Origin of the sequence: Streptomyces himalayensis subsp. himalayensis (assembly GCF_013778455.1) — a bacterium.
GTDB lineage: Bacteria > Actinomycetota > Actinomycetes > Streptomycetales > Streptomycetaceae > Streptomyces > Streptomyces himalayensis.
Genome location: NZ_JACEHE010000016.1, coordinates 171,176 through 228,104 on the forward strand (window position 1 = coordinate 171,176; position 56,929 = coordinate 228,104).

General features: G+C 70.6%; 50 protein-coding genes and 2 pseudogenes (1 of these 52 only partly in view). 27 read left to right on the plus strand and 25 right to left on the minus strand.

Features of this window, described 5'->3' with window-relative positions; all coding sequences use genetic code 11:
- Positions 1-278: 278 nt before the first annotated feature.
- Positions 279-2,111, plus strand: a complete 1,833-nt coding sequence (locus tag H1D24_RS43645; protein ID WP_220137203.1) for an ABC transporter ATP-binding protein — start codon at positions 279-281, stop codon at positions 2,109-2,111.
- Complete coding sequence (locus H1D24_RS25395; RefSeq protein WP_309484442.1) at positions 2,108-3,898, plus strand: ABC transporter ATP-binding protein; 1,791 nt, start codon at positions 2,108-2,110, stop codon at positions 3,896-3,898. The genes H1D24_RS43645 and H1D24_RS25395 overlap by 4 nt, the downstream gene beginning before the upstream one ends.
- Before the next feature lie 112 nt (positions 3,899-4,010).
- Here H1D24_RS25395 and H1D24_RS25400 read toward each other — a convergent pair whose 3' ends face one another.
- The 6 genes from H1D24_RS25400 to H1D24_RS25425 all read right to left on the minus strand — a co-directional run bounded on the left by H1D24_RS25400 (position 4,011) and on the right by H1D24_RS25425 (position 9,686).
- A complete protein-coding gene (locus H1D24_RS25400) occupies positions 4,011-4,283 on the minus strand; it encodes a hypothetical protein (RefSeq protein ID WP_181659983.1) in 273 nt (90 codons plus the stop codon).
- Positions 4,280-4,633 (minus strand): DUF6247 family protein, encoded by a 354-nt coding sequence (locus H1D24_RS25405; RefSeq protein ID WP_181660062.1) that lies wholly within the window; start codon positions 4,631-4,633, stop codon positions 4,280-4,282. Before H1D24_RS25405 ends, H1D24_RS25400 begins: the two co-directional genes overlap by 4 nt.
- Positions 4,634-4,864: 231 nt before the next feature.
- Positions 4,865-5,539, minus strand: coding sequence for a peptide-methionine (S)-S-oxide reductase MsrA (gene msrA / locus H1D24_RS25410; RefSeq protein ID WP_181659984.1), 675 nt, complete (start codon positions 5,537-5,539; stop codon positions 4,865-4,867).
- Positions 5,540-5,652: 113 nt separating this feature from the next.
- Positions 5,653-6,747 carry a hypothetical protein gene (locus H1D24_RS25415; RefSeq protein WP_181659985.1) on the minus strand — a complete coding sequence of 365 codons (1,095 nt, stop codon included), beginning with the start codon at positions 6,745-6,747 and terminating at the stop codon, positions 5,653-5,655.
- Complete coding sequence (locus H1D24_RS25420; protein ID WP_181659986.1) at positions 6,744-8,405, minus strand: M48 family metalloprotease; 1,662 nt, start codon at positions 8,403-8,405, stop codon at positions 6,744-6,746. Before H1D24_RS25420 ends, H1D24_RS25415 begins: the two co-directional genes overlap by 4 nt.
- A gap of 162 nt (positions 8,406-8,567) precedes the next feature.
- Entirely contained in the window at positions 8,568-9,686 is a 1,119-nt protein-coding gene (locus H1D24_RS25425; protein ID WP_181659987.1) for a hypothetical protein, read from the minus strand.
- Between the two features lie 161 nt (positions 9,687-9,847).
- On the opposite strand from H1D24_RS25425, the gene H1D24_RS25430 reads away from it, so the two are divergent.
- Positions 9,848-11,002 carry a cystathionine gamma-synthase gene (locus H1D24_RS25430; protein WP_181659988.1) on the plus strand — a complete coding sequence of 385 codons (1,155 nt, stop codon included), beginning with the start codon at positions 9,848-9,850 and terminating at the stop codon, positions 11,000-11,002.
- A gap of 55 nt (positions 11,003-11,057) precedes the next feature.
- Here the strand turns inward: H1D24_RS25430 and H1D24_RS25435 are convergent, their stop codons facing one another.
- The 3 genes and pseudogenes from H1D24_RS25435 to H1D24_RS25445 all read right to left on the minus strand — a co-directional run bounded on the left by H1D24_RS25435 (position 11,058) and on the right by H1D24_RS25445 (position 13,031).
- On the minus strand, positions 11,058-11,309 hold the full coding sequence (locus tag H1D24_RS25435; protein ID WP_181659989.1) for a hypothetical protein: 252 nt from the start codon (positions 11,307-11,309) through the stop codon (positions 11,058-11,060).
- 266 nt (positions 11,310-11,575) lie between these two features.
- Positions 11,576-12,040, minus strand: a pseudogene (locus H1D24_RS41775) (sigma factor-like helix-turn-helix DNA-binding protein); the annotation flags it as partial.
- 490 nt (positions 12,041-12,530) lie between these two features.
- Positions 12,531-13,031: a MarR family winged helix-turn-helix transcriptional regulator gene (locus tag H1D24_RS25445; RefSeq protein ID WP_181660063.1), complete on the minus strand. Its 501-nt coding sequence runs from the start codon at positions 13,029-13,031 to the stop codon at positions 12,531-12,533.
- Between the two features lie 156 nt (positions 13,032-13,187).
- On the opposite strand from H1D24_RS25445, the gene ilvA reads away from it, so the two are divergent.
- The 3 genes from ilvA to H1D24_RS25460 all read left to right on the plus strand — a co-directional run bounded on the left by ilvA (position 13,188) and on the right by H1D24_RS25460 (position 16,588).
- The gene (gene ilvA, locus H1D24_RS25450) at positions 13,188-14,417 is read left to right on the plus strand and encodes a threonine ammonia-lyase (RefSeq protein ID WP_181659991.1); all 1,230 of its coding nucleotides are present in this window, start codon (positions 13,188-13,190) and stop codon (positions 14,415-14,417) included.
- 300 nt (positions 14,418-14,717) lie between these two features.
- The gene (locus tag H1D24_RS25455; RefSeq protein ID WP_181659992.1) at positions 14,718-15,740 is read left to right on the plus strand and encodes an ATP-binding cassette domain-containing protein; all 1,023 of its coding nucleotides are present in this window, start codon (positions 14,718-14,720) and stop codon (positions 15,738-15,740) included.
- Positions 15,737-16,588 carry an ABC transporter permease gene (locus H1D24_RS25460; RefSeq protein WP_181659993.1) on the plus strand — a complete coding sequence of 284 codons (852 nt, stop codon included), beginning with the start codon at positions 15,737-15,739 and terminating at the stop codon, positions 16,586-16,588. Before H1D24_RS25455 ends, H1D24_RS25460 begins: the two co-directional genes overlap by 4 nt.
- A gap of 120 nt (positions 16,589-16,708) precedes the next feature.
- On the opposite strand, the gene greA is transcribed toward H1D24_RS25460, so the two are convergent.
- Both greA and H1D24_RS25470 read right to left on the minus strand, forming a co-directional pair.
- Positions 16,709-17,206, minus strand: a complete 498-nt coding sequence (greA, locus tag H1D24_RS25465; protein WP_181659994.1) for a transcription elongation factor GreA — start codon at positions 17,204-17,206, stop codon at positions 16,709-16,711.
- A 219-nt stretch (positions 17,207-17,425) separates the two neighbouring features.
- Positions 17,426-17,851 (minus strand): DUF4307 domain-containing protein, encoded by a 426-nt coding sequence (locus tag H1D24_RS25470; RefSeq protein WP_181659995.1) that lies wholly within the window; start codon positions 17,849-17,851, stop codon positions 17,426-17,428.
- A gap of 195 nt (positions 17,852-18,046) precedes the next feature.
- Here H1D24_RS25470 and mca point away from each other — a divergent pair, with 195 nt between their 5' ends.
- Positions 18,047-18,928 carry a mycothiol conjugate amidase Mca gene (gene mca / locus H1D24_RS25475; RefSeq protein WP_181659996.1) on the plus strand — a complete coding sequence of 294 codons (882 nt, stop codon included), beginning with the start codon at positions 18,047-18,049 and terminating at the stop codon, positions 18,926-18,928.
- Positions 18,921-19,178, plus strand: coding sequence for a hypothetical protein (locus H1D24_RS25480; protein WP_181659997.1), 258 nt, complete (start codon positions 18,921-18,923; stop codon positions 19,176-19,178). Before mca ends, H1D24_RS25480 begins: the two co-directional genes overlap by 8 nt.
- A 132-nt stretch (positions 19,179-19,310) precedes the next feature.
- On the opposite strand, the gene H1D24_RS25485 is transcribed toward H1D24_RS25480, so the two are convergent.
- From H1D24_RS25485 to H1D24_RS25495, 3 genes are all read right to left on the minus strand, one after another.
- On the minus strand, positions 19,311-22,532 hold the full coding sequence (locus H1D24_RS25485; protein ID WP_181659998.1) for a tetratricopeptide repeat protein: 3,222 nt from the start codon (positions 22,530-22,532) through the stop codon (positions 19,311-19,313).
- Positions 22,533-22,627: 95 nt separating this feature from the next.
- Positions 22,628-23,086 carry a type II toxin-antitoxin system VapC family toxin gene (locus H1D24_RS25490; protein WP_181659999.1) on the minus strand — a complete coding sequence of 153 codons (459 nt, stop codon included), beginning with the start codon at positions 23,084-23,086 and terminating at the stop codon, positions 22,628-22,630.
- Complete coding sequence (locus H1D24_RS25495) at positions 23,076-23,345, minus strand: type II toxin-antitoxin system Phd/YefM family antitoxin (protein WP_181660000.1); 270 nt, start codon at positions 23,343-23,345, stop codon at positions 23,076-23,078. The genes H1D24_RS25490 and H1D24_RS25495 overlap by 11 nt, the downstream gene beginning before the upstream one ends.
- Positions 23,346-23,459: 114 nt before the next feature.
- Between H1D24_RS25495 and H1D24_RS25500 the strand changes: the two genes are divergently transcribed.
- Positions 23,460-25,496: a thioredoxin domain-containing protein gene (locus H1D24_RS25500; protein ID WP_181660001.1), complete on the plus strand. Its 2,037-nt coding sequence runs from the start codon at positions 23,460-23,462 to the stop codon at positions 25,494-25,496.
- 143 nt (positions 25,497-25,639) lie between these two features.
- Here the strand turns inward: H1D24_RS25500 and H1D24_RS25505 are convergent, their stop codons facing one another.
- The 3 genes from H1D24_RS25505 to trhA form a co-directional block, all read right to left on the minus strand.
- Complete coding sequence (locus tag H1D24_RS25505) at positions 25,640-26,362, minus strand: Mut7-C RNAse domain-containing protein (RefSeq protein WP_181660002.1); 723 nt, start codon at positions 26,360-26,362, stop codon at positions 25,640-25,642.
- A gap of 110 nt (positions 26,363-26,472) precedes the next feature.
- Complete coding sequence (locus H1D24_RS25510; RefSeq protein ID WP_445194924.1) at positions 26,473-27,096, minus strand: TetR/AcrR family transcriptional regulator; 624 nt, start codon at positions 27,094-27,096, stop codon at positions 26,473-26,475.
- Between the two features lie 90 nt (positions 27,097-27,186).
- Positions 27,187-27,930 (minus strand): PAQR family membrane homeostasis protein TrhA, encoded by a 744-nt coding sequence (trhA, locus tag H1D24_RS25515; protein WP_181660004.1) that lies wholly within the window; start codon positions 27,928-27,930, stop codon positions 27,187-27,189.
- Between the two features lie 239 nt (positions 27,931-28,169).
- On the opposite strand from trhA, the gene H1D24_RS25520 reads away from it, so the two are divergent.
- Both H1D24_RS25520 and H1D24_RS25525 read left to right on the plus strand, forming a co-directional pair.
- Positions 28,170-30,038, plus strand: a complete 1,869-nt coding sequence (locus H1D24_RS25520) for a phosphoenolpyruvate carboxykinase (GTP) (RefSeq protein ID WP_181660005.1) — start codon at positions 28,170-28,172, stop codon at positions 30,036-30,038.
- Between the two features lie 265 nt (positions 30,039-30,303).
- Entirely contained in the window at positions 30,304-32,028 is a 1,725-nt protein-coding gene (locus H1D24_RS25525; RefSeq protein WP_181660006.1) for a lactonase family protein, read from the plus strand.
- Between the two features lie 107 nt (positions 32,029-32,135).
- Here the strand turns inward: H1D24_RS25525 and H1D24_RS25530 are convergent.
- From H1D24_RS25530 to H1D24_RS25540, 3 genes and pseudogenes are all read right to left on the minus strand, one after another.
- Positions 32,136-32,444 (minus strand): annotated as a pseudogene (locus tag H1D24_RS25530) (hypothetical protein); the annotation flags it as partial.
- 260 nt (positions 32,445-32,704) lie between these two features.
- Positions 32,705-33,154 carry an SCO4983 family protein gene (locus H1D24_RS25535; RefSeq protein WP_181660007.1) on the minus strand — a complete coding sequence of 150 codons (450 nt, stop codon included), beginning with the start codon at positions 33,152-33,154 and terminating at the stop codon, positions 32,705-32,707.
- A 162-nt stretch (positions 33,155-33,316) separates the two neighbouring features.
- Positions 33,317-34,528, minus strand: coding sequence for a pyridoxal phosphate-dependent aminotransferase (locus H1D24_RS25540; protein ID WP_181660008.1), 1,212 nt, complete (start codon positions 34,526-34,528; stop codon positions 33,317-33,319).
- A 126-nt stretch (positions 34,529-34,654) separates the two neighbouring features.
- Between H1D24_RS25540 and H1D24_RS25545 the strand changes: the two genes are divergently transcribed.
- Both H1D24_RS25545 and H1D24_RS25550 read left to right on the plus strand, forming a co-directional pair.
- Complete coding sequence (locus tag H1D24_RS25545; RefSeq protein ID WP_181660009.1) at positions 34,655-35,410, plus strand: hypothetical protein; 756 nt, start codon at positions 34,655-34,657, stop codon at positions 35,408-35,410.
- Between the two features lie 188 nt (positions 35,411-35,598).
- Positions 35,599-36,339 (plus strand): alpha-ketoglutarate-dependent dioxygenase AlkB, encoded by a 741-nt coding sequence (locus H1D24_RS25550; protein ID WP_181660010.1) that lies wholly within the window; start codon positions 35,599-35,601, stop codon positions 36,337-36,339.
- Positions 36,340-36,418: 79 nt separating this feature from the next.
- Here H1D24_RS25550 and H1D24_RS25555 read toward each other — a convergent pair whose 3' ends face one another.
- Together H1D24_RS25555 and H1D24_RS25560 are read right to left on the minus strand one after the other, a co-directional pair.
- Positions 36,419-38,056: an N-acyl-D-amino-acid deacylase family protein gene (locus tag H1D24_RS25555; RefSeq protein WP_181660011.1), complete on the minus strand. Its 1,638-nt coding sequence runs from the start codon at positions 38,054-38,056 to the stop codon at positions 36,419-36,421.
- 184 nt (positions 38,057-38,240) lie between these two features.
- Positions 38,241-39,581, minus strand: a complete 1,341-nt coding sequence (locus H1D24_RS25560; RefSeq protein WP_181660012.1) for an alanine racemase — start codon at positions 39,579-39,581, stop codon at positions 38,241-38,243.
- A 134-nt stretch (positions 39,582-39,715) separates the two neighbouring features.
- On the opposite strand from H1D24_RS25560, the gene H1D24_RS25565 reads away from it, so the two are divergent.
- The 5 genes from H1D24_RS25565 to H1D24_RS43650 all read left to right on the plus strand — a co-directional run bounded on the left by H1D24_RS25565 (position 39,716) and on the right by H1D24_RS43650 (position 44,731).
- Positions 39,716-40,807, plus strand: coding sequence for a sugar kinase (locus tag H1D24_RS25565; protein WP_181660013.1), 1,092 nt, complete (start codon positions 39,716-39,718; stop codon positions 40,805-40,807).
- Positions 40,804-41,604, plus strand: coding sequence for an IclR family transcriptional regulator (locus H1D24_RS25570; protein WP_181660014.1), 801 nt, complete (start codon positions 40,804-40,806; stop codon positions 41,602-41,604). Before H1D24_RS25565 ends, H1D24_RS25570 begins: the two co-directional genes overlap by 4 nt.
- A 54-nt stretch (positions 41,605-41,658) precedes the next feature.
- Positions 41,659-42,069: a RidA family protein gene (locus H1D24_RS25575; protein ID WP_181660015.1), complete on the plus strand. Its 411-nt coding sequence runs from the start codon at positions 41,659-41,661 to the stop codon at positions 42,067-42,069.
- 167 nt (positions 42,070-42,236) lie between these two features.
- Positions 42,237-43,745: a GntP family permease gene (locus H1D24_RS25580; protein WP_181660016.1), complete on the plus strand. Its 1,509-nt coding sequence runs from the start codon at positions 42,237-42,239 to the stop codon at positions 43,743-43,745.
- Between the two features lie 173 nt (positions 43,746-43,918).
- Positions 43,919-44,731 carry a hypothetical protein gene (locus H1D24_RS43650; RefSeq protein ID WP_181660017.1) on the plus strand — a complete coding sequence of 271 codons (813 nt, stop codon included), beginning with the start codon at positions 43,919-43,921 and terminating at the stop codon, positions 44,729-44,731.
- Positions 44,732-44,891: 160 nt separating this feature from the next.
- On the opposite strand, the gene H1D24_RS25590 is transcribed toward H1D24_RS43650, so the two are convergent.
- Positions 44,892-46,238, minus strand: a complete 1,347-nt coding sequence (locus H1D24_RS25590; RefSeq protein WP_181660018.1) for a M14 family metallopeptidase — start codon at positions 46,236-46,238, stop codon at positions 44,892-44,894.
- Positions 46,239-46,447: 209 nt separating this feature from the next.
- On the opposite strand from H1D24_RS25590, the gene H1D24_RS25595 reads away from it, so the two are divergent.
- Positions 46,448-47,857 carry an Nramp family divalent metal transporter gene (locus H1D24_RS25595; protein WP_181660019.1) on the plus strand — a complete coding sequence of 470 codons (1,410 nt, stop codon included), beginning with the start codon at positions 46,448-46,450 and terminating at the stop codon, positions 47,855-47,857.
- 11 nt (positions 47,858-47,868) lie between these two features.
- Here H1D24_RS25595 and H1D24_RS25600 read toward each other — a convergent pair whose 3' ends face one another.
- Both H1D24_RS25600 and H1D24_RS25605 read right to left on the minus strand, forming a co-directional pair.
- Positions 47,869-49,158 (minus strand): hypothetical protein, encoded by a 1,290-nt coding sequence (locus tag H1D24_RS25600; RefSeq protein ID WP_181660020.1) that lies wholly within the window; start codon positions 49,156-49,158, stop codon positions 47,869-47,871.
- A gap of 88 nt (positions 49,159-49,246) precedes the next feature.
- Positions 49,247-49,762, minus strand: a complete 516-nt coding sequence (locus H1D24_RS25605; protein WP_181660021.1) for a SigE family RNA polymerase sigma factor — start codon at positions 49,760-49,762, stop codon at positions 49,247-49,249.
- A gap of 335 nt (positions 49,763-50,097) precedes the next feature.
- Between H1D24_RS25605 and H1D24_RS25610 the strand changes: the two genes are divergently transcribed.
- From H1D24_RS25610 to H1D24_RS25645, 8 genes are all read left to right on the plus strand, one after another.
- The gene (locus H1D24_RS25610) at positions 50,098-50,976 is read left to right on the plus strand and encodes a hypothetical protein (protein ID WP_181660022.1); all 879 of its coding nucleotides are present in this window, start codon (positions 50,098-50,100) and stop codon (positions 50,974-50,976) included.
- An 83-nt stretch (positions 50,977-51,059) separates the two neighbouring features.
- Positions 51,060-51,767, plus strand: a complete 708-nt coding sequence (gene cpaB, locus H1D24_RS25615) for a Flp pilus assembly protein CpaB (protein ID WP_181660023.1) — start codon at positions 51,060-51,062, stop codon at positions 51,765-51,767.
- Between the two features lie 13 nt (positions 51,768-51,780).
- Entirely contained in the window at positions 51,781-53,058 is a 1,278-nt protein-coding gene (locus H1D24_RS25620; RefSeq protein ID WP_181660024.1) for a CpaE/TadZ family protein, read from the plus strand.
- 1 nt (position 53,059) lies between these two features.
- Positions 53,060-53,455: a TadE/TadG family type IV pilus assembly protein gene (locus H1D24_RS25625; RefSeq protein ID WP_181660025.1), complete on the plus strand. Its 396-nt coding sequence runs from the start codon at positions 53,060-53,062 to the stop codon at positions 53,453-53,455.
- A 1-nt stretch (position 53,456) separates the two neighbouring features.
- Entirely contained in the window at positions 53,457-53,834 is a 378-nt protein-coding gene (locus H1D24_RS25630; protein WP_181660026.1) for a TadE/TadG family type IV pilus assembly protein, read from the plus strand.
- Positions 53,835-53,994: 160 nt separating this feature from the next.
- Positions 53,995-55,332: a TadA family conjugal transfer-associated ATPase gene (locus H1D24_RS25635; RefSeq protein ID WP_181660027.1), complete on the plus strand. Its 1,338-nt coding sequence runs from the start codon at positions 53,995-53,997 to the stop codon at positions 55,330-55,332.
- A gap of 9 nt (positions 55,333-55,341) precedes the next feature.
- Positions 55,342-56,283, plus strand: a complete 942-nt coding sequence (locus H1D24_RS25640; RefSeq protein WP_181660028.1) for a type II secretion system F family protein — start codon at positions 55,342-55,344, stop codon at positions 56,281-56,283.
- Between the two features lie 99 nt (positions 56,284-56,382).
- A protein-coding gene (locus H1D24_RS25645) for a DUF5936 domain-containing protein (protein WP_181660029.1) crosses the window boundary here: on the plus strand, positions 56,383-56,929 show its 5' portion. Its footprint extends 341 nt past the window's final position; the window shows 547 of its 888 coding nt (coding positions 1-547); its start codon is at positions 56,383-56,385; the stop codon falls past the right edge of the window.

A 56,929-nucleotide genomic window follows, 5' to 3' on the forward strand; every position in this document is an offset into this window, starting at 1 on the left:
GAAGGTCGGACCAATATCGGACCAAGATAGATCGGACCAAAATCGGACCAAGATCGGACCAAGATCGACAAGATCGGACCCAGAGAATCCCGAGCGGTGCCCGTCCCCCGGAGAACGTGGGTGAGGGGCACCGCTCGGCCTTGTGCCGAAACTTTCGGGGAAATGAGGCACCTTGACGGGCTCTGTGCGCGCTGGATGCAATGTGCAGGATTACGGAGATCGCGACGGCGCCAGACAGCACGGCGAATTCGTGTCAGTCAGTACGAAGGGATCCTGCTGTGGGGGACACGCTCCGTCTGCTTCGGTTGCTGTGGTCCGCCGGAAAGGGAACCGCGGTCGTCATCGCCGTGATCCGGCTGGCTGAGAGGCTCATTCCGGCGGCCACCGCCACGGTGCTGGCCCTGCTGGTGAGCCGGGTGACAGCGCTCGGCAGCACCGGGGAGATCGGCGCGGCGTTGCTGCCGCTGGCGGGGTTCGGCGTGGTGCTGCTGGTGGGGCACGCCGCGGAGGCCGTGACGGAGCCCCTGTCCTACCTGGTGCAGCAGCGGATCGACGGGGCGCACCGCGCGAAGGTGACCCGCCTGACGGCGAGCAGCCCGACCATCGACCTCCTCGAGCAGCCCGAGGCGCAGCGCCTGATCCGGCAGGCCAAAGCGGACCCCGACGAGTTCTCGCAGCGCACCCCCGGGCAGGCCGCGCTGGCGCAGCTCGACCAGGTGGCGGATGCCGTGGGAGTGGCCGCCGCCTGCGTGGTGGTCGCCCAGTTCGCCTGGTGGCTGGTGCCGTTGCTGCTGATCCCCGCGTTCCTCAACGCGCGGCTGCGCTACCGGGGGCGGATGGAATTCATCCAGCTCTGGCGGTCCCAACTCGACGTGATGGTACGGGTCGAGCGCTGGGAGGAGACCCTGGCCTCGGCGGGCGTGGGCAAGGACCTGCGGGTCTTCGGTCTCGGCGACTGGGCGGTGCGCAGGCTCCATCAGCAGCACGTGGCCCGCACCGAGCCCCAGTTCGCCGTGTGGAAGCGCAATCTCCGCGGCCAGTTGCGGTCCCTTCTGCTGGTGGTGCCACCTCTGCTGATCGGGTTCACGGCGGTGGCGGCGCTCACCGTGGACGGGCACGGGTCGGTCGCGACAGCGACCGCGGCGCTGACGGCGGGGGCGTCGCTGTTCATGATGATCGACCTGGGGTACACCGTCCTCACGCGGCTGTCGGGGCTTGAAGCCCTCAAGGCGTACGACGAGTTGGCGGAGCTCCTCACGAAGGACACCGGGCGTCCCGCATCACCGCCTGTCACTGATCCCGGCTCGTCGAGCCTGGTCCGTTTCGAGGAGGTCGGCTTCACCTACCCGGGGACGACACGCGCCGTACTCGACGGACTCGACCTGGAGATCCGCCCCGGCGAGCTGCTCGCGATCGTCGGGCTCAACGGCGCGGGCAAGTCCACCCTGATCAAACTGCTCGCCGGACTGTACGAGCCGACCAGCGGGCGCATCCTCGTCGGCGGCGGCCGTGAGATGTCCGAGCTGGGGGTGCAGGCCTGGCGGGAGCGGATCTCCGTCGTCTTCCAGGACTTCGTCAAGTACGAGCTGTCGGCCGCCGACAACGTCACCCTCGGGCGACCCGGCGTCGTACCGGACAAGGCCGTGCTGGAGGCGGCGGCCCGGGACGCCGGTCTGGGGCCGGTCCTCGACCGCCTCCCCGACGGCTGGCAGACGCCGCTGGCCCGCTCGCGCACCGGCGGCGTGGACCTCTCCGGCGGCCAGTGGCAGCAGGTCGTGCTGACCCGGGCGCTGTACGCCCTGCGTACGGGCGCGGAGCTCCTCGTCCTCGACGAACCGACCGCCCACCTCGATGTCCGCACCGAGTTCGAGGTCTTCCAGCGGCTCGCCGAACAGCGCGCCGAGGCCGGTGTCGTACTGATCTCGCACCGCCTGTCGACGGTGCGTCAGGCGGACCGGATCGTGCTGCTCGACGGAGGCCGGATCACCGAGTCGGGCACCCACGACGAGCTGATCGCGCTGGACGGCAGCTACGCGAAGCTGTTCGCGATCCAGGCCGAGCGCTTCCAGCAGGGCTACCAGGACGCGATCGAGGAGGGCGAACTGCTGTGAGGCGCTACCTGGACCTGTGGGCCGAGATGCTGAGGATCTGCTGGCGGCGGGCCCCGGGCGCCACGGCCGCGCTCTTCGGTCTCTGCGCCCTGAGCATCGCGGCCGCCGCCGGGATCGCCCTGTCGCTGCGCGCCGTGATCGACGGCAGCGTCCACGGAGCGCTGGGCACGGCCGTTGTGGGGGCCTGCGGGGTGGCTCTCTCCCACGGCGCGACCGCGGTGTTCCAGGCGACGATCGTGGACCTGTTCCTGCTGCTGGCGGACGAGACCGACCTGGAGCTGCGTCCGCGGATCTACGGCTGGATCGCCGGGATCGAGGGGCTCGACCACCTGGAGCGCACCGACTTCCTGGACCGGCTGGAGGGAGCACGCAACAACACCTGGCAGCTGTGCACCAGCCTGTGGGACACAGTCCTGGCCGTCCACGCCGCACTGAAACTGGGCGCCACCCTTCTCATCCTGGGCACCGTGAGCCCCTGGCTGCTGTTCCTCCTGCCGTTCGCCGCGCTCCCGTTGTGGTTCGACCACCGCGGCAAGCAGGCGGTGGTGGAGGCCGAGACCGGCACCGCCGAGGCGTTCCGGCTGCAGCGCCACCTCTTCCAGCTCGGCACCCGCGCCGACAGCGGCAAGGACATCCGCGTTGCGGGCGCCGGCGAGGAGATCGCCCGCAGGCAGGCGGCCGCCTGGGACGAGGGGGCACACCTGCGCTACCGGGCGCGGGTGCGTGCCGCGTGGTGGAAGTTCTGCGGCTGGGTGGTGTTCGCCTGCGGTTTCGTCGGAGGGCTCGCGCTGGTCGTGTACGGGGCGGCGCACGGCCACGCCACGGCGGGCGACGTGGTGATGGCGGTCACCGTCGCGTCCGGCCTGCGGCAGACCGTGCAGGCGGTGGTCGGCTCCACGGCGAACACGCTCGGCACGCGGACGGCCCTCGAGTCGTACTTCTGGCTGCGGGACTACGCCGCCGCCGAGACGGCCCGCACGACGGGCACCGCCTTCGCCCCCGCCCGCCTGGACAAGGGCCTCGCCTTCGACCACGTCTCCTACCGCTACCCAGGCACGGACCGCCTCGCCCTCGACGACGTGAGCATCCACATCCCGGCCGGGACCGTGGTCGCGATCGTCGGCGAGTACGGATCGGGGAAGACCACCCTGGTGAAGCTGCTCGTCAAGTTCTACCGGCCGGACACGGGCCGCATCACCCTCGACGGCACGGACCTCGCCGACCTGGACACCGCCAACTGGCGCACCCGCATCAGCGCCGCCTTCCAGGACTTCGGACGCCTGGAGACCACTTTCGCCGAGGGCGTCGGCCTCGGCGACCTGCCCCACCTCAACGACCGCGAACGCATCACCCGCGCAGTACGGGACGCCGACGCCTCGACTCTCGTGGAGCGGCTGCCCGAGGGCCTGGACACCCAACTGGGCCGAGAACTCGGCGGCGTCGACCTGTCCGAGGGCCAGTGGCAGCGGGTCGCCCTCGCCCGTTCGGCGATGCGCGACGATCCCCTGCTCTTCGTACTCGACGAGCCCACCGCATCCCTCGACGCCCCCAGCGAACACGCCATCTTCGAACGGCAGATGGCACGGGCACGCCGACTGGCCGAGCAGACCGGGGCGATCACCGTGATCGTCTCGCACCGCTTCTCCACGGTGACCGGCGCGGACCTGATCCTCGTCCTCGACGGGGGCCGCCTGGTCGAGTCCGGCACCCACGCCGAGCTGAGCGCTGTCGAGGGGGGCCGGTACGCGGACCTGTACGGGATCCAGGAGGCGGCGTACAACACCTGACGAGAGCGGGTCAGCCCTCGGCCTTCGCGACACCGACCGGGCAGGAGCCGCCGGTCCTACGAGGCGCTCGTGCCAGGTAACCCCTGACGCGAGAGCCGTTCAGTCGTGATGGCTACAGCGTGTCGAATGGGGGCACGATGCGGACGATGATGATCAGCGGGTCGCGTGGTGCCACCAGGAAGTAGAACCAGCCGCCGGCGGCGTCCATGCGGCGTAGACCGCCCGGTCGGGGGCCGTGGCCGAGGTCGCTGACGTCGATGCCTGTACTGGCAAGGTCGACGAGCTGGCCGGCCAGACGTTCCACTTCCGCCACGACGTGAACGGGGACGCCGCCCACCACATGGGCGTGGTCGGGGTCGTACTCCCAGCGCCAGTCCGTGCTCACCGGGTCGGGAGGCCGATGGCCGCGTGGGCTTCGTCCAGGATCCGCCCGATTTCGGACGCGGCCTGTCGGGCCTGGGCAGCATCGCCCGACTCGGCGGTGTCTTCCCAGCGGCGGAGGTCTGCTGCGAGGCCGGGCTGGCGCTGGATGTGCACATAGACGGCCCACTGGGCGACGAACCGCTGGAGGGGCGCCAGATCGGAGCCCTGCCGAGACTGGTCGGCCGCCTGGTCCAGCTCTCGGGTGAAGGCCGGTAGTGCGGCCGGGGCGATCTGACTGATGGCCTGCCGAAGCGCGGCAACCGTGGCAGGGGGCTGGGGGATGAGCGGTTGCCCAGCGGCGGAGGTGGTCATGGCTGCTCCCATGGGCGCGATTCTGATCCCGTGCGTCAGCGTATCGGGCAGGAGCCCGTTTCCTCCGCTCGAACGAGTGAGGGAGAACCGATACGGCTACTGCCCGGACGACCTCCGTGGATGGTCGGGGCGCTGTCGACCGGGCAGCGCCGCTGTGGGAGCGATCCGAATTCGCCCAGGGCCGAGCGCTTCGTGCCGAGCGGTCGCTCGTGCAGCGGGCGACGTGGCGCTCTACTTGTCCGTGACTTCCGGGGCGGGCGCGACGCCGATCGGGCAGGACACCCCCGTCCCCCCGATCCCGCAGTACCCCGCCGGGTTCTTGTCGAGGTACTGCTGGTGATATCCCTCCGCCGCGTAGAACGTCCGGCCCTCCGACGGCAGGATCTCCGTGGTGATCGTGCCGTGGCCCGAGGGCGTCAGGACCTTCTGGTACGAGTCGCGGGAGGACTCGGCCGCCGCGGCCTGGGCCGGGGTGTGGGTGTAGATCGCGGAGCGGTACTGCGTGCCCACGTCGTTGCCCTGGCGGAAGCCCTGCGTGGGGTCGTGGGACTCCCAGAAGACCTTGAGCAGCTGCTCGTACGAGACCTTCTCGGGGTCGAAGACGACGCGGACCGCCTCCGTGTGGCCCGTCAGGCCTGAGCAGACCTCCTCGTACGTCGGGTTCGGCGTGATGCCGCCCTGGTAGCCGACCAGGGTCGTCCAGACGCCGTCCGTCTGCCAGAACTTGCGCTCGGCACCCCAGAAGCAGCCCAGGCCGAAGTCGGCGACCTCCAGGCCCTCGGGGTACGGGCCGAGCAGCGGGTTGCCCAGGACCGTGTGGCGGGCGGGGACCTCGTACGCGGGCGTGGCCCGGCCCTTGAGCGCCTGCTCGGGGGTGGGCAGCTGGGGCGTGCGGCCGAAGAGCATGGGGTCTCGTCTCCCTGTCGAATCCTGGGGGTGCGGGCGGTACCACGGACAACGTCCATGGTGCCGCCCGCATTCCGTCCGTCGGCTGCGCTCGCAGTCGCGCGCCCGTGGATTCAGGAGGGCTGGGCCTGGGCTGCCGCTGCCTCCGCCGACGCGTTGCGGATGCGGCAGTAGTACGCGGCCACGTCGGGCCCGTCCCCCTGGTAGGTCCAGGGCAGGGCGTCCACGTACCCGTCGACGAGCTTGAACTGCTCGATCGCCGCCTCGTCCCGGTCCTGGAGTGCCAGGTAGTAGGCGAGGAGGTGCCGCAGCTCGGGCAGTCGCGGATGTGCCGGGTCGGCCGTGGCCGCGTCGGCGAGGCCGGCGTCCACGCGGGCCACCATCTCGGGGGTGCGGTCGGCGGTGCTGTCGCTGGACTCGTCGTGCTCGAAGTGGGCGATGAGGGGGAAAGCGGTGAGCAGGCTGCCCAGTGGTGCCGTGGCCGCCGCGCGCTCGGCGAACGCGGTGGCGAGCTCCTTCGAGCCCCGCCACTTCGCGCACCAGTACTGCAGCGCCGAGTAGTGGGCCTCGTAGTGGTACGGGGCGCGGGCGGTGATCTCGGCCCAGAGCTTGTCCATCTCGGAGTGCGGGTAGCCGAGGCCGAGCGCGACCCAGATCTCGGTGATGAACGGAGTGGGGTCGTACGGGTTCAGCGCCGCGGCCCGCGCGATCTCCTCGCGGGAGCGCGCCAGCGCCCGGTGGAAGCCCTCGGCCTGCTCCCTCGTCGTGTGCTTTGCCAGTGCCGCGCCGCGCAGGTTCCAGGCGAGGTCGACCGTGCTGCGGGCCCTGATCAGGGCCGCGTCGGGGTCGTCGGGCCGGGCAGCCTCCCAGGCGAGCAGCCAGGCGTCCTCTTCGGCCGCGATGTCGCCCAGGAGGGAGGTGGCGTAGGAGCGGCGCTCCCAGTCGCGGCCGATGTACTCGAGGAGCGCTGCTGCGGGCTTCCAGTCGCCGCCGCGTGCCGCGCTCAGGGCGGCTTCCCAGCCGGCGGGCAGCGGGGCGGCCAGGTCGGTGTTCTGCCGCTCCGCGGGCAGCAGACCGAGCTTCTCGGCGGCCTCGGAACCGCCGTCACCGGACTTGAAGAACTCCTTGAGGAAGACCCCCGCCATCCACAGCGCGAAGATCAGGGTGGGAACGGCGAGGACGGCGAGGATCCACAGCAGTACGGTCATCGGAGGGTGTCCGTTTCGTGCGGGGCGGGGGGAGTGAGTGCGCGCAGGGGCGCGGTGTCGGGGTGGTCGGCGAGGGCTGCGGCCACGGCGGCCGTGAACCTGTGCGCGGCGTCGGTTCCGGCGCCGTCCGCGCCGGTGCCGCCGTCCACGTCCGATCCGGGCAGGTGGACGGTTGCGGCCTCGGCCCAGGAGAACTCCCAGCGCAGCAGCCCGCGTGCGCTGAGCTCGGCGAGGACCATGGTCTCCAGGGACTTCATCAGGAGCGGGCGGACGAACTCCCGGAACGCCCGGCCCGTCGCTGATGCGGCCTCGTCGGAGAGAGGCAGTCGCTTGGCCAGCTGCCACACCTGGCCGTCGTCGATCACCTGGAGCAGCGACCAGAGAGTGGCCGGTGCCTTGGTGTACAGGGCCAGGGCGCGGTGCAGCGGGGTGTCGAGGCCGGCGAGGCGGGCGGCCATCGCCTTGTCGAGCAGGTCCTGCCAGTCGGCGGCGTGGGCGAAGGCGAGCACCTCGTCGGTGAGCACGGCCTGTTCGAGGGCCGTGGCGGAGGTCCCCGGGTCGGTGAGCAGGGCCAGCGCGGAGCCCTTGTCCTCATGGGCGCGGGCGTCGTCCGAGAATGCCTCGATCCGCCGGACGCGCTCGGCCATGGGCGGGTGCGAGTCGTACGGGGAGCTGGGCTCGGTCGGGAGGTCGGTCCGCATGCCGGCCAGTTCGAGTTCGCGGGCGGTGAGCATCCGGGCGAAGCCCCCGAAGAACTCGCCACGGGGCGGCAGCGTCCGGGCGGGCAGGCCGAGCGTCGCGTACGACTCCAGGTAGAACTCGTGGGCGGCGCTCAGCGCGGGGATGTCGCGCAGCGCGGCGGCGGTGGCGTCCCGCCCCGCGATCCGGGCGGCGGTCACGTCGGCCGCGTACTCCTGGGCGCGGGCGGTGGAGAGCGTGGCGCGCAGGGCGAGCTTGCCGTACGCGGTGTAGACGGCGGCCATCATCCGGTAGGTGACACCGGCGCCCGCCGTGTTGATCTCCTTCGCCGACTTGCCCTTGGCGAGGCGCTTGGCGGCGGACTTCTCCTGGCGTGCGCGCTCCTTGGCGACCTTGCTGTCGGCCTTCTCGTGGAAGTGCGCGATGGTACGGGTGATCTGCACGCGGCCGCGTACCACCAGGGCGGCGAGCCGGGTGTCGCCACCGGTGAAGTGGCCGTACTCATGGGCGATGACGGCCTTCAGCTGGGCCTCGCTCAGACCGGTGAGCAGGGGCAGGCCGAGGTAGAGGCGGCGTGGGCCGGGCAGCAGTCCGAGGAGGCGGGCCCGTTCGCTGACCGCCGCGTTGACGTCCCCGGTGAGCACGATCTCGTCGGGCCCGCGCGTGCCGGAGGCGTCCGCGAGACCGCGGACGAGGGCCCACAGGCGGGGCTCCCCGGACTCGCTCAGCCGGACCCCGGGCTGCCCCTCGTCCTTCGGCGTCCGGAGCATGAACATGCCTCGGACGACGGGAATGGCGAGCACCGCCGAGACGATCCAGACCTTGAGCGTGATGCTCGCAGGAGCCCACACAACGGCTGCCCAGTCGGCGGCGAGCAGCACGGCGAGCAGGACGAGGCTGAGCAACTGGAAGCCTGCGAGCAGGACAAGGGCGCGCAGAGCGCGCAGAGTTGGGCCCATCGGGCACTTCCCCCCACGGAAAAGGGCACGTCAAAGGTGGTGTGGGGGGAACCGGAGTATGCCCTACCGTCGGGCGGTGCCGCAAAGGTGTTCGGTCTGTGGGCGCCTTGACGAGCGTTCCGGTCCTACAACGTATGCGAGGAGCCCGAGCCCGTCCCGGCGTCAGCGCAGCAGCGTCGCCGGGCTCCCCCCGTTCGCCTCGTACCCCGCCACCGCCAGCGCGCGGTACACCGCGTAGTCCGCGGCCGGGTCGGAGGAGAGCGTCCAGGGCAGGGCGCCCACGTGGCCGTCCACGTGCACCAGCTGGTTCATGGCCTCCGCCCAGCGCTCGGAGCGGACCAGGAAGAAGAGCAGCAGATGGCGGACGTGCGCCAGCATCGGGTCGTCCGGGCGGGCCGCGTGCACCGCGAAGAGCGCGCCGTGGACGGCCTTGGTCACGACCTCGCTCTCGTAGAAGCCGCGCACGAGATTCACCTCGGGCAGGTGCTCGAACACCGCGAAGAGCGGCAGGGAGGCGAGCAGCGAGCCGCTCGGGGCGCGGGACGCCGCGGCCTCCGCGAAGGAGTACGCGAGGTCACGCGAGCCGTGCCACTTCTCGCACCAGTAGTGCAGAGCCGCGAGATGCGCCCCCATATGGGACGGCGCACGGTCCAGGATCTTCAGCCAGAGCTGCTCGAACTCCTGCTGCGGATACGCCAGCCCGCGGGCGATCGAGAGCTCGATGATGTACGGAATCGGGTCGCCGGGGGCGAGCAGGGCAGCCTCCGCGCACGCCTTCCGCGCCTCCTCCAGGATGATCCGGAACTCCTCCGTACCGGAGGCGGCCGTGCGCCAGGCCTGCTGCACCAGGAATTCGGCGTGCACCGCGGCGCCGCCCGCGTCCTTGGGCGCCTCGGCCCGCCAGACCCGCAGCCACTGCCCGCCGGGCTGCTCGCTGACACCGCCCGGCCGCTGCTGCAGCTCCAGAGAGGCAGCGCCCGCGAAGGCCTGCACCCGCTGCCAGCGCACCTCGCCGTCTGTCGCCGTGCCCGCGAGCATCTGCGACGCGGCCCGCCAGTCCTGCGTGCGCTGCACCAGGTCCAGCACCTCCAGCAGGTCCTGGTCGGAGCCCGGCATGCGGACGTCCAGCAGCTCCTGCCGTACGAAGCCGTAGTTCGCCGGGTCCGCGGCGTCCGGCGAGCCGGGTGCGACCTGACGGATCACGCCGCGCCTGCGGTACATGACCGGCCCGAGGAACGCCCCGATGATGAGCAGCGCGAACAGGGCCCAGAGAATCTCCATGCCTCCAAGCGAACCAGACGGGTACGACAATTGGCCAACGGGTCCGCACCCTCGCCGTGCGGGACCGGCCAGGACACCGTCGTGCCGGACTGGCGAGGACACCGTCGTGCCGGACCGGCCAGGACGTCGGAAGCCCCCCTCCCGCACTACCCTCGGTCCCCATGAGCGACAGGCACAGCAGTCACAGCTTCGAGACCGTGGCGATCCACGCGGGCAACACCGCGGATCCCCTCACCGGCGCGGTCGTCCCGCCGATCTACCAGGTGTCCACCTACAAGCAGGACGGCGTCGGCGGACTGCGCGGCGGCTACGAGTACAGCCGCAGCGCGAACCCCACCCGGACCGCCCTCGAGGAGAACCTCGCCGCCGTCGAGGGCGGCAGCCGCGGGCTCGCGTTCGCGTCGGGGCTGGCCGCCGAGGACTGCCTGCTGCGTACGCTGCTGACCCCCGGCGACCACGTGGTCATCCCCAACGACGCGTACGGCGGCACGTTCCGCCTCTTCGCCAAGGTCGTCTCGCGCTGGGGCGTCGAATGGTCGGTGGCCGACACCTCCGACCCGGCGCAGGTGCAGGCCGCGATCACGCCGCGTACGAAGGTCATCTGGGTCGAGACGCCCTCCAACCCGCTGCTCGGCATCACCGACATCGCCGCGGTCGCGGACGTCGCCCGGTCCGCGGGCGCCCGGCTGGTGGTCGACAACACCTTCGCCACGCCCTATCTGCAGCAGCCGCTCGCACTGGGCGCGGATGTCGTCGTGCACTCGCTCACCAAGTACATGGGCGGCCATTCGGACGTCGTCGGCGGCGCCCTCGTCGTGGGCGACACGGCTCTCGGCGACGAGTTGGCGTACCACCAGAACGCGATGGGCGCGGTCGCCGGCCCCTTCGACTCCTGGCTGGTGCTGCGCGGCATCAAGACCCTCGGCGTACGCATGGACCGGCACAGCGAGAACGCCGGCCGGATCGCGGAGATGCTGACGCGGCACGCGCGCGTGACGCGCGTTCTGTACCCGGGCCTTCCCGAGCACCCCGGTCACGAGGTCGCCGCCAAGCAGATGCGGGCATTCGGCGGCATGGTCTCCTTCCAGGTCCAGGGCGGCGAGGAGGCGGCCGTCGAGGTCTGCAACCGCGCGAAGCTGTTCACGCTGGGCGAGTCCCTCGGCGGCGTCGAGTCGCTGATCGAGCACCCCGGCCGTATGACGCACGCGTCGGCTGCCGGCTCTGCCCTCGAGGTGCCGGCGGATCTCGTACGGCTGTCGGTGGGCATCGAGTCCGCCGACGATCTGCTGGCGGATCTGCAGCAGGCCCTGGGGTAGACCCCCGGGCATGCCGGGTGGGGCGCCTCACCGTGCCGCTCGCGGGCGCCGGGCGCTACCAGCCCGAGAGCGGTGGAGTCGTCTCCGACGGCGGCTCCACCCAGGGCTGGGCCGTCGAGGCCCAGACCACGAAGGCCACCACGGCCGCGAACAGCACGAACCACATGACGCGGCGGACCGCCGCCCTGCGCCGCAGCATCCGGCCGCCGCGGCGCACAGCTTCCGTGTACAGGTCGTGCGGTACGGGAGGCGGCGAGGCCTCCAGGAGCTTCCGCACCGCCGCCTCCTTGCGGCTCGACTGGTTCATGAGGGGGTCGGCTCCCTCCGGTCGGTCCGGTCGGTCCGGCCGGCGCTGTCGGTCCGGTCGGTCCGGTCGGCCCGGTCGGCCCGGTCGGCCCGGTCGGTCCGGCCCGTCCGGTCAGCTCGGTCGGCCCCGCTCATGGCGGCACGCGTCCTGGACCCGGCGCTTGCTTGGGTTTCCGCGTCGGCGCCAGTGCCCCGTGCTTGGGCGTCCCCGCCCGCTGCGGCGCCGGAGCCGACTGGGGAGCCCGCGCCCGCATCGGCGGCCTTCCCCGCCCGGGTGACCTTCGGCGCCGGCCCGCGCGGGGGATGCAGCACCAGCGACATCGCCCGCGCGCAGATCGCCCGTACGCGCTCCACGGGCAGCCCGAGGAGCGCCGCCGTCTGCTCCTCGGCCACGCCCTCGTACATCCGCAGCACGAGGATCAGCCGCTCCTGGGGCGCGAGCCGCTCCAGCAGTCCGCCTCGGCCGCGGTGCCGGTGCCAGACCCCGCGCGCGAAGCGGACGGCGAGCTGCTGACGGGCGCGGTCGTACGGATCCTCGCCGCGCAGCCGGTCCCAGGTGGCGTAGGTGTACGCGAGGGATGCGGTCAACAGGCTCCGCGCGCGCGGGTTGTTGTCCCGCGGCTCGGCCGTGAGCAGCGTGGCGGCATGCAGCAGCCGCCCTGCCGCGCCCGCGACGAAAGCCTCGAACTCACGGGCCCGCCGGGCGTCCCGGGACGCCTGTCGTCCTCGCAACCGCGCCTCCCGCCTGGAGGGGTCCCCTGCAGCCGCCCGCCGGGCAGCGCCCGTCGGTTCGCCCGTCCCACCCGGGCGGACGGGACCAGTCTCATATGAGCCCAACGGCCTCCACCTCATATGAGGCCAACGGCCTCCACTGGTCAAGGGCACGGCGGCGGGCGGAGGGCGGGAACCGGTGCCTCCTGCCGGGGGCGGGTCGAGGCCGTGCCGGGATGGGCCCGAGGGACGGACTCAAGGGATGGACCCGCGGGATGGGTCGATCGCTGGATCCAGGGATGGACCCGCGGGATGGACGTCCCGGTTCGGTGCCGAATCGTTTCCCCATCTCGGCACCGGACCGTTGCTTCATCCTCTGCGGGCCCACATCCCGGTACCTGCCGGTCCCGACACGTACCGGCACGCCCCCTTCAGCACGTAGGCGGCTGCCGGCCGGATGGCCGGTAGCCGGTCCCGCACTGCGGCCGGGGCCGACCCGGTTGCGTTCCTCTCAGGAGCCCGCCGGAGGTTCCCCGGGTGCCCCCGGCTGGGCGCCCATACGGGCCGAAAGCGCCGTGTTGAAGCGAGTGAGGAGAGCGCAGAACGTCTCTCGTTCCTCCGGTGCCCAGTCCTGCGTCAGCTGGGCCATGAGCTCGCGCCGCGAGGAGCGGACCTCATCGAGCCTGGCGTGCCCGCGGGGCGACAACTGGAGCACCACGGCACGCCCGTCCTCGGGGTGCGACGTGCGCTTGACGAGCCCGGTGTCGACGAGCGGTGCCACCTGCCGGGTGACCGTGGAGGAGTCGATGCCCATGCTGGCGGCGAGCGCCTTGACGCCCATCGGGCCTTCTTTGTCGAGGCGGTTGAGCAGCAGATACGCGGCGCGGTCCATGGAGTTGCGCACCTGCCCGACCCCGCCGAGCCGGGTCTGTTCGGCGCGGCGTGCGAACACCGCAACCTCGTGTTGCAGCGTGTCGAGGAGACCGGCGTCTGAGGCGGTCGTCATGTCCATCGACAAGTCCTGTGTTGTGGGCATGGCCGGGGCTCAATTCGTGCGTGGGTGGTGGGTTGGGGGACAGAGTACGCGGCTAGGGCACGGACCGTACCGGCGCTGGCCAAACCCGTCCATGCTGGGAGGCGACCGGCGTCAGCTGCGAGACTGACGGACATGAGCTACAGCACGGCTGACTCCTTTCCGCCGGTGACCCTCGATGACGTCCGCGGCGCGCAGAAGATGCTCGCGGGCGTAGCCCGGGTGACCCCGATGGAGGGGAGTAGACATCTCTCCGGCCTGGTCGGCGCGCCGGTCCACCTCAAGTGCGAGAACCTGCAGCGCACGGGTTCGTTCAAGCTGCGTGGCGCCTACGTGCGCATAGCGGGGCTGCTCCCGGAGGAGCGCGCGGCCGGGGTCGTCGCGGCGAGCGCCGGCAACCACGCGCAGGGCGTCGCGCTCGCGTCGTCCCTGCTGGGGGTGCACTCGACCGTCTTCATGCCGGTCGGTGCCCCGCTGCCGAAGGTGGCGGCGACGCGGGAGTACGGCGCCGAGGTGCGGCTGCACGGGCAGGTGGTCGACGATTCGCTGGCCGCGGCGAAGGAGTACGCGGCCGAGACGGGCGCCGTGTTCATCCATCCCTTCGACCACCCGGACATCATCGCCGGTCAGGGCACGGTCGGTCTCGAGATCCTGGAGCAGTGCCCCGAGGTGCGGACGATCGTCGTGGGCATCGGCGGCGGCGGTCTCGCGGCGGGCATCGCGGTCGTCGTGAAGACGCTCCGCCCGGAGGTCAAGGTGGTCGGCGTGCAGGCGGCGGGAGCGGCCGCGTACCCGCTCTCGCTCGCGGCCGGGCGACCGGTGTCGGTGGAGAACCCGGCGACCATGGCCGACGGCATCAAGGTGGGGCGCCCCGGCGACGTGCCGTTCAAGATCGTCGAGCAGTACGTGGACGAGGTCCGCACCGTCTCCGAGGACGAACTGTCCAGCGCGCTGCTGCTGTGTCTCGAGCGGGCCAAGATGGTCGTCGAACCGGCCGGCGCGAGCCCGGTCGCGGCTCTCCTGAGCAGGCCGGAGACGTTCGAGGGGCCGGTCGTGGCGCTGCTGTCGGGCGGCAACGTCGACCCGCTGCTGATGCAGCGGATCCTGCGGCACGGCATGGCGGCGGCGGGCCGCTACCTCGCGGTGCGGCTGCGGCTGACCGATCGTCCCGGTGCCCTGGCCACGCTTCTCGGGGTGTTGTCAGTGGTCGACGCTAACGTCCTCGACGTGAGTCACGTACGGACCGATCCCCGGCTCGGGCTCACGGAGGCGGAGGTCGAGCTGCACCTGGAGACCAAGGGGCCGGAGCACTGCGCCGAGGTGGGCGCGGCACTGCGGCGGGCCGGGTACAAGGTCATCGGCTGACGGGCGGCGGCTGACGGGCGGCGGGTGAGGGGCGGCGGGTGAGGGGCGCGCCGTCCGGGAAAACCCGTTGACGGCGGCGGCCCCGGTTGCCGAAGGTTTCCCGGGCTTGGAAAACCCGTTGAACCAACGCGATGTATCGCGTTAGTCTCTGTCTTCGTTCATTCGCACACCCGGACGAGGCATCGCGCTCACCGGGCAATTCCGCTCGCCGGCACAGCGACTCACCTCGACCACCGGCGAAGGCCCTACGGGCAAACCTAAGCTTTCCGCACAATCACCCACACCCCTGGGGGAACCCATATGCCAGGCGCCATCTACGCCGAAGGCCTGGTGAAGACCTTCGGCGACGTAAGGGCTCTGGACGGCGTCGACCTCGATGTCCCGGAGGGAACCGTGCTGGGCCTGCTCGGGCCGAACGGCGCGGGCAAGACCACCGCGGTGCGCTGTCTGACGACGCTGTTGCAGCCCGACAGCGGCAAGGCGGTCGTCGCGGGCATCGACGTCCTCAAACATCCCAACGAGGTGCGGCGCTCCATCGGCCTGTCCGGCCAGTTCGCCGCCGTCGACGAATATCTGACGGGCCGTGAGAACCTCCAGATGGTCGGCCAGCTCTACCAGATGAGGGCCAAGGCCGCCAAGGCGCGCGCTGCCGAACTGCTGGAGCGGTTCAACCTGACGGACGCGGCCGACCGCCCCGCCAAGACGTACTCCGGAGGCATGCGCCGCCGCCTCGACCTCGCGGCCGCGCTGGTCGTCTCCCCGCCGGTGATGTTCATGGACGAGCCGACGACCGGCCTCGACCCGCGCAACCGGCAGGCACTGTGGGAGGTCATCAAGGAGCTCGTCTCGGGCGGTACGACGCTGCTGCTCACCACGCAGTACCTCGAAGAGGCCGACCATCTGGCGCACGACATCTGCGTCGTCGACCACGGCCGCGTCATCGCGCGCGGCACCGCCGACCACCTCAAGGCGCAGACCGGCGGCGAGCGCGTCGAGGTCGTCGTGCACGAGCCGGAGGAGATCACGCCCGCCGGCGAGGTGCTGCGCGGGTTCGGCAAGGGCGAGGTCACGGCCGAGACCCACACCCGCAAGCTGACCGTCCCGGTCACCGGCGGCGCCAAGCTGCTCGCCGAGATCATCCGCGAGCTCGACACCCGCGGCATCGCCATCGACGACATCGGGCTGCGCCGCCCCACGCTCGACGACGTCTTCATCTCACTGACGGGCCACGCCGCCGAGGACGCCGCAGCGGACAACGGCGTAGACGGCGCCCAGGGCAGGGTGCAGAAGGCCGACAAGGCCAAGAAGGAGGCCGTGAAGTGACCGCCGTAACCGATGTCGCGCCGGCCGCGGCGCCCAAGGGGGTCGGCGGCATCGGGCAGTCCGTCCGGGACTCCCTCGTCGTCGCCAGGAGAAACCTGATCCGCATGACCCGGATCCCGGAGATGATCATCTTCGGGCTGATCCAGCCGATCATGTTCGTGGTGCTGTTCAGCTATGTCTTCGGCGGCTCCATGAACGTCGGCGGCACCACCGACTCGGCCGTCTACCGCGAGTTCCTGATGGCCGGCATCTTCGCCCAGACCGTGACGTTCGCCACGGCCGGCGCGGGCGCGGGCATCGCGGACGACATGCACAAGGGCCTCATCGACCGCTTCCGCTCGCTGCCGATGGCGCGTGGCGCGGTCCTCACCGGGCGTACGCTCGCCGACCTCGTGCAGACCGCGCTGACGCTGCTCGTTCTGGCCGTCGTCGCGCTGCTCGTCGGGTGGCGCACCCACACCAGCCTGGGCGAGGTGCTCGGCGCCTTCGCGCTGCTGCTCCTGCTCGGCTATGCGTTCACCTGGATCGGTGCCCTGATCGGCCTGTCCGTGCGCACGCCCGAGGCGGCGACGTCGGGTGGCCTGATCTGGCTCTTCCCGGTCACGTTCGTCTCGAATGCATTCGTGGACTCCGGCCAGATGACGCCCTGGCTGCGGCACATCGCCGACTGGAATCCCTTCAGCGCCACGGTGCAGGCCTCCAGGGAGCTCTTCGGGAACCCGGGCGTGGTCGACTCGTCGGCGTGGCCCATGCAGCACCCCGTCTGGGCCTCGCTGATCTGGTCCGTGCTGATCATCGCGGTCTTCCGGACCCTCGCGGTCCGCAAGTACCGCAACGCGACGGCCTGACCGCCCGACGGCCTGACCGCCCGACGGCCCGACCGCCTGACCGTCGATCCCAGGAGAACCCACCGGCATACGACGATGCCCCCGGCACACCCGGGGGCATCGTCGTATGCCTGGTGCTGTTCAGCCCTGGTACGGCTTGGCCTCGAGGATCTTCACCGAGGCGAACTTGCCGTTCGGCAGTTCGTACTGCGCGTCCTCGCCGATCTTCTTGCCGTTGACGCCGGTGCCCAGCGGGGACTGCGGCGAGTACGTCTCGATGTCCTCGCTGGCGTACTCGCGCGAGGCCAGCAGGAACGTCAGCGTGTCGTCCTCGTCGCCGTCGAAGGCGATTGTCACGACCATGCCGGGCGCGACCACACCCTCGGCGGCGGGCGCCTCGCCGACCTTCGCATTCTCCAGGAGCTGGGTCAGCTGGCGCACACGGAGCTCCTGCTTGCCCTGCTCCTCCTTGGCCGCGTGGTACCCGCCGTTCTCCCGCAGGTCGCCCTCCTCGCGCGCAGCCGCGATCTTGGCGGCGATCTCGGTGCGTGCGGGACCAGACAGGTACTCCAGCTCGGCCTTGAGCTGGTTGTACGCCTCCTGGGTCAGCCAGGTGACGTTCTCGCTGGTCTGGGTCACAGGTGCTCCTCGTCGGTACTGGGAATACAAAGCATCGCCCTACCCAGAAGGATGTGCCTTCACAGGTGGGCGAAACCACGAGCCTAACAATTCAGTCGCGAAACGGGGAGGACATAAGACCTGAGATTTGCGTCGCCGCAGGTCAGGCAGTGGAGTGAGAAAACACTCCGCGCTCCTCGCCGCGCGCGTCCGCCACGGCCGGTCCGGGCAGGCATCAGGTCAGTCGCTGTGGCAGCCCAGCAGCTCGGCGGCGGTGGCACGGGACGTCGTACGCAGCGTGACGACCTTGTCGATCCGGCCCGACTGCTCGTCGAAGCGGAAGTCCGCACGGCCGACCTCCGCGCCGTCCTCGGACTGCGAGCGCACGGTGCAGTACCCCTTGGTGTCGGCGTCCTTGCGTACCTCGAGGTGCACCTCGACCGCCCGGTCCGAGACCACGTCCCACTTGATCAACTCGCCGCTGACCTTCGCACCCGCGATGTAGTCGTAGCCGGCCCAGCCGACGAACGCGAGCATGGCCGCACCCAGCACCGATCCCACGATCTTGAGCTTGCGGTCGGCGCGCTCGTCCGCGGTGCGGCCGTAGCGGCCCTCGGGTCGCGGCGCCGCGGAGGCGCTGGTGCCGACGTCGCGCACTGCGCTCATGATCGTCCTCTCGGAAGGGGCCGGGGCCCGGATCCGGCCGGTTCGGGGTGGCCGGGACAGGCCCTGGAATGAATCGCCCCCCGAGTCGGTCACTATAGAAGCCTGTCACCCGCCGGCCGACCGCCGCCCCACACCGATGTCCGACGACCGTGGGCGGGGTCACACCGACCGCCGAGACCACCGAGGGAACGAGTCTTGACTGAGCAGTTGCGACTGATGGCCGTTCACGCCCACCCCGACGACGAGTCGAGCAAGGGCGCGGCCACGATGGCCAAGTACGTGTCCGAGGGGGTGGACGTGCTGGTCGTGACCTGCACCGGCGGGGAGCGCGGCTCCATCCTCAACCCGAAGCTCCAGGGCGACCCGTACATCGAGGAGCACATCCACGAGGTACGCAAGAAGGAGATGGACGAGGCGCGCGAGATCCTCGGCGTCAAGCAGGAGTGGCTTGGCTTCGTCGATTCGGGTCTGCCCGAGGGCGACCCGCTGCCGCCGCTCCCCGACGGCTGCTTCGCCCTGGAGGACGTCGACAAGGCGGCCGGCCGACTGGTGAGGTCCATCCGGGCGTTCCGTCCGCAGGTGATCACCACCTACGACGAGAACGGCGGGTACCCGCACCCCGACCACATCATGACCCACAAGATCAGCATGGTGGCCTTCGAGGGCGCCGCTGACACCGAGAAGTACCCCGAGGGCGAGTACGGCCCGGCGTACCAGCCGCTGAAGCTCTACTACAACCAGGGCTTCAACCGCCCCCGCACCGAGGCGCTGCACAACGCGATGCTGGAGCGGGGCCTGGAGTCCCCGTACGCGGAGTGGCTCAGGCGCTGGGACGAGTTCGAGCGGGTGGAGCGCACGCTGACGACGCACATCCCGTGCGCCGACTTCTATGAGATCCGCGACAAGGCGCTGATCGCGCACGCCACGCAGATCGACCCCGACGGCGGCTGGTTCCGCGTCCCGATGGAGCTCCAGAAGGAGGTCTGGCCGACCGAGGAGTACGAGCTGGCGAAGTCCCTCGTCGATACGTCCCTCCCCGAGGACGACCTCTTTGCGGGCATCCGAGACAATGCCTGACATGAGCGCAAGCGCAAGCCTGGCAATGACGCACCTCGTCCCTCTCGCCAAGGAGCTCGACGAGGACAAGGTGACCCCCGGCGTCCTCGGCTTCATCGTCTTCGCCGTGATGGCGCTGGCGGTCTGGGGCCTGATGAAGTCGATGAACCGGCACATGGGGAAGGTCGACTTCAAGGAGGCACCGGAGGAGGGCTCCTCCGACGCCTCCGACGGCGGAAGGAAGGGCGCGGCCCCGGCTGCGAAGGGCTGACGCCCGCGCGGGCGTCAGCCCGAGGGCCCGTCCGTTCGAGGTTCCGGCAGCCGCTGCGGCTGCCGGAACCGGCCATGGGTCGGCGCACGCGCCACGGGCCGGCGCCCATGCGCCGCGTCTCTTGGCGTCCTGTCATCCCACCCCTACCGGCACCCCCATGACCTCCCGTGAGTGGCGTCGCGGCACCATTCCCAGGCGCCAGGCCTGCCAGCCGGCGTCCAGATCGACGCCACGCTCCAGCAGCAGCCGGTACGCCTCCACGTAGTCGTCCAGCTTGCCGTCGCGGGCCGGATGCGGGGTTCGGGCCAGTTGGGCCAGTTCCTCCTGGGCGACCGCCGTGCCGACCTCGGAGCCGCCGGGCGATGCGTACGGCAGGAGGGTGCAGCGCAGGAAGTGGGCCCAGTCCTCGCCGCGGCGGTCGCCGTAACCGGCGAACAGGGCCGCCGCCTCGTCGCACAGTCCCAGGGCCGCCTGCGTACGGCCGTTTCCGGCGTCGACCACGGCCAGCTCCAGGCACGTCCAGGCCTCGCCGTGGGCGACGCCGATGCGCTGGAAGTCGGCCCGCGCGTCGACCAGGAGCTGGCGGGCGAAGCCGGAGTTGCGCAGCGACCCGGTCTGGGCGGCCCGCTGGTCGCGCGTGACCCGCGCCGAGTGGTGTCGGGCGCAGGCCAGCCCGTACACGTCGCGCATGCGCGAGAACATCGTGCGGGAGCGCTCCAGCTCGCGGACCGCCTGGTCGAGGTCGCCGGTCTCCTCCAGGGCCTGGCCCAGGTAGTAGATCGTCCACGCCTCGCCGCGCGCGTCCTCGTTGTCGCGGTGGCGCGCCGCCGCCTGTCGCAGGCCGTCCACCGCCGCCGACGGCTCGCCGTCGATCAGCCGGGCCCGCGCCAGCTGCGTCATCGCCCACGCCTCACCGCGGCCGTCGCGCGTCCGCCCGTACTGATCCAGCGCGATCCGCAGCTCGCTCTCCGCGCGCGGTACGTCACCCATGCGCAGACACAACTGCCCCAGCTGGAAGTGCGCCCACGCCTCGCCGTGCACCGACTCGCTGTCCCGGTGCAGCACAAGGGCGGACGACAGCAGCTCCAGCGCCCTGGCGACCTGCCCCCGGTCGCGCTCCACCGCGGCCAGCGCGTGCAGCGTCCACGCCCGGTCGGCGGCCAGCGCGTCCGTCGCCTGCAGATCCAGCGCCTCGCGCAGCTTCGCCGACGCCTCCGTCAGATTGCCCTGGTGGTGCAGCGTGATCCCCAGCGAGCACAGCGCACGGGCCGCGCCCGCATCGTGGTGGGCCTCGAAGTAGAGATCCACGACGGACGCCAGGGTCGAGCGGGCCTTGTCGAGCTCGCCGAGCTGACGGGCCGCGATGCCCGTACGCCACTGGACGCTGCGTACCAGCAGGCCCTGGTCGATGGCCTGCGTCAGCTCGCTGATCTCGCCCAGGCGGTACAGGTCGCCGCGCAGCAGGCAGTAGTCGCACAGCGCACCCAGCAGGTTCAGCACCGCCGTCTGGTCGACGCCCTCCGCGTGCCGCAGTGCCGCCGTGATGAAGCTCGACTCGTCGTCCAGCCAGCGCAGCGCCGCGTCGAGCGACGTGAAGCCGTGCGGACCGACCGTGCTGGAGTGGAAGGACGTGTCCGCCCTGGTCGACGTCTTGCCGTCGACCAGACGGATCACCGAGTCCGCCAGCTCCGCGTAGTTGACGATCAGCCGCTCCTGCGCCGACGTGCGCTCCGCGGGGTCCTCCTCGTCAAGCAGCCGCGCCTGGGCGAAGGTCCGTACGAGGTCGTGGAGGCGGTAGCGGTTGCCGCGGTCGTGGTCGATCAGGCCCGCGCGGGACAGCGCGCTGAGCTGCCGGGTGGCCTCCGTCTCGTCCGTGCCGAGCAGCGCCGCCGCCGCGGCCGCGCCCAGCGACGCCCGGCCTGCCAGCGCGAGTCTCCGCAGCAGCCGCCGCGCCGTGTCCGGCAGATCCGTGTAGCGCAGCCACAGCGCACGCTCCACCGGCTCCACCGGCCCGTACGCCCCCAGGTCCGCCGCCAGCTGACGCGCCGAACGCGGCCCCAGCGAAGAGCCCGCGATGCGCAGCGCGAGCGGCAGACCCCCGCACAGCTCGCGCACCCGGTCCGAGGCCTCGGCGTCGTACGGCCCCGACGCGTCCTGCGCCGACGCCCGCAGCAGCTCGTCCGCGCCCGCCGCCTCCAGCGGCTCGACGGACAGCTGGTGCACCCATGCGGGCAGATCGGCGGGCAGCTCGAGCGGCTTGCGGGCCGTGACCAGGACCAGGCTGTCCGAACGCTCGGGAACCAGGGTGCGCACCTGCTCGGGGTCGCTCGGGTCGTCGAGGACGACCACGACCGGCAGCCCGGTCAGATGCTGGTGGTACAGCTCGCTCAGCCGCCGCACCTGCTGGTCCTGCGACGACCGCTCCCGGAACAGCAGCTGCTCGCGCGGGGCCCCCAGCCGGTTCAGCAGATACAGCAGCGCATCGCGCGTGGACAGCGGCGGCGCCTCGGGGCTGTCCCCGCGCAGATCCACCCGGCACGCGCCCCGGAACTGGTCCTTCAGTCCGAGCGCCGCGCGCAGCGCCAGCGCCGAGCGGCCCGAACCAGGCGCCCCGTGCAGCACCACCACCGTCGGCCGCGTCTCCGTACTCGCCCGCGCCGCGTGCACCCACTGGGCGATCCGCGCCATCTCCTGCCGCCGGCCCGCGAGCGGCCCGTCCGGGTCCGGCAGATGCCCGAACGACTGCTCGAGGACACGCCGGCGCCGCGCCTCCGCGCTTTTGTCGGTACGCCGCAACTGCGGTGCCGCCTTCTTCGTACCGCCCGCCGCGCTGGCCGTGATCACCCGCTGCTGATCCAGGAACGGGCGGATGCCTCGCACCTCCAGCGCCGTCAGCCACTGCAGCCGCAGCTGCTCGGGGCCGCCGGGCTGGTTGCGGGCGCCGGCGCTGCGGTTCGCGGCCGGCACGTGCGACGCCGTCACCTTCACCACCGTCATGGCCGCGCCGGCCACACAGGCGACCGCGCCCGTGCTCAGCGCAGTAGTAGGTGGCATGCCGAACATCAGATCCGCCAGAGACGCCGCGACCGCCGCGGAGATCGCGCCCACAAAGGCGGTTCCGCCTCCCTCCCGGGCGAACCGCTGCCCGAACGACAACTGCCCGGCCTCGGCCTCGTCGAGCGCCGCCGTGTACGCGCCGTACTCCTCGGCCGCCGTCTGCGCCATGGCGTCCAGCGCCCCTCGGGCCCGCGACAGCAGCACACCCCCGTCGATCCGACCGCCCGAGCGCCGCACCTCCTCCTCCACGGCCCGGGCCAACAGCCGCTCGGCTTCCGCCCGATGGCTGTCCCGCATGTCACGTCCCCCTCCGGTGGCTACGGCATTCGCGGACAAGTGTCCTGCGTACGGGCCGGGATTGGGAGGGGATCACGCGAGAGGATCTGGCGGCGCTAGCGGTCGTGCAGAACTTTCGGGCGGGTGACGGGAACGACGGTGAGAAGGCCGTCCAGTCCTTTGTAGTCATCGGGGTTGGTGGTGAACAACGGCAGGTTCTCGGTGATTGCGATGGCGGCGATCATCAGGTCGGCCACTCTGCGCCTGGGCTTGCGGCCGGCGCTGATCACGGCCGCGCAGACCCTGCCGTAGATGCGGGCTGCTTCCGCGTCGAAGGGGATGGGGTCGAACTCGTTCTCCGCGCGCTGCAGCACGTCCATCCGACGAGCACGTTCGGTGTGCTCGTCGTAGTCGTCCTGGTCCTCGTTCCTGCGCACTTCGTGGGGCCCGGCGGAGAGCTCGGCGAGCGTGATGGCTGTGATCGCCATCTCCGCGGGGAGCTCCTCGGGGTCCAGCCACTTGCGCAGGATCATGATGTCGGTGTCGAGCAGCCCCTGCTCATGGTCAGCGGCCATAGGGGTCGTCCATCTCCTGATCGGCCGTGGCGTCCTGGTCTGCGCGGAAGGCCTCCAGGGAGATGTCGGGGGCTGTACGGGACATCGCCACGAATTCGCTACGGGGGACGAAGCGTCTGCGGCGCCGCAAGGGGATCAGCTCACCGATCTGGTGCCCGTCACGGGTGACGGTGAACGCCTGTCCGCCCTGGACGGCGTCCATGATCTCTTTGGATTTGTTGCGCAGGTCGCGCTGGGTGATCTCGGGCTGTGCTGCCATGCCTTTCACGATACGCACGTGTGCCATGGTGTGCTACCAGATAGCACACCATGGCACACGTCTCCGCCTCTGTGGGGACGCCCGCGCTTCAGGCCCGTCGGGCAGGATGGAGGCATGGCTAACCGACTGGCCCATGAGACCTCCCCCTACCTCCTCCAACACGCCGACAACCCCGTCGACTGGTGGCCGTGGTCCGATGCCGCGTTCGAGGAGGCGAGGCGGCGGGATGTGCCCGTGCTGCTCAGTGTCGGGTATTCGAGTTGCCACTGGTGTCATGTGATGGCGAGCGAGTCCTTCGAGGACAGCGGCACGGCCGCGCTCATGAACGAGCACTTCGTCAGCGTCAAGGTCGACCGTGAGGAGCGGCCCGACGTCGATGCCGTGTACATGGAGGCCGTGCAGGCGGCGACCGGGCAGGGTGGGTGGCCCATGACGGTGTTCCTCACGCCGGATGCCGAGCCTTTCTATTTCGGTACGTACTTCCCGCCCGCGCCCCGGCACGGCATGCCGTCGTTCCGGCAGGTGCTGCAGGGGGTGCAGCAGGCCTGGGTCGATCGGCGGGACGAGGTTGCCGATGTCGCCGGGAAGATCACGCGGGACCTTGCCGGGCGGCAGCTTCCGTACGGCGGCGTCGAGATGCCCGGCGAGGAGGAGCTCGCGCAGGCGCTGCTCGGGCTCACGCGCGAGTACGACCCGGTGTACGGCGGGTTCGGCGGCGCGCCCAAGTTTCCGCCGTCGATGGTGATCGAGTTCCTGCTGCGGCACCACGCCCGCACGGGCGCGGAGGGCGCGCTGCAGATGGCCGCCGACACCTGTGAGCGGATGGCGCGCGGCGGGATCTACGACCAGCTGGGCGGCGGCTTCGCGCGCTACTCGGTGGACCGCGAATGGGTGACGCCGCATTTCGAGAAGATGCTCTACGACAACGCGCTGCTGTGCCGTGCGTACGCGCACCTGTGGCGGGCCACGGGCTCGGACCTCGCACGGCGCGTCGCGCTGGAGACCGCCGACTTCATGGTGCGGGAACTCCGCACGAACGAGGGCGGATTCGCGTCCGCGCTGGATGCCGACAGTGATGACGGTACGGGGCGGCATGTCGAGGGCGCGTACTACGTGTGGACGCCCGCGCAGCTGCGGGAGGTGCTCGGTGACGACGACGCCGAGCTTGCGGCCGCGTACTTCGGGGTGACCGAGGAGGGCACCTTCGAGGAGGGTGCCTCGGTGCTCCAGCTCCCGCAGCGCGAGGGAGTGGTGGACGCGGCCCGGCTCGCCTCCGTGCGTGCGCGTCTGTTCGCCGCGCGGGAGCAGCGACCGGCGCCCGGCCGCGACGACAAGGTGGTGGCGGCCTGGAACGGGCTCGCGATCGCCGCGCTCGCGGAGACCGGCGCGTACTTCGACCGGCCCGATCTCGTCGAGGCCGCGATCGGGACGGCCGACCTGCTCGTACGCGTCCACATGGACGACCACGCACGGCTCGCCCGGACCTCGAAGGACGGCCGGGCGGGGTCCAACGCTGGTGTGCTGGAGGACTACGCGGACGTCGCGGAGGGCTTCCTGGCGCTGGCGTCCGTGACCGGTGAGGGCGTGTGGCTGGAGTTCGCCGGGTTCCTGCTCGACCATGTGCTGGCGCAGTTCACCGGCGAGAACGGCGAGCTGTACGACACGGCCGCGGACGCCGAGCAGCTCATCCGGCGTCCGCAGGACCCGACGGACAACGCGGCGCCGTCCGGGTGGACGGCTGCGGCCGGGGCGCTGCTGTCGTATGCGGCCCAGACCGGGTCGGAGCCGCATCGCGCTGCTGCCGAGCGGGCGCTGGGGGTGGTGAAGGTGCTCGGTCCGCGGGTGCCGCGCTTTATCGGGCATGGGCTTGCGGTGGCGGAGGCGTTGCTTGACGGCCCCCGTGAGGTTGCGGTCGTCGGTCCCGCGGGGGACCGCGCGACGCGCGAGCTGCATCGGGCGGCGCTGCTCGGGACGGCGCCGGGGGCGGTGGTCGCCGTCGGTGAGCCGGGCGGCGACGAACTGCCGCTGCTTGCCGATCGGCCCCTGGTCGGGGGCCGCCCGGCCGCTTACGTGTGCCGGAATTTCACGTGTGATGCGCCGACGGACGATGTGGAGCGGCTGCGGGGTGCTGTGGGCGCGGTGGCCCCATAGGGGACCTGTTGGCGTGGCGCCTGCGGGCCGTGGGTGGTTTGTGCCCACCCGTTCCGCCTGCGGAACGCCTGCCCACAAACCATGGCGCCTGCCCACAAAACCATGGCGCCTGCCCACAAACCGTTCAGCGGAGCTCGAATCGCTCAGCCGAACTCCGCGAGCGCTGTCCCCACGATTCGTTCCAGGCGGTCGTGGTGGGCGCCCCGCCAGTACACGCGGTCGCACTCCACGCACTGCGCGAACACGTCGTACGACCGCTGCGTGCCGCCCTGGAGGAGGTCGGCGACCTCGTCCTTGCGGGCGTCGCGCAGGGTGCCGTTGCATGCCGTGCACCGGGTCCAGGGGCGCAGCTCCGGGGCGAAGCGGCCCAGCACGTCGCGGAGCTGGTCGTCGGGGCGGTCGCTGTAGACGTATGCGCCGGCCCACAGTTCACGGCGGCGCAGCAGGCCGCGGTCGCGGCTGAGCAGCACGCGCTGCTCCGCCGCGGACTGGGTGGCGAGCGCCGCGTCCCCGGGGTCCGCGGAGTCGTACGCCGCGTCGACGCCGAGCAGCCTCAGGCGCCGCGCGAGCGTGCCCAGATGGACGTCGAGCAGAAAGCGCAGCGGTGCGCCCGGCACCTGCTGGGGGCGCTCGACGGCCCGCACCTCGACGGACTCCCCGGCCGCCGGGATGTGCGCGGCGGTGACCTCGCGGCCGTCGACGACGAGCGCGCCCACCTCGGTCAGCGGCACACCGGCCGACTCGATGACATGCCCGAGCGTCGAGACGCCGTCGGTGACGAGTGGCGTGGGGCCGCCACGCCGCCCGGGAGGCACGAACATGCCCAGCTCGGGGGCGAAGTCCACCTGGATCTCGGGTCCGTTCACGCGCTCAGAATGTCATGCCATGGGGGTACCTCCCATGCCTTCAAGGCAATGGGGGAGGGGCCGCTGCCTGGTCTTGTTCCCGGCGCGCCCGGTGCCCGCAGGCCGCCCTGTCAGCGGACGAGGGTTCCCTCGAACGTGGTCAGCGCGCGGTCGAGGAGGTCGGGCAGATCGTCCTGGTGGTCGTGCTCGGCCCAGTAGAGGCTGGTCTCCAGCAGCGCGCCGACGATGGCTGTGGCGAGGACGCGTACCTGCAGGTCGCCGGTGTCGCGGCCGGTGCGCTGGGCGATGGCCCGGCGCAGCAGGCGGGCGGTGACCGACATGCTCTCGGTCATCCGGGCCCGTACGGCGGGCACGTCCACCATCAGCCGCGTCCGTAGCCGGGACACGGCGGGCTCCTCGTCGAATCCGAAGCCCACGACCCTCCGCAGCACGTACCGCAGGGAGTCGATCAGCGGCTCGTCCTCGGGCCGGGCCCGCATCTCCTGTTCGAGGACCGGGTCGTACTCGTCCGTGAGGACGATGTCCTCCTTGGTCGGGAAGTACCGGAAGACGGTGGACGGCGACACCTCGGCGGCCTCGGCTATCTGCTCGATGGTCGTCGCGTCGTATCCCTGCTCGTCGATCAGCCGGTAGGTCGCCTCGCGGATCGCCGCCCGGGTCTTGATCTTCTTCCGCTCACGGAGGCCCAGTTGCGGGCGGTCGGCAGGGGAGGTACGAGTGCGTGCGGCCGTCATGGGGCTCATTGTCGGCCACTCACTGTCAGTGGTCCATGTCACTCTGGGGTGCACGTTCGATCACGGTACGTACAGGCGTACGCGGTGTGGTCAGGCGTGCTGGTAGGCCACCAGCGAGATGCCGACGTAGTGCACGGCGAACGCCGCAAGGGTGAAGGAGTGGAAGACCTCGTGGAAGCCGAACCACCGGGGTGACGGGTTGGGGCGCTGGATGCCGTAGATCACGCCGCCCGCGCTGTAGAGCAGACCGCCCACGATCACGCAGACGAGCACGGCGATGCCGCCCGTGCGCATGAAGTCGGGGAGGAAGAAGACGGCGGCCCAGCCCATCGCCAGGTAGCAGGGGGTGTAGAGCCAGCGTGGGGCGCCGACCCAGAAGACGCGGAAGACGATGCCGGCCGCTGCCGCCGCCCAGATTCCCCAGAGCAGCCACTGCCCCTTGCCGCCTGGCAGGAGCAGCAAGGTCAACGGTGTGTATGTGCCCGCGATGATCAGGAAGATGTTCGCGTGGTCCAGTCTGCGCAGGATGCCGTCCGCGCGGGGACTCCAGTTGCCGCGGTGGTAGATGGCGCTCACGCCGAACAGCAGGCAGGCCGTCAGTACGTAGATGCCGCAGGCGATCCGGCCGCGGGGGGAGTCCGCGAGGGCGGTGAGAACGAGGCCCGCGATCAGCACCGCCGGGAACATTCCGGCATGCAGCCAGCCGCGGAGGTGCGGCTTCATCGGGGCCAGGGCCGCCTGGAGCGGCGTCTGTGTGGACTGGTGCGGGATCGAGGCCGGCCCCCCTTCAGGGGCCGCTGAACTCCCGGTGGTGTCGGCGGCAGGCGCAGTCATTGCCGCATCGTACCTACGGAGCCGTAACTCACATATGCCTGCCGGTGAACGAAAGTGCACAGAGTGGTGATGCTCACTCCGCTCAGTTGTGAGGCCGTCTGGACAGATGCGCGAATGCGGCGGATGATCAGATGAGTGCGGTCGGCACCGGATGAGCGCAGAGTGATCGAAGAGCGCAGCATCCGGGTCGCAGCCCCCACGGGGCACCAAGTCAAAATCCCCTCTTTCTAGGAGCAACCGTGGCGCGCGACATCGCGGCTCCCAGCACCGTCCCCACCCGCCATCAGGAACTGGTCTCGTGGGTCAACGAGATCGCCGAACTGACTCAGCCGGACAGCGTGGTCTGGTGTGACGGATCCGAGGCCGAGTACGAGCGACTGTGCGAGGAGCTCGTCGCCAAGGGCACCTTCAAGAAGCTCGACCCGATCAAGCGCCCCAACTCCTACTACGCGGCTTCCGACCCGACCGATGTCGCCCGGGTCGAGGACCGCACGTTCATCTGCTCCGAGAAGGAGCAGGACGCGGGCCCGACGAACCACTGGAAAGCTCCGGCCGAGATGCGCGCCATCTTTACCGGAGAACGAGACAGCTTCGCGGGCCGGGACGGCCAGGGCGGGATATTCCGCGGCTCGATGCGCGGCCGGACCATGTACGTGGTGCCGTTCTGCATGGGCCCGCTCGGCTCGCCGCTCTCCGCGATCGGCGTGGAGATCACCGACTCCGCGTACGTCGCCGTGTCCATGCGCACCATGACGCGCATGGGACAGCAGGTCCTCGACGAGCTCGGCTCGGACGGCTTCTTCGTGAAGGCCGTCCACACCCTGGGCGCGCCGCTGGAGCCGGGCCAGGAGGACGTTCCGTGGCCCTGCAACTCCACCAAGTACATTTCGCACTTCCCGGAGACCCGCGAGATCTGGTCGTACGGCTCCGGCTACGGCGGCAACGCGCTGCTCGGCAAGAAGTGCTACGCCCTGCGCATCGCCTCCGTCATGGCGCGCGACGAGGGCTGGCTCGCCGAGCACATGCTGATCCTCAAGCTCACACCACCGCAGGGCGAGTCGAAGTACGTCGCGGCGGCCTTTCCGTCCGCGTGCGGCAAGACCAACCTCGCCATGCTCGAGCCGACGATCTCCGGCTGGACCGTCGAGACCATCGGCGACGACATCGCATGGATGCGGTTCGGCGAGGACGGCCGGCTCTACGCGATCAACCCCGAGGCGGGCTTCTTCGGTGTCGCGCCCGGCACCGGTGAGCACACCAACGCCAACGCGATGAAGACACTCTGGGGCAACTCGGTCTTCACGAACGTCGCGCTGACGGACGACAACGACATCTGGTGGGAGGGGATGACCGAGGAGATCCCGGCGCACCTCACCGACTGGAAGGGCAACGACTGGACGCCGGAGTCCGGGACCCCGGCCGCCCACCCCAACGCCCGCTTCACCGTGCCGGCCTCGCAGTGCCCGATCATCGCGCCCGAGTGGGAGGACCCGAGGGGCGTGCCGATCTCGGCGATCCTCTTCGGCGGCCGCCGCGCCTCCGCGGTCCCGCTGGTCACCGAGTCCTTCGACTGGCAGCACGGCGTGTTCCTCGGCGCGAACGTGGCGTCCGAGAAGACCGCCGCCGCCGAGGGCAAGGTCGGCGAGCTGCGCCGCGACCCGTTCGCCATGCTGCCGTTCTGCGGCTACAACATGGGCGACTACATGGGCCACTGGATCAACGTCGGCAAGACTGCAGTCTCCAAAGAGGGGGACCAGTCCAAGCTGCCGAAGATCTACTACGTCAACTGGTTCCGCAAGAACGACGCGGGCAAGTTCGTCTGGCCGGGCTTCGGCGAGAACAGCCGTGTCCTGAAGTGGATCGTCGAGCGCCTGGAAGGCAAGGCCGAGGGCGTCGAGACCCCGATCGGCATCCTGCCGACCAAGGAGGCCCTCGACACGGACGGGCTCGACCTGGCCCAGGAGGACCTCGACTTCCTGCTCAAGGTCGACACCGAGGTCTGGCGCGAGGAGGCCGCGCTGGTCCCCGAGCACCTCAAGACGTTCGGCGACCACACGCCGAAGGAGCTGTGGGACGAGTACCACGCGCTGGTGCAGCGCCTGGGCTGAGCAGCCCCCGAACTCCGCAGCCGGCCTGACCTTGCCCTGACCCGCGATGTCGCCACGGCCGGCCGCGGTGGGGTTCTCCTCCGACCGCACGAACGCTCGGAGGAGGCACCCCGTTACCGGCAGGGCCCCGCACAACGGCGTGCGGGGCCGTTGCCTTTGTTCACTCAAGTCCCCCTTGCCTACTGGATCTTCACGCCTGTTTCATATTCATCACAGGCGCATCACTGATCCAGTGGGCGCTCAAGTCAGCCAGTGGGGGGCACAGTTGAAAACAGCACACCGTCCAAGACGTCTCGCGGCCACGCTGCTCGCCGCCGCGCTCGCCGGGACCGGACTGACCGTCGCCGCGGCACCAGCGGCACACGCGGCGGCGTCCGACGCCGTGGCCAAGCTGCCGATCTCGTCGTACTCGGCGCTGGCGGTCGACTCCGTGCACCAGCGCGTCTACATCGCCGACCAGCGTGACAGCCAGACCAATGGCACCGTGCTGGTCTACAACTTCCAGGGCCAGAAGGTCACCACCCTCGCCCACGCCAACTCGGTCTCGGGCCTGGCGCTCAGCGCGGACTCGGCGACGCTGTACGTGGGCGAGCGCGGCCGTATCGTCACGTACGACACGGAGACGCTCGCGCAGAACGGCGCGGTGACCGCCCCGTACGACACCTGCGGCCGCCAACTCGCCTTCGCGGGCGGCAAGGTGTTCACGACCGACGCGTACGTCTTCCAGAGTTCCTACTGCGCCACGGCGTCGACGGCCCTCGACATGATGGCGAACGGCACGGTCGGCAGGACCGGCTGGAACGACATCGGCCGGCTCCAGCTGGCCGCGGGCGGGACCAACCGGCTCCTCATGGGCCAGCCGGCCGAGAGCGGTGCCGCGAACCCGTTCCTCGCCTCCTTCGACGCCAGCGGCGAGACCCTCGTACGCGACGCATCCCGCCGCTTCGCGGACGCCGAAGGCAAGGGCGCCCTCGCCCTCAAGGACATGGCCGGCAGCACGGACGGCAGCAAGGTCGCGGTCGCCGACGCGGGCCACGGCACCCGGCTGCTGAACTCCGGCGACCTGTCGGACGCGGCCGACCAGTACCAGGCGCTGCCCACCGGCGCCAAGGCGAGCGCGGTCGCCTTCAGCGGCGACGGCAGGTACGTCGCCCGCGGCGCCCAGGCCACCGGCAGTACCCCCGACCTGCTGGTGCAGGCCGCCGACCCGACGGACGGCACGCCGCCGCTGGAGTTCGTCTTCGAGGGCAGCCTCGACGGCGGCTGGGTCACCCCGCGGGGCCTCGCCTGGTCCGCGGACGGCTCGCGGCTCTTCGCCGTCACCCAGAACGGCATCGGCACCGAGTACTGGCTGCATGTCATCCAGCCCCCGGCTGTCCAGTACGACACCCGCTTCACCGGCGGGCTCAGCAACAGCCCCGCCCAGGCCGTCGCGGGTGAGCCGCTCGCGGTGCGCGGGAAGCTGGAGTTCGACGGACCCGCGCCCGCCGAGCCGCTGAAGGTCACCGCGACGCGCACGGACGCGAACGGCACCCACGAACTGGGCACCGCCACCGTCAAGGAGGACGGCACGTTCACCGTGCTCGACGAGCCCGACCTCGTCGGCGACGCCACGTACAGCGTGTCCTTCCTCGGCGACCTGACCCACCGCCCGGCCCAGGACGTGACCCACACGGTGTCCGTCGCCAAGGCGCCCACCTCGATCGCGCTCACCGCTCCGGCGGAATCCGACATGGACACGGGTGTGGAGATCACCGGCAAGCTCACCGTGCAGGGCAAGACGCCCGCCGAGCGGCCCGTGCTCACGGTCCAGCGCACCGACCGCCTCGGCACCGGCTGGCTGACGTCGGTGACGGTGGCCGCGGACGGCGCGTTCACGATCAACGACCTGCCGCGCACCAACCGCGATGTGACCTACACGGTCACCTACGCGGGCGACGACCTCCACGAGGCGTCGACGGCGTCGGCGACGGTCCTCGTCCGGCGCTGACCGCGCCGCTGACGCCGTAACGCCTGGTCAGAGCGGCCCTCCCCGGTCCTCCAGGTACCGGGTGTGGGACTCCTGGCGGCGGGCCTCCGTCTCGCGGAGGGCCGCCGCTTGAAGAACTCCTTCAGCTTCGGGGGCGCCTCCGCCACGTCCTCGTCCGTGAGCGCGGACTGGGCGCCGGAGAGCGCATAGGCCACCGAGATCAGCGTGGCGAAGCCGGAATTGGAGCGGGACGGGTCGGTCGTGCCGTACGTCAGCTTCCCGTCCGTCACCGCCTTGTCGATGTCCGACCAGGTGACGTCCTCCGGCTTCCATCCCAGTTCCCGTACGGTGTCGGGCTTCAGGCCGATCGCGACCGGGCTGGACATGACCGGCGTCTCGGAGACGACCTGCTTCGCGGCCTCCGGGCGCAGCCGCAGGTTTGCCGGCCCCCGACGACGGCTGCCACAACTCCGCCGATCAGCAGCACCGCGAGGACTATTCCTGCGATACGTCTCACACTTGGGAGCGTGCTCTCGGAACCCGACGTTCCAGGGAGCGATCCGGGTGAACGTGGGGTGACCAACCCATCCCGGTACGCAACCGGAACAACTTGCTCCGTCAGATGTGGTGGCGCCCGGTCCGCGCCACGCCGTGGGTGCGCGCGGACCGGGGCCGTCATGGGGACCCGGGGTACGGGTCAGCAGGCGGCGAGTTGGCGGCCGTCCTGCGCGGCCGCGTGCGCGTCCATGCGATGGGCGGCGAGGATCGCGGCCGCGGTGTCGGCGCGCGATGCGGCCACCACCAGGGCGCGGCCCGCGAGGGCGTGCGCACGCTGGTGCAGGGCCGCGAGGCGCGGGTCCCGCCCGTCGCCCGACGCGACGGAGGTGCCGCCACCCGTCGCCGTCACGGCCGCCCGCACCGGCGGCTTCCCGTCGCGCAGCCGGGCCACCTCCTGCGCAAGCTGTTCGGCGGCGGTGTCCAGGTCGGCGTCGGGGCAGAGCGCGCGCAGGTCGTCGGTGACGGCCAGCAGCGCCGCGAGATGCCCGGCGAGCTGGATGTCCAGCTCCTCCTCCCGGGAGCGGTGCGGGAAGTCCTCGTCGGCGCCGGCCATCGTGTGGACCGACTTGGTGCGGATCGGTTCGTACATGGGGATGGCCTCCTGTGCTCTGACAGGAAACCATCCTAGCTTAGATTCAGTCTAAAGTTGAGCCCGTTCGCGGAATGGAGCGCAGGGTTTACACACGGTGAATCGGACGAGGCCCCGGCGGGAGCCGAGGCCTCGTTCACGACCGGAGTGTGAGGGACACTGTCAGGACTGGCTGTAGCCGTCCAGGAACTTCCCGATGCGACCCACCGCGTCCTTCAGATCCGTCACCGACGGCAGCGTGACCACCCGGAAGTGGTCCGGTTCCGGCCAGTTGAAGCCCGTGCCCTGCACGACCATGATCTTCTCGGCGCGGAGCAGGTCCAGCACCATCTGCCGGTCGTCCTTCACCTTGAAGACCTTGGGGTCGAGGCGCGGGAAGAGATACAGCGCCCCCTTCGGCTTCACGCACGTCACGCCCGGGATCTGCGTCAGCAGCTCGTACGCCGTGTCGCGCTGCTCCTTCAGCCGGCCGCCCGGCAGAACGAGATCGTTGATCGTCTGGCGTCCGCTGAGCGCAGCCACCACACCGTGCTGCCCCGGCATGTTCGCGCACAGCCGCATGTTGGCGAGGATCGTCAGGCCCTCGATGTACGAGTCGGCGTGCGCCCTGGGCCCGGAGATCGCCATCCAGCCGACGCGGTAGCCCGCCACCCGGTATGCCTTCGACATGCCGTTGAAGGTCAGGGTGAGCAGGTCCGGGGCGACGGCCGCGGTCGGGGTGTGCGTCGCGTCGTCGTAGAGGATCTTGTCGTAGATCTCGTCCGAGCAGACGAGGAGGTTGTGGCGGCGGGCGATGTCCGTCAGGCCGCGCAGCACCTCTTCGCTGTATACGGCGCCCGTCGGGTTGTTCGGGTTGATGATCACCAGCGCCTTGGTGCGGTCGGTGACCTTGCGCTCGATGTCGGCGAGATCCGGCATCCAGTCGGACTGCTCGTCGCAGCGGTAGTGCACCGCCGTGCCGCCGGACAGCGAGACCGCGGCCGTCCACAGCGGATAGTCCGGCGCCGGGACCAGCACCTCGTCGCCGTCGTCGAGCAGGCCCTGCATGGCCATCACGATGAGCTCGGAGACGCCGTTGCCGATGAAGACGTGCTCGACGTCCGTCTCCACGCCCAGTGTCTGGTAGTGCATCATCACCGCGCGGCGCGCCGCGAGCAGGCCCTTCGCGTCTCCGTAGCCATGGGCGCCGGAGAGGTTGCGGAGCATGTCCTCGAGGATCTCGGGCGGGCACTCGAAGCCGAACGCGGCCGGATTGCCGGTGTTCAGCTTGAGGATGCGGTGTCCTGCCGCCTCGAGCCGCATCGCCTCCTCGAGAACCGGGCCCCGGATCTCGTAACAGACGTTGGCGAGCTTGGTCGACTGGATCACCTGCATGTCCGCGAGCTTACGGGCGTCTGGCCGGATTCGCTCCGTGTTATCCGACACGTGAGACGTGGGCTTTGGGTGGGTATGGGCTCTCGACTGCGCCCCCAGCCCCTGGATTCTCTACAATTCCCGCCCATGTCTTGGCACCCTCACCACGGCACTGATGCCTACGACGCAAACAGCGCGAACCATACGCATAGTGCGTACGGCGCTATCGGCCCGCATCCGGACCACGGTGACACGCAGAATCTGCCGGCTGTGTACCACCCGTACGGGGACACGACCCAGGCCGCCTACGACGGATACGAGGATCCAGCGGCCGCACACGGCTGGCAGGAGCCCTCGGCGGACGGCGGGGGCGTGTACGGGGACGCCGATGGTGCATACGCCGATGGTGCGTACGAGGACGGCCGCGGTCGGTACGAGAGCGGTGTCGAGCATGACGACGGTGCGGCTTTCGGCGGTCGGTCGCGCCGCCGCCGCAGTCGGACGGGCAGCCGTGTGCTCATAGTGGGCGCGGCGGCCTGCATAGTGTGCGCGACCGCCTTGATCGCGTGGCTTTCCGGCGCGGGGTCCTCCGGAACCCCTGAGCCCGGAAGCCGGGAGACCGAGCAGAATCAGCAGAACCAGCAGGTCGAGGACGCGGAGCCGAGCCCCGACCAGACCGGCTCGACTGCTGCCGAGCCCACCGCCGACCCGGCCGCCGGGGCCCCGGAAGCCGCGAGCCCGACCGCATCGGTGAGCACTTCCGGGACCGGCGACGAGACGAAGGAGCCCACGACGCAGGCGCCCACGACCACGGCGGCCTCCTCCGCGTCGAGCGGTCCGGGCAACGGGAACTCGGGCGGCAACCCGGGCCACGGGCAGGGGTCGACCAAGGGGCCGAAGTAAGCCGGTCTCAACTCCTGACGGAAAGAGCCTGACGAAAGAGTCCGGCAAAGGAGCCTGACGAAAGGGTCTGGCAAAGGAGCTTGACAATGAAGCCCGGCGGAAAAGACGCTGCTCTTTGCTCCGTTCGGGGGTTCTGCCCCACTCCCTTAATAGATCGCATGTTCGGTAACGGTGGGTACGCTGGAGCCATGCCCGCGCACCTTCATGGACTCCAGGGTTCGCTGTTCGACCAGACCGACGACATCCGTCTCGGCCCGCTGACGGGCGTACGCAGGATCGTGCTGGGCGACGGAGCATGGATCGACGTGCTGCCAGGGTGGCTGCACGGCTCGGACGCGCTCTTCGAGCACCTGGCCGACGTGGTGCCCTGGCGCGCCGAGCGCCGCCACATGTACGAGCAGGTGGTGGACGTGCCGCGACTGCTCGCCTACTACGGCGCCGACGACCCCCTCCCGCACCCCGTCCTGGACGAGGCACGGGCCGCCCTGTCCGCGCACTACGACGCCGAACTCGGCGAACCCTTCGCCACCGCGGGGCTCTGCCTCTACCGCGACGGCCGCGACAGCGTCGCCTGGCACGGCGACCGGATCGGCCGCGGCGCCCGCGAGGACACCATGGTCGCCATCCTGTCCGTGGGCACACCGCGTGATCTGCTGCTGCGCCCGCGCCACCCGGCGGGCGGAGCTGCCGGGAGCGGGGGCGAGGGCGGCGAGGGCCGGAGTGGAGGCAAGGGCAGCGAGGGCCGGAGCGGGGGCAAGGGCGGCGAGGGCCGGAGCGGCCGCGCGAACCTGCGGCAGTCGCTCGGCCACGGCGATCTGATCGTGATGGGCGGCTCCTGCCAGCGCACCTGGGAACACGCGGTGCCGAAGAGCGCGCGTGCGACGGGGCCGCGGATCAGCATCCAGTTCCGCCCGCACGGGGTCGGCTGAGCACCGCTCGTACGTCCAGGGCGGCCGCAGGCGGTGCGCTGAGCAGCGCTCGTACGCCCCGGGCGGACCCGGGGCGGAGTCACCGTGCGCCGGCGCCCCGGATCGCACGTCCCGCGAGGGCACCGGTGCGCCGTCCGTCCTCGATCACGAAGCGGCCGTCGATCAGTACGTGCGGGATGCCCGTCGGCAGGGCCCGCGGCGCCTCGAACGTCGATCCCGCCGCGACCGTCTCCGGGTCGAAGAGCACCAGGTCGGCGCGGTAGCCCTCGCGTACGAGCCCCCGGTCGGCGAGGCGGAGGCGGGCCGCGGGACGTCCGCTGAGGTGGGCGACGCACTCCTCGAGGGAGAGGACGCCCAACTCCCGAACGTACCGGCCGAGATACTGCGGGAACGTCCCGTACGCCCGCGGGTGCGGCTTGTCGCCCTGCAGGATCCCGTCCGAGCCGCCGGTGTGCACGCGGTGGCGCATGATCGCCTGCACGTTCTCCTCGTGCCCCACGTGCTGGAGGATCGTCGAGCCGAGGCGGTCCTCCAGGAGTAGACGGCGAGCGGTGACCCAGGGCTCCTCGCCGCGCGCGTCGGCCGACTGCTGGATCGTCCTGCCGACGTGGGAGCCGAGCCCCGGCTGGGAGACGCCCGAGATCTCGATCGTGTCCCACTCGATCGGCACGCCGTGGCAGCCGTCCGCGCCGACGATCTCCATGTGGTGGCGTATCCGCTCGGCGGTCTCGTCGTCGCGGAGGCGGGTCAGGATCGCCGCCGGACCGCCCTCGCTCGCCCAACTCGGCAGCATGGCCACCAGAGTCGTACAGCCGGGGGTGTACGGATACGTGTCCAGGCTGATGTCCGCCCCGGCGTCGAGCGCGTCGTCGAGGAGGGTGAGGAGCTCAGGGGCGCGGCCCTTGTTCACGCCGAAGTTCATGGTGGCGTGGGCGAGATGGAGGGGGCAGCCGGCGGTGCGGGTCAGCTCCACCATCTCCGCGTACGCCTCCAGGGCGCCCGCGCCGTACGAGCGGTGGTGCGGGCAGTAGTAGCCGCCGTGCGCGGCCACCACCCGGCACAGCTCGGCGAGTTCGGAGTCCTTGGCGTACATGCCGGGCGTGTAGGTGAGGCCGGACGACATGCCGACGGCGCCCTGCTCCATGCCCTCGGCCACCAGCCGCCGCATGTGGTCCAGCTCGGCGGGCGTCGCCTCGCGGTCGTCCCAGCCGACGGCGAGCATACGGACGGTGCCCTGCGGAATCAGATACGCCGCGTTGACGGCGATGCCCTCGCCGTCGAAGCCGTGGTCCAGACGGTCCAGGTACTCGCCGACCGAGCGCCAGCTGAAGTCGATGCTCTCGTCCCCGGGACCGCCGCCGTTCCAGCCGGTGATGGCCGTGCGGACCTCGGCGAGGGTGCGGTCGTCGACGGGCGCGTACGACAGGCCGTCCTGGCCGATGACCTCCAGGGTCACGCCCTGGGCGGCCTTCGCGCTGTGGTCCGGGTCGCGGAGGAGGGCGAGATCGCTGTGGGCGTGCATATCGATGAAACCGGGGGCGAGGGCCAGGGCGTCCGCCTCCAGCGTGCGGTGGCCGCCGCCGGCGGCCAGGCGCGGAGCGCCGTCCGACTCGCGGCGGATCTCGGCGATCCGGCCGCCGTCGATACGGATGTCGGCGCGGTACGAGGGGTCGCCGGTGCCGTCGAGCACGCGTACGCCACGGATGACCAGGTCCATCGGTTGCCCTTTCCCCGGGCTCCGCCCGGGTTGTCTCCCGCGCCTCCGGCGCGTGCCTTTCCGGGCTTCGCCCGGGCCTTTTCTCCGCGCCTCCGGCGCGGTTTCTCCCACCCGCCCGCCCTGCATTCGCGGGCTCCGCCCGCCCGGTCTCCCGCGCCTCCGGCGCGTAGCTTCGCGGCCCCCGTCAGAAGAACGTCCGCACGTACTCCGTCACCGTCCCATCCGCCTCCACCACCGGGATCAGCTGCCACTTGTCGAACGATGTGCACGGGTGCGACAGGCCAAGGCCGACCCAGTCGCCGACCTCCAGATCGGCCTCCGCGGAGGTGCGCAGCCAGCCGTGCTGGTCCGAGAGGCCGGTGACCTCGATCCCGGTCGCCTGGCGCTCGGCGCCGTCGCGGGCGCCCCGGACCACCTGTGCCTGCGGCAGGTGCAGATCGTACGCGGCGTCCCGCTTGCCCGCGTTGACGAATGCCTGGTCCGCGGTGGGCCGCGAGACGACCTGGGCCCACAGCCGGAACGCCGGGTGCAGCGCGCCCTCCTCCGGGATCCGGTTGAACGGCGTCACATGCTTGTAGTGGCCGTCGTCGTGCGACACGTAGGCGCCCGAGCGCAGCAACTTCAGGACGGGCAGGGAGAGTTCGGGGATCTCTGCGAAGACGTCCGCCACCGCGTCGAACCAGGCGCTGCCGCCCGCGCTGACGACGATCTCGTCGAGACCGGCCCCGGACCCCAACCCGGACGTCGCCGACGCCGACCCGGACGACGCCGACCCCGACCCGGAGAAGCGGCCCGCCTTGTCGAAGTCCGCCGCGAGCGCCGTCAGGCGGCGCAGCCAGGCGCGGACCCGTTCCGGGTCAGCGTCCGGGACCTCGCCCTCGTATCCCGCGACGCCCACCAGCCGCAGCGTGTCCGCGGCCGCCACCGCGTCCGCGACAGCCATGCAGTCGGCCTCCGTCCGCGCCCCGGTGCGCGCGCCCTCGCCCGCGCCCAGCTCGACGACCACGTCGACCGGGCGTCCGCCGGCCGGCAGCGGGGACAGTGCGGCGTGCATGAGCTCGACACCGCGTACCGAGTCGACGTAGCAGATGAAACGGAACTCCGCGTCCCCGGCGAGCTCCGCCGCCACCCACCGCAGGGCCGCGGCGTCCACCAGCTCGTTCGCCAGGAAGACGCGCTGGATGCCGAACGCCCGCGCCACCCGCACCTGGTGCGGCACCGCGAGCGTGATGCCCCACGCGCCGTGCTCGATCTGGCGGTGGAAGAGCTGGGGGGCCATGGAGGTCTTGCCGTGCGGTGCGAAGGCGAGGCCGTGGCGGGTCGCGTACGTCTCCATGAGCTTGAGGTTGTGCTCCAGGCGCTCGGCGGAGAGAGCGAGGACCGGAGTGGCGAAGCCGTCGGTGAAGAGGTTGCGGCGCTGGGCGGCCAGCTCGCCGACGGTCAGGCCGTCGGCGTCCGGCGGGAGGCCCTTGAAACGGTGGTCGACGCGTTCGGCGGCCAGGCGGGCGAGCGCTTCGGCACTCATGGAGCCTCCCTGATGAGTATGTTGCACGCTGTGCAACGCGCATTGCGTATGACGTTTCCTGCTGTCTAACATCCCCAGCGAACACCGGTCAATGCAGCCGCTGCGACCCGAGACCACGAGGAGCCGCGACCATCGTGACCACCGACGGACTCTCCCCTGTCCCCGATGTCGTGGACGTCGTCACGCTCGGCGAGTCCATGGTCACCTTCCTGCCCTCCCGCCCGGGCCGCCTCGCCGACGTACCGTCCTTCGACCGGGCCATCGGCGGCGCGGAGTCGAACGTGGCGTGCGTACTGGCGGCCGCCGGCCATTCCACGCGGTGGGTCAGCCGGGTCGGCGCCGACGGGTTCGGCGACCACCTGGTCGAGACGATCGGCGGGTACGGCGTCGACGTCACGTCCGTGCGGCGTGACCCGGAGCGCCCCACCGGCATCTACTTCCGCACGGCCGGCGACCGCGCCACCGACGCCCACGAGGTGGCGTACTACCGGGCGGGATCGGCGGCCTCGGCGATGGCGGCCGACAGCGTGGACCTGGACGCCCTTCGTGCGGGTCGCATCCTGCACCTCTCCGGGATCACGGCCGCGCTGTCCGAGGAGTGCCTCGGCCTCATGCGGGAGCTGACGGCGTCCCGTCCCGGTCGCCCGCTCGTCTCCTTCGACGTCAACCACCGGCCCGGGCTGTGGCGCGAAGCCGACGGTCCGCGCGTACTGCTGGAGCTGGCGCGCGGAGCCGACATCGTGTTCGTGGGGGACGACGAGGCGCGGGAGGCGTGGGGGCTGCACGGCGTACGCGCCATCCGCGAGGCGCTGCCCGAGCCGGAGATCGTGGTCGTCAAGCAGGGTAAGGGCGGAGCGACCGTGCTCGACAAGAACGTCGACGGCCTGAACGAGGACGCCACGGGCACCGCCACCTTCGTACGTGCGCTGGACATCGACGTCGTGGCCCACGTCGGCGCCGGCGACGCCTTCGCCGCCGGGTTCCTGTCGGCCACGCTGCGCGGCCTCCCCGTACGCGACCGCCTGCGGCACGGCCACCTCATGGCCGCCGCCGCCCTCACCGTCCCCGGCGACCTCGGCACCCCTCCGGCCCGGAGCCACGCCGACCGCCTGGCCGCCCTCGACGACAACGCGTGGGGGACACTTCGACTGGGCCCCGGCTGGACGGACGCCGTCACCGAGGACGCGCACGAGACGGAGGCCAAGGAGGAGGTACGCACCCCATGAGCCAGACCGTCGACCGCGCGCTGAGCATCCTGCCGCTGCTCGCCGAGGGACCCGCCGACCTGGGGCAGGTCGCCGACCGCCTCGGCGTCCACAAGTCCACCGCGCTGCGGCTCCTGCGCACCCTGCACGAGCACGGCCTCGTCCACCGCCAGGCCGACCAGCGCTATCGCCTGGGCGCCCGCCTCTTCGCCCTCGCGCAGGAGGCCGTCGAGAACCTCGACATACGGGAGATCGCCCACCCCTACCTCGTCGACCTCAACGAGAAGTGCGGGCACACCGTGCATCTCGCCGTGTACGAGGAGAACGAGGTCCTCTACATCGACAAGGTCGAGAGCCGCTACCCGGTGCGCATGTACTCGCGTATCGGCAAGCCGGTCGCCATCACGGTCGCGGCCGTCGCCAAGCTGATCCTCGCCGATCTCCCCGAGGCCGAGCGGCGCGCGCTCGCCGAGAAGCTCGACTACCCCATGTACACGGCCCGTTCGATCCCGAACGCCGCCGCCTTCCTCAAGGAGCTGGCGACCGTACGCGAACAGGGCTGGGCCACCGACCTCGGTGGCCACGAGGAGTCCATCAACTGCATTGCCGCGCCCATCCGCGGTGCGGACGGGCGGGTCGTCGCGGCCATGTCCGTCTCCGCGCCGAACGTCGTCGTCACCGCCGAGGAACTCCTCACGCTGCTCCCGCTGGTGCGCCGCACCGCCGACGCCATCACCCGTGAGTACTCGGGCAGCGCCCCTGCGAGGGACACCCCCACCTCGCACGGCCCGGCACGGCCCGTCCCCGGAAAACCCTGAAAAACCCGCAAAGACCCGCAAAGACCCGGAAAGACCCGGAAAGAAATGAGCGACATGACCGAGAAGACCGCCCTCACCCCGGCCACCCACACCACCCCGCCCGCCAAGTTCTCGCATGGAGTCAGGAAGGGCAACATCCTCCAGGTCGCGGGCCAGGTCGGCTTCCTCCCGGCAGTCGAGGGCGAGGCCCCCACGCCCGCCGGCCCGACCCTGCGCGAGCAGACGCTGCAGACCTTCGCCAACGTCAAGGCGATCCTCGAAGAGGGCGGTGCCACCTGGGACGACGTGATGATGATGCGCGTCTACCTGACCGACGTCGACCACTTCGCGGAGATGAACGAGATCTACAACGCCTACTTCGACGAGCAGGGGCTCAAGCAGCCCCCGGCCGCCCGTACGACCGTCTACGTCGGCCTCCCCAAGGGCCTGCTCATCGAGATCGACGCGCTGGCCGTCCTCGGCTGACATCGCTCACCGCGTCACCGTCCCCGTCGTTCGACGGCTCACCCACAGGCTGCTGACGCCCATCAACTCCCCGCACGCCGTACATCACGGCACGGCGCCCGCCCCTGGCGCGCCGTGCCGCGATCCCCCCTGCCCGAAAGCCCCATGGAATTACGAGGCCCCCCTCCATGTCCCTGTCCTTGTCCCCGCTCGCCGCGAACGCGTCCCCACTCGCGGCATCCGCCCCCGCAGAGACGCCACCCCACACCGGCGGTCTCCTCGCCCTCGTCGACGGAACCGCGGGCCTGCTCACGGTCGCGGCCCTCGGCATCCTGCTGCTGCTCTTCCTGATCATCAAGGTGCGGCTGCAGCCGTTCGTCGCGCTGCTCGCCGTCTCCATAGCCGTCGGCCTCGCCGCAGGTCTCTCGGTCACCGAACTCTTCGGCACCGTCCAGAAGTCCGACGCCGTCTCGCTCATCGAGTCCGGCATGGGCGGCATCCTCGGCCATGTGGCGATCATCATCGGCCTGGGCACGATGCTCGGCGCGATCCTCGAGGTCAGCGGCGGTGCGGAGGTCCTCTCCTCCCGTCTGCTCAACCTCTTCGGCGAGAAGCGCGCGCCGCTCGCCATGGGCCTCACCGGCCTGATCTTCGGTATCCCGGTCTTCTTCGACGTCGGCATCTTCGTCCTCGCGCCGATCGTGTACGCCGCCGCCAAGCGCTCCGGCAAGTCGATCCTGCTGTACTGCATGCCGCTGCTCGCGGGCCTGTCGATGACCCACGCGTTCCTGCCGCCGCACCCCGGCCCGGTCGCCGCCGCGGGTCTGCTCAAGGTGGACCTCGGCTGGGTCATCCTGATGGGCATCGTCTGCGGCATCCCGGCCGTGCTCGCCGCCTGGGCGTACTCCGCGTGGATCGGCAACCGCATCTTCGTGCCCGTACCGCAGGACATGGTCGAGGCCGCCGACGAGGCCAAGGCCGCAGTCGTCGCCGAGCAGGAGGCCGCGGGCCGCCAGGCGCCCGAGAAGCCGGTCCCGCTGAGCACCGTCTTCCTGATCATCGGCACCCCGCTGGTCCTGATCCTGGCCGCCACCTTCTCCTCGATCGCCTTCGACCCGTCGACGGGCCGCTCGGTCATCGAGTTCTTCGGCAACCCGTTCGTGGCGCTGACCATCGCCCTGTTCATGGCGTACTACCTGCTGGGCATCCGCCGCGGCTGGTCCCGCAAGTCCCTTGAGCGGGTGTCGACTTCGTCGCTGAAGCCGGTCGGCAACATCCTGCTCGTGGTAGGCGCCGGCGGCATCTTCGGTGCCGTCCTCAAGGGCAGCGGTGTCGCCCAGGCGCTGTCCGACACCTTCAGCGATATCGGTCTGCCGGTCATCGTCCTGGCCTATCTGATCTCGCTGGTCCTGCGAGTCGCCCAGGGTTCGGCCACGGTCGCGATCGTCACCACGGCGGGCATCGTCTGGCCCCTCATCGAGGCCGGCGACCACTCGCAGCCCTTCGTCGCCCTGGTGATCATGGCCATCTCGGCGGGCTCGATCTTCGCCTCGCACGTCAACGACGGCGGATTCTGGATCGTGGCGAAGTACTTCGGGATCTCCGAGCGGGACACCCTGAAGTCCTGGACCGTCCTGGAATCCGTCCTGTCCGTGGCGGGCTTCGTCGTGGCGGCGGTGCTGAGCCTGTTCGTGTAGGCGGACAACCGGCTGTTTCGGTACGGCAGTTCCGGTACGGCAGTTCCGGTACGGCGATTCCGGTACGGCGATTCCGGCCGTACCGGAACAGCCGGGACTCTTCCCGTCGGGGTAATCGGGGCAATCGGGGGGTCGGGCGCCGCGGACACAGGGTCGTCGTCCATACTGCCGCCGTGGAGCAGCGCAGAGGTCCGAACATTCAGCCCGTGCACGCCGCCGCGACCGACCCGGCGTACGTCCCCGGTATCACGACGCCCCGCCTCGCCGCCGATCCGGAAGAGACGGTGTCATCGGCGGACACCGCGGCGGAGACGGAGCCCAGGGAGGCCGTCGCCGAGGGGAACGCCGCCGAGGGGAACGCCTCCGAGACGCCGGAAGTTGAGGAGATCGCGGAGGCGCGTGACGCCGGTGGTCGCGAGGCTTCTTCGGGCGCACTCGAAGCCGATGACTCCGGCGACTCCAGCGGCTCCGGCGACTCCGATGTCGCCGGCGACCCAGACTCCGGTGACTCCGGCGACGCCGACTCCGGCGACGGCCCGGTCTTCGAGGCCGCCGACCGCCGCGGTTCGATCACCGCGGACCACAGCGGCGTACGCCTCCGACTGGACGACCAGGAGTGCGAGTTCCGCTGGGACGAGATCGGCGCGGTCGAGATCGAGACGTCCCGGTTCGGGCGCTGGTTCACGGTCACGGTCCATACGCCGGACCGCCGCTGGTACCCGGCCGACATCGAGGTCAAGGACAAGAGCCGCCTCCAGGAGTGGACGGACCAGCTCGACGCGGTTCTGGACGCCTACTTCGAGGACGGCGCCGAGGACGAGGCGGCCACCGAGACCGACGCCGAGAGCGCCGAGACGGACGCCGAGAGTGCCGAGACCGACGCCGAGAGCGCCGAGACCGACGCCCAGAGCGCCGACAAGCGCGACAAGGCCGAGAACTGCGACAAGGCCAAGACCAAGGTCAACGCTGGCGACAGGGACGACTGACCGCCTGGCACCCCGGTTCGGCCGCCAGCCGCTCCGACCGTTCCGGCCTCTCCCGTGAGGCCGGAACGGCCTCACGGGAGAGGCCGTGCGGCGGCACCCGCTGTACCGAATGCCCCGCCGACCGGGGCCACCCGCCGTAGCGAGTGGCCCCGCGGCCGGATCAGGCAGCGCAGTACTGCGCCGCCTTCCCGATCGACCGGTACATGCAGTCCGCGTTCTCCACCAGCTGCAGCACCGCGTCCCGGTTGCGCGACGTCTCGCGGTCGATGACCTCGTCGGGCGGGTAGAAGCCGCCGCCGGAGCTGGACGACGGGTACATCTCGAAGGTGTAGCCGAAGATCTTCTGCGATCCCCACAGCCAGTCGTCGATCGAGCCGTCCGTGATGTAGAGGTCGCTGGACTGCTCGGCGGTGTAGCCGTTGCTGGCGGCCATCTTCCCGCCGACGGCCGCGAACGCGTCGCGGTCGTCCTGGGTCATGCCGGTGGCGGTGTCCGAGTACGTGTAGCCGTACGGCCAGAGCACCAGCTCGCTGTAGGTGTGGAAGTCGATGCCCGCCGTGATCTGCTGCTTGCCGCCGACCACGCGGCTGCGCACGAAGTCGGCGACGACCTTTACCTCGGGCGCGGACTCGGCCGACGGGCCGCGGTAGGTGTCGGACGACGTGGAGCCGGACGAGCCGCCGCAGCAGCCCCACCGGTAGGCCCAGTTGCGGTTGAGGTCCGTGCCGACGTACGACGAACCGCTGTTGGGCTGGCGGTTCTTGCGCCAGCTGCGGTAGGAGCCGGTGGCGATGTCGTACTCGCCGCCGTCGGGGTTGAGGTCCGGGAGGATCCAGATCTCGCGGCCGTTGACGGCGTTGGTGATACGCGAGTCGCTGCCGTAGTCCTCGCCGAACTCCTTGAGGAGATACAGCGCCATCTCGACGGTGAGGTGCTCGCGCGCGTGCTGGTGGTGCGTGAAGAGGACCTCGGGCTCGGCCTCGTCCGTGGCCACGTTGTCGCTGATCTTGACCGCGACGATGTCGCGGCCCTGGTAGGACTTGCCGATGACGCGCTTGCTCATGATGTTCGGGTACTGGGCGATGCGCTGGTCGATCTCCGCGGTCATCTCGGCGTAGTTGTGGTACTTGGAGTCGGCCGAGGGGAAGTCGAGCGGTTCGACGCCCGCTTCGCCGCTGCGGTCCGGGACCGCGCCCAGCGCCTCGAGTTCGTAACCCAGCGCGCGGAGCTTCCCGGCCTCCGCGGCGTCGGCGGAGACCACGACCACATGGCCGTCGGACTCGTCGATCGTGACGCCCGTCTTGGCGAGGGTCGTGCGGGTCACGCGGTTGGAGTGCAGATGGATCTCGTACTGGCGGACGGTCTCGTCCTTGCGGACGGCGTCGGCGGTGGCTGCCGCCGTTCTTCCGCCGTCGGGTGAGGCGACGGCGGTGATCGGCGCGGCGAGTGCCGCGGCGAGCAGGGCCGCGAGGATGGCGGACCGCTTGCCGCGTAAGCGAAGTCGCATGAATTCTCCTGGATTTCCGGGTTCTCCGGGGGATTCACCTGGTGTCTCCCGGTGGGGAGCAGGTGTGGAGCGGGGGGTGGCTCTGCGACGTACGTGGTGCGGGTGTGGCGCCCATAGTCCGGGTCATGGCATGACCCGGTCAAGGGCACCTCAAGGGCTCACTGCGCGCCCCCTTGTGCGTTCGTGTTCTTTACGCTTTCTTGATCCGCATGGCGGAGACGACGGACACGACAGGGACAGGGCCGGAAGAACACAGGAACAACAAGAACGGGGCAGGCGCCGGAGCCGACGGCGCGACCTCCCCGCCCCGCAAGTCGAGTTGGAAGTACATCGGTCCGGGCATCGTCGTAGCCGCGACAGGTGTCGGCGCCGGTGACCTCGTCGCGACGCTCGTCGCGGGCAGCAACTTCGGCTACACCCTGCTCTGGGCCGCCGTCGTCGGCTGCCTCGTCAAGATCTCGCTCGCCGAGGCGGCAGGCCGCTGGCATCTGTCGACCGGCCGCACCCTCTTCGACGGCTGGCACAGCCTGGGCCGCTGGACGACGGCCTTCTTCGTCGTCTACGTCGTCATCTGGGGCTTCGTGTACGGCGCGGCGGCGATGTCGTCGAGCGCGCTGCCGCTCCAGGCGCTGTTCCCGGACGTGTTCCCGGCGGACTGGTCGATCAAGCCGTGGGCGATCATCTGCGGTCTCGTCGGCCTGGCCTTCGTCTGGTTCAACAAGTACGAGGTCTTCGAGAAGGTCATGACGGTCCTCGTCGGCGTCATGTTCGTCGTGACCGTCTACCTGGCCATCCGCGTCACGCCGAATCTCGGCGACGCCTTCGCCGGCCTGCTGCCCGTGATCCCCGACGAGAAGGACTCGGTGCTCAACACGCTCGGCCTCATCGGCGGCGTCGGCGGCACGATCACGCTTGCCGCGTACGGCTACTGGGTCAACGCCAAGGGCTGGACGAACACGAGCTGGATGAAGGTGATGCGCCTCGACAACCGCGTCGCGTACATCACCACCGGCATCTTCGTCATCGCCATGCTCTTCGTCGGTGCCGAACTGCTGCACGCCTCGCACACCGCCATCGCGAGCGGCGACAAGGGCCTGATCGACCTCACCGCGATCCTGGACGACGAGTACGGCACGGCGACCGCCAAGCTGTTCCTGGTCGGCTTCTTCGCCACGTCGTTCACGTCGCTGATCGGCGTATGGCACGGCGTCAGCCTGATGTTCGCGGACTTCGTGGAGCGGTACCGCAAGGACCGGGTGCGGGCGGCCGGATCGGCGATCCCGGGCACGGAGGCCGCCGTCACCGGCGAGGAGGTGGCCTCCGGCCGCCGCGAGAAGTCCCTCCCCTTCCGCGCCTACCTCCTCTGGCTGACGTTCCCGCCGATCATCCTGCTCTTCCAGGGCCAGCCGTTCCGCCTGGTGATCCTCTACGGCGTCCTGGGCGCGGCCTTCATGCCGTTCCTCGCCCTCACCCTGGTCTGGCTCCTCAACTCCTCCCGCACCCCCCGCGAATGGCGCAACGGCATCCTCAGCAACGCGATGCTGACCATCGCCGGCCTGCTGTTCGTCGTGCTGTGCGTGAAGCAGATCTGGGACCAGCCGTGGTCTGAGTTCTTCTGACGGGCCTGGTTCTAGCGGCCCTCCTGCCACTTCGCACTGGTGGCGATCCTCTTCAGCTGATCCATGGTCAGGGCGGGTGCCTCACGTGTGGCCCCGCCCTGCAGGCCGGCGGCGTTGGAGGCCATGATCACCACACGGTCGCCGTTGGTCCGCAGGACGTCGACGGTCCGTACGACGACACCCGCCCGGCCCTTCTCGTCCGGTGCCTCCCGCGTCAGCAAGAGCGTGCCGTCCGGCAGCTCCTCGGCCCCTGCCATATGGCCGCTCAGCGCCTCACCCATGTTCGACTGCACGTTGATCTGGACCATGCTCTCGCCCTTGCCGTCGTCCACGACGACATACGCGTAGTCGGGCTCCTGGCCGCCCTTCGCGGTCACCTTCATGTTCTCGGGGAGCAGCGATGCGAGCGTCGTCCCAACCGATGCGACATCGGCGCCCGGAGGGGCGCTGGTGCTGCTCGACGGCTTCGGGGTGATGGAGTACCGGGGGTCCTCGGGGATGGCGTCGACGGCCGTACGCCACGCCGCGGCGGTGACCACGTCCTTCAACTGGGCGGTGGTCAAGGGCGGTTCCTCCCTGGTGACCGGCGCGTCCTTCTCGGCCTCGGCGTTCCACTCGTTCACGGTGATGTGGTGTCCCTGCGGGGTGACGAGCGACGCGTACCAGTGCTTCGTGTCCACGCGGCGGTCCGGGTACTCGTACCCCTGGAAGAGCAGGAGCCCCGAGCCGTCGGGCAGTGTGCTCGCGGTGCAGGTGTCGTACGAGACCAGCCTCTTGTCCGGGCATTCGGTCCACTCGCGGGCCTGCTCGCTCCCTGGCTGGATCCGGTTCAGGGAGACCCCGACGGCCGCACCGCCCTTGCCGTCGTCGTACACGACCTGGGCGTACGGCATCGGCGGCGCTTCGTCCCCGCCCTCACCGGTGCCCCGGCCCTGCTCCTCGCTGAACTTGCCCGCAGGGAGCAGCTTCTTGAGGGTGCGGACCAGGTCGGCGGCGGAGACCTCGCCGTCGTCCTCGGCGGGCCGGGGCGGTGCCGCCCGGCCGGCGGCCACGGACTGCCGTCCGTCCTCGTCGCCGCCCCAGGGCACGAGCAGCGTCCCGCCCACTCCCACGAGGGCGACCGCGGCCACGCCTCCCGCGACGGCCGCCCTGCGCCGTAGCAGGAGCCTGCGGCCGCGCGCCGCGCCTGCGGTGGAGAGGGTGCTCCGGTCGGTCTCGAAGCCGCCACCGGCGTGGCGGAGAGCTTCGCCGAGCCGGTCTTCGAAGTGGTCGTCGTGTTCCTTGTGATCTTCAACGGGCATGGCAAACCACCGTCTCTGCAAGGTCGTGGGAATGAGAGGAAAGTGCGGTCCAGGAAGGGGATCGCCGGGCATCTCGCCCAGCGGGCAGTCAGGGCGCCGCATACTCGCTGAGGCCGTCGCCCAGCAGCACCCGCAGCCTGGCGAGGGCACGGACGCTGCGCGTACGCACCGCGGCCGAGCTGGCGTTCATCGCCTCGGCGGTCTCCTCGATGCTCCGGTCCTCCCAGTAGCGCAGGACCACCACGGCCCGGTCCTTGGCGGGGAGTCGGCCCAGCGCCTCGAGGAGGGTCAGCCGCAGAGACGTGTCGGCGTCCGCGGTACGCGGATCGGGCAGGTCGGGAAGGACGTCCGTGGCGCGTTCCGTGCTGCTGCGGCGCCGCTGGTGGGTGAGGAACACACGGGTGAGGACGGTCTGGGCGTACCCGGCCGGGTTGTCGGCCCGGAAAACCCGTCTCCAGCTGACGTACAGGCGGCCCAGCGTCTCCTGGACCAGATCCTCGGCGAGATGCGTGTCACCGGCCGTGAGCAGGCAGGCGGACCGGTAGAGATGTCCGGCCCGCGCCGCGGCGAACTCCGCGTAGTCGTCCGCTCGAGCCTGTCTCATGCTGTGTCCCCCGCGTTGTCTCGGACCGCCCTCACCCCATTGATGCGGTGGACCCCACGGAATGTTTCACGGGGCGCCACGATGCGCCCAGCCACCCGGCGCAGCTCATACGAGGCGGACCGCCAACCCCCGTCACCCGTCCCTTCTTCGTCTGACTTGCCCATGTCTGATGGAAGTTGGTGCACAATCGCCCGCCATGGTTCGCCTCACAGAGAGAGAAGGACTGTGTTCCAAGCGTGTTGGGCGTGGATAAAGTGCTGAGGTAGCTGCGCAGTGCTGTCAACGACCCACGGCTGCGGGGTCTGGCGACAGCCGGAGTGAAACGGGGGAACGACGTGCCGACCGTTATCGCCGTCACCAGCCCTGACCTGGTGCTGCCACCAGAAGATCAACAAACCCCGCCCGCGGTCCCGCTCCAATCCCCTGACGCCCAGCCTCTGGAACACGCGCTCGCGGACATGCAGACGCTGATCGACCAGCACGGCTATGTGATCGTGGTCTACTCCGCGGCGACTCCCACCCCGATGCAGCATCGGCTGCACACCGTGCGATCCATCCTGGAGACCGACCGGATCGCCCTGTTCAGGTCGGACCTCCCGCCGCTGGGACTCGCCGTCCTGGTCCGGCAGCTGCGGCAGCTGTCCCTCTGCGACCTCACTGCCGGAGTGGTCGCCTCCGCGGCCCGGCTGCTCACCCACTACATCCACGCGGGCGCGCTGCTCAACTCCGTCGCCAGGCTCGACCGCGTCCCGGTCGGCCTGAAGTCGCACGCGAAGTCCTGGGTGCCCGGCAGCCAGTTCGGCGTGGTCGCCAACCCCGCACCGCAGCTGGTGAAGATCGGCCCCGGAGCAGCCCTCGCCGGGCCGGAGTTCGGTACGTGGCTGCTGGTCGCCCGCGGGCAGTTGGAGTCCGACTGGGTCAAGGACACCCTCGCCCGCTCCTGGCAGGTGCAGGGGGTGCGCGAGGCCGTACTGCCCGCCGAGTCCGCCCGCTGGTGGGGCACGTCGAAGCTGATCGAGTTCGCCACCTACCTGCCGGACCTGTCCATCCTCTACCAGCTGGTGACCTCCGTACGCCGGGACCGCTGCCACTGGTGCGCCCTCGAACTCATCGGCGATCGGTGCGTGTTCTGTTCCGCGACACTGCCGGCCCCCGAGAACCAAACTCCCTCCAGGGATGTCCTGAACCACGAGGCACTCGCGCGCCAAGAGTGACGCACCGATCCCACACTCGCCACGTCACAACTGCATCACCCACGTCCGCTCAGCCATCGTCCCCCAATGAGGTTGTACGGCTCATGAATTCCCGCCAGCGCCGCGGAGTGATACTTCTGCTCCTGTCGGTCCTCTGCGCCTTCGGCGCCTTCGCCGGAGTGCTCTCGGTCATCAGCGACGCGAAGTCCAAAGTCGGCCCCGAGGTCACCGCGTACCAACTGAAGTCCGACATCGCGCCCTACACGACCCTGCGCAGCGGCCAGTTCGAGAAGGTCTCGATGCCCAAGCGCTGGCTGTCGCAGAACGCCGTGACCGATCTGTCCGAGATCAACGGGAAGATCGCTGTGACGCAGCTGCGCAAGGGCTCCCTGCTGCAGAGCGACATGATCGTCAAGCGCCCCGAACTGGAGCCGGGCCAGCAGGAGATCGCCATCATGATCGACGCCGAGACCGGCGTCGCGGGCAAGATCACCCCGGGTGCCACGGTCAACGTGTTCGCCACGTTCGCGGGCGAGCAGCAGGGCGACGCCGCCGAGTCACGGATCATCGTGTCGGGCGCCAGGGTCATCGACGTGGGCCGGCTGACCGCTCTCGAACCGAGCGAGGAGGACAGGACCCGCCAGGCCACGCAGGCGGTGCCGATCACCTTCGCGCTCAGCACGATGGACGCCCAGCGCGTCGCGTACGCGGAGTCGTTCGCGCAGCACGTCCGGCTCGCCCTGGTGGCCCCGGGCGGCGACACCACCATCCGTCCCAGCGAGCGGACCTACGAACTCGCCAAGGACAAGTGAGGTTCAGGTTCACATGCCCACGAGGATCCTCCCGGCGGTCGGTGACGCCGACGCCGCCCGGTCCGTCACGACCCTCCTCAGCCAGCTCCCGGACGCCGAACCGGCCATGCCGGTCGCCGACTCCACCCAGCTGATCGACACACTCGGCCGGCTGGCCGGCGAGTCGATCGACGAGCTGCCCGAGGTCGTGCTCGTGCACGAGCGGATCGGTCCGGTGCCGGCGCTGGAACTGATCCGGGAAGTCGCCCTGCGCTTCCCCGCCGTCGGAGTCGTCCTCATCACGGCGGACGCGAGCCCCGGCCTGTTCTCGGCCGCCATGGACTCGGGCGCGCGCGGTCTGGTGGCACTGCCGCTCAGCTACGAGGAACTGGCCAGCCGCGTGCAGACCGCCGCCGCCTGGTCGGTCGGCGTCCGCCGCCACCTCGGCAACAGCGGGGACGTGTTCAGCGGCCCGGGCGGCACGGTCGTCACCGTCACCGGGGCCAAGGGAGGCGTCGGCACGACGTTCACCGCGATCCAGCTCGCGCTCGCCGCACAGGCGTCGGGCCGGAAGGCGGCGCTCGTCGACCTGGACCTGCAGACCGGGGACGTCGCGTCGTACCTGGACGTGCAGTTCCGCCGGTCGGTCGTCGACCTCGCCGGCATCACGGACATCTCGCCGCGGGTGCTCGCCGACGCCGTGTTCACACACGAGAGCGGAGTGTCGCTGTTGCTCGCGCCCGGTGAGGGCGAGCGCGGCGAGGAGGTCACGGACCGGTCCGTACGCCAGATCGTCAGCGCCATGCGGTCGCGCTACGAGGTCGTGGTCGTCGACTGCGGCGCCCAGATGACGGGCGCGAACGCCGCGGCCGTCGAGATGGCGGACACCGCGCTGCTGGTCACCACGCCGGACGTGGTGGCCGTGCGCGCCGCCAAGCGGATGGTGCGCATGTGGGACCGGCTGCAGATACGCAAGGCCGAGGAGACTGTGACCCTCGTCAACCGGCACAGCCGCAACACCGAGATCCAGCCGCCGCTGATCCAGAAGATCACCGGAACGCGGGTCGCCGGCATCGCCGTACCCGCCAATTTCAAGGAACTGCAGGCGGTGGTCGACGCGGGCCGTATCCAGGACCTGGTCAGCAAGAGCGTGGTGAAACAGGCGCTGTGGGGACTGGCCGGTGAGCTGGGGCTGGTCGGCACTCCCCAGGGCGCGGACAAGGGCGGGAGGAACGCGAGGTTCCGCAGCGACCGCGGCGCGTTCGGCACCCGCCGCCGACGTGGCAGAGGAAGCGGGGAGGGGGAGGGCTGACATGGCCGCCCAGAGCAGACGCAGACGGGGCGCGGACCGCGGCCAGGTCACCATCGAGTTCCTGGGCATGACACCGCTGATCATCCTGACGCTGGTGCTGCTCTGGCAGTTCGTCCTGACGGGCTACACGTGGACGCTCGCCGGGAACGCCGCCGACGAGGCGGTACGGGCGGCGACGGCCGCCCACCCCTACGACCGGCAGAACGCATGCGAACAGGCGGGCAAGGACAAGCTCCCGGACGCCTGGGTGGGCGAGGCCGACGTCACATGCGACACGGCGAACGGCTACGTCACGGCACACGTCGACCTCCAGGTCCCGGTGCTGTTCCCCGGCACCATCGCTTTCCCGTTCGAGGTGGAGGGCAAGGCGGGCGCGATCGAGGAAGAGACGGGCTGACATGAGAGGCACTGTGGTGTGTTGTGGGCAATCGTTCCGCAGGTTCGACCGCGGCCAGGTAGCCCTGGAATACCTCGGCTTCATCCCGATCCTGATCATCGTCGCGATGGCCGCCGTCCAGCTCGGCCTCATCGCCTACACGGCCCAGCAGGCCGGCACGGCAGCCCGTACCGCCGCGCGCAGCGCGTCGCTCGACAACCCGGGGTGGCAGCAGGACGGCAGGGACGCGGTCAGCGACTGGGTGGCCGACGGCACCGGATTCCAGCGGACGGACACCTTCGGCGAGGTCGCGGTCACGGCGGTCGTCGACATCCCGTCGATCGTCCCCGGCTGGGACTTCGACCCGGCACGCAAGACCGCCATCATGCCGAGCGACTGACCCGGACCCCATGCCGAGCGACTGACCCCGATCCCATGCCGAGCGACTGACCCCGATCCCATGCCGAGCGACTGACCCCGATCCCATGCCGAGCGACTGACCCCGACCCCATGCCGATGGCCTGAGCGACAACCGAGGACGAACCGAGGAGTACGCATCCATGAGCCTGCGGGCACGCATCAACCACCCCGAGGAGAGCGGCGCACGGTCCGAGGACGGCCACCTGGTCGCCGCGTACCGCGCCAAGCTCCTCGAGGAGATCGACCTCGCGGAGATGTCCTCGCTCGCCGCCGCCGAGCGCCGGGCCCGTCTGGAGCGCGTGCTCGGCCACATCATCAGCCGCGAGGGCCCGGTCCTGTCGACCGTCGAGCGCTCCCAGCTGATCCGCCGGGTCGTCGACGAGGCGCTCGGGCTCGGCATCCTCGAACCGCTCCTCGAGGACGCATCCATCACCGAGATCATGGTCAACGGCCCGGACGCGATCTTCGTCGAGCGGGCGGGCAAGGTGGAGCAGCTGCCGCTGCGGTTCGCCTCGCACGACCAGCTGATGCAGACCATCGAACGCATCGTCTCGACCGTCAACCGGCGCGTGGACGAGTCGAATCCGATGGTCGACGCCCGGCTCCCGTCCGGTGAGCGTGTCAACGTCATCATCCCGCCGCTGTCCCTCACGGGCGCGACCCTGACGATCCGCCGATTCCCGCGGTCCTTCTCGCTCCGCGAGATGATCGGTCTCGGCTCGCTCGACGAGCAGATGCTCTATCTGCTCTCCGGGCTCGTCCAGGCCAAGTTCAACATCATCGTGTCGGGCGCCACCGGCACCGGTAAGACCACGCTCCTCAACGCGCTGTCCGGGCTGATCCCCGACGGCGAGCGCATCATCACCATCGAGGACTCCGCCGAGCTCCAGCTCCAGCAGTCCCATGTGATCCGCCTGGAGTCGCGCCCGCCCAACGTCGAGGGCCGCGGCAGGATCACCATCCGCGACCTGGTGCGCAACTCGCTGCGTATGCGCCCCGACCGCATCGTGGTCGGTGAGGTCCGCGGCGGCGAGTCGCTCGACATGCTCCAGGCGATGTCCACAGGCCACGACGGTTCGCTGGCCACCGTGCACGCCAACAGTGCCGAGGACGCGCTGATGCGTCTGCAGACGCTGGCCTCCATGTCCGAGGTGGAGATCCCCTTCGTGGCGCTGCACGATCAGATCAACAGCGCCGTGGACGTCATCGTCCAGCTCACCCGGCACGCCGACGGCACCCGCAAGATCACCGAGATCGGCGTGCTCGACAGCCACGGCAGCGACCCGTACCGCATCGTCACCGTCGCCCGTTTCCACGCCCAGCCCATGGCGGCCGACGGCCGGGTCCACGGCGACTTCGCGTACCACCCGCTCCCGCGCCGGGTCGCGGACCGCCTGTACATGGCCGGCCAGCCCATCCCGCAGGCCTTCGGAGTCGCCGCGTCCGCCGACCAGCTCGCCACCCGAGAGGCCAGATAGGTACCCCCCATGGACATGGACGACCTGATACTCCTGACGACGGGCGTCACGCTGCTCGCGTGCGTCCTGATCGTCCTGGGGCTGCACGCCTACGCGTCCGGCAGGGCCCAGCACGAGGCGCTCGTCGACCGGCTGTCGACCACCGGCCAGATCCCCGTTGGCCGCCGGCGCCGCTTCCGGGGCGTCGACCGCCGTATCCGCCGTACGACGTTCGGCAAGAAGCTCGAACTGAAGCTGGCCGCGACCGGCCTCGACCTGACCCCCGGTGAGTTCTTCGTCTATATGGTCGCCACCATCGCGGCCCTGTGGATCACCGGCCAGGCGATGCTCGCCGCGTTCTTCGGCCCGCTCTTCGGTCTGCTCGGCATCTACGTCGCGCTGCAGTTCCTCAACTGGCAGCGGCAGAAGCGGATCGAGAAGTTCATCAACCAGCTGCCCGAGCTGTCCCGGATCCTCGCCAACGCCACCCAGGCCGGCCTCGCGCTGCGCACCGCCCTCAGCATGGCCGCCGACGAACTCGAGGCCCCGGCCGGCGAGGAGCTCGCCAAGGTCGCCAACCAGCTCGCCGTCGGCCACTCCATCGACGACGCCCTCGGCGAACTCACCGAACGCCTGCCCTCCCGCGAACTCGTGGTGCTGGTGACCACCCTGATCCTCTCCAACCGCGCGGGCGGCACCGTCGTCGCGGCCCTGCGCAACCTCACCGAGACGCTGGAGGAGCGCAAGGAGACCCGCCGCGAGGTCCGCACCCAGCTGTCGCAGGTAAGCACGACCTCGTACGCGGTCCCCGTCATGGGTGTCGGCTCGCTGCTCCTCATGAACAGCGTCAAGGACGGAGCGTTGGACCGTATGACCGGCTCCACCGTCGGCCAGATCTGCGTGATCGTCGCCTTCGGGCTCTACGCGGTCGGCTTCATCCTCATCCGGCGCATGTCCCGGATCGACGTATAGACCTCCGGCCGGGACTCAGGAGCAGGGACTCAGGAGCAGGGACTCAGCAGCAGGGACTCAGGAGCAGGAACCCAGGAGCAGGGACTAAGGAGCAGCACGATGGAGATCCTTCTCGCCCTCGTGGCCGGCGCCGGCGTCTACGGCGCCTTCCACGGCATCCGCATGTACCGCGCCGACGCCAAACTGCCGGGCGACCTGGCCCTCGCCCTGGAGGTCGGCTCGACCCGCACCGGCGCCGTGGACTCGGCTGTCGACCGGCTCGGCATGCGCTACGCCCCCGCCGTCCTGCGGTGGATGGGCCCCAAGCGCGTCAACAAGGTCCGCCGCAGGATCGACCTCGCGGGCAATCCCGGCGGTCTGACCATCGACCGGTACGCGGCCCGGCGCGCGGTGTACGGCGCGCTCGGCGGCTTCGGCGGCCTGATCATGCTCATGGAGGGCAATGTGCTGGTCGCCCTCATGCTGTTCGCCTTCGGAGTGTTCTGGACGGAGGTCGGCATCTGGTCCGCCGTCCGCATCCGCAAGGACCAGATCGAGCGGACGCTGCCGGACTTCCTCGACGTCCTCGCCGTCGTCGTCAGCGCAGGACTCGGCTTCCGCCAGGCCCTGGACCGCGTCTCCAGCCACTACGAGGGCCCCTGGTCCG

Coding starts and splice junctions, on each gene's coding strand:
- H1D24_RS25455 (WP_181659992.1), top strand. CDS start 14,718: ATGCCAGGCGCCATCTACGCCGAAGGCCTGGTGAAGACCTTCGGCGAC.
- H1D24_RS25480 (WP_181659997.1), top strand. CDS start 18,921: ATGCCTGACATGAGCGCAAGCGCAAGCCTGGCAATGACGCACCTCGTC.
- H1D24_RS25470 (WP_181659995.1), bottom strand. CDS start 17,851: ATGAGCGCAGTGCGCGACGTCGGCACCAGCGCCTCCGCGGCGCCGCGA.
- H1D24_RS25420 (WP_181659986.1), bottom strand. CDS start 8,405: ATGGGCCCAACTCTGCGCGCTCTGCGCGCCCTTGTCCTGCTCGCAGGC.
- H1D24_RS25500 (WP_181660001.1), top strand. CDS start 23,460: ATGGCTAACCGACTGGCCCATGAGACCTCCCCCTACCTCCTCCAACAC.
- msrA (WP_181659984.1), bottom strand. CDS start 5,539: ATGCTCTTCGGCCGCACGCCCCAGCTGCCCACCCCCGAGCAGGCGCTC.
- H1D24_RS25545 (WP_181660009.1), top strand. CDS start 34,655: ATGTCTTGGCACCCTCACCACGGCACTGATGCCTACGACGCAAACAGC.
- H1D24_RS25625 (WP_181660025.1), top strand. CDS start 53,060: ATGGCCGCCCAGAGCAGACGCAGACGGGGCGCGGACCGCGGCCAGGTC.
- H1D24_RS25590 (WP_181660018.1), bottom strand. CDS start 46,238: ATGCGACTTCGCTTACGCGGCAAGCGGTCCGCCATCCTCGCGGCCCTG.
- H1D24_RS25595 (WP_181660019.1), top strand. CDS start 46,448: ATGGCGGAGACGACGGACACGACAGGGACAGGGCCGGAAGAACACAGG.
- H1D24_RS25415 (WP_181659985.1), bottom strand. CDS start 6,747: ATGACCGTACTGCTGTGGATCCTCGCCGTCCTCGCCGTTCCCACCCTG.
- H1D24_RS25540 (WP_181660008.1), bottom strand. CDS start 34,528: ATGCAGGTGATCCAGTCGACCAAGCTCGCCAACGTCTGTTACGAGATC.
- H1D24_RS25605 (WP_181660021.1), bottom strand. CDS start 49,762: ATGAGACAGGCTCGAGCGGACGACTACGCGGAGTTCGCCGCGGCGCGG.
- H1D24_RS25510 (WP_445194924.1), bottom strand. CDS start 27,096: ATGACGGCCGCACGCACTCGTACCTCCCCTGCCGACCGCCCGCAACTG.
- H1D24_RS25580 (WP_181660016.1), top strand. CDS start 42,237: ATGTCCCTGTCCTTGTCCCCGCTCGCCGCGAACGCGTCCCCACTCGCG.
- H1D24_RS25485 (WP_181659998.1), bottom strand. CDS start 22,532: ATGCGGGACAGCCATCGGGCGGAAGCCGAGCGGCTGTTGGCCCGGGCC.
- trhA (WP_181660004.1), bottom strand. CDS start 27,930: ATGACTGCGCCTGCCGCCGACACCACCGGGAGTTCAGCGGCCCCTGAA.
- H1D24_RS25570 (WP_181660014.1), top strand. CDS start 40,804: ATGAGCCAGACCGTCGACCGCGCGCTGAGCATCCTGCCGCTGCTCGCC.
- ilvA (WP_181659991.1), top strand. CDS start 13,188: ATGAGCTACAGCACGGCTGACTCCTTTCCGCCGGTGACCCTCGATGAC.
- H1D24_RS25495 (WP_181660000.1), bottom strand. CDS start 23,345: ATGGCAGCACAGCCCGAGATCACCCAGCGCGACCTGCGCAACAAATCC.
- H1D24_RS25490 (WP_181659999.1), bottom strand. CDS start 23,086: ATGGCCGCTGACCATGAGCAGGGGCTGCTCGACACCGACATCATGATC.
- H1D24_RS25405 (WP_181660062.1), bottom strand. CDS start 4,633: ATGACCACCTCCGCCGCTGGGCAACCGCTCATCCCCCAGCCCCCTGCC.
- H1D24_RS25600 (WP_181660020.1), bottom strand. CDS start 49,158: ATGCCCGTTGAAGATCACAAGGAACACGACGACCACTTCGAAGACCGG.
- H1D24_RS25445 (WP_181660063.1), bottom strand. CDS start 13,031: ATGGACATGACGACCGCCTCAGACGCCGGTCTCCTCGACACGCTGCAA.
- H1D24_RS25535 (WP_181660007.1), bottom strand. CDS start 33,154: ATGTACGAACCGATCCGCACCAAGTCGGTCCACACGATGGCCGGCGCC.
- H1D24_RS25640 (WP_181660028.1), top strand. CDS start 55,342: ATGGACATGGACGACCTGATACTCCTGACGACGGGCGTCACGCTGCTC.
- H1D24_RS25430 (WP_181659988.1), top strand. CDS start 9,848: ATGAGCGACAGGCACAGCAGTCACAGCTTCGAGACCGTGGCGATCCAC.
- cpaB (WP_181660023.1), top strand. CDS start 51,060: ATGAATTCCCGCCAGCGCCGCGGAGTGATACTTCTGCTCCTGTCGGTC.
- H1D24_RS25575 (WP_181660015.1), top strand. CDS start 41,659: ATGACCGAGAAGACCGCCCTCACCCCGGCCACCCACACCACCCCGCCC.
- H1D24_RS25555 (WP_181660011.1), bottom strand. CDS start 38,056: ATGGACCTGGTCATCCGTGGCGTACGCGTGCTCGACGGCACCGGCGAC.
- H1D24_RS25435 (WP_181659989.1), bottom strand. CDS start 11,309: ATGAACCAGTCGAGCCGCAAGGAGGCGGCGGTGCGGAAGCTCCTGGAG.
- H1D24_RS25630 (WP_181660026.1), top strand. CDS start 53,457: ATGAGAGGCACTGTGGTGTGTTGTGGGCAATCGTTCCGCAGGTTCGAC.
- H1D24_RS25635 (WP_181660027.1), top strand. CDS start 53,995: ATGAGCCTGCGGGCACGCATCAACCACCCCGAGGAGAGCGGCGCACGG.
- H1D24_RS25620 (WP_181660024.1), top strand. CDS start 51,781: ATGCCCACGAGGATCCTCCCGGCGGTCGGTGACGCCGACGCCGCCCGG.
- H1D24_RS25560 (WP_181660012.1), bottom strand. CDS start 39,581: ATGAGTGCCGAAGCGCTCGCCCGCCTGGCCGCCGAACGCGTCGACCAC.
- H1D24_RS25425 (WP_181659987.1), bottom strand. CDS start 9,686: ATGGAGATTCTCTGGGCCCTGTTCGCGCTGCTCATCATCGGGGCGTTC.
- H1D24_RS25550 (WP_181660010.1), top strand. CDS start 35,599: ATGCCCGCGCACCTTCATGGACTCCAGGGTTCGCTGTTCGACCAGACC.